The organism is Rouxiella silvae (assembly GCF_002093625.1).
GTDB classification, from domain to species: domain Bacteria; phylum Pseudomonadota; class Gammaproteobacteria; order Enterobacterales; family Enterobacteriaceae; genus Rouxiella; species Rouxiella silvae.
Genome location: NZ_MRWD01000021.1, coordinates 1 through 57,671, shown reverse-complemented (window position 1 = coordinate 57,671; position 57,671 = coordinate 1). Strand labels below are relative to the sequence as shown.

The window sequence follows — 57,671 nt, the reverse complement described above, 5'->3', positions numbered from 1 at the left end:
AATTAAGGAAAGTGATTTTCCACCGGCCAACGCCGAGATTGTTAAAGCGCTTTTAAACGACGAAATTTAAGATATCAAATAATGATATCGAGATTGAAAGGGGGAACAGTTTATGTTCCCCCTTTTTCTATTTGATGTCGTCTTCGCTCCACTCGTCGAGATCGTTTATCTCGCCTTTACTCGGAATACGTTTTTCTTCGTCGGCCCATTCCCCAAGGTCAATCAACTGGCAGCGCTTGGTGCAGAAAGGCCGGTAAGGACTGTTTTCGCCCCAAATCACTTGTTTGCCACAGGTCGGGCAATTTACCTTAATAATATCGTTGTCCATGTTTGCTCCTAGCAGCAGGCAAGTTCAAAATTCAGTCTGGCCGGAACCTGGCCCTTTTCGCTGTCCAACGGCAGGAAACGAATGGCGTAGCGCGTCTTGTGGCCTGAAACCTGCGGATAAAGTTGATATTCAAGCGAGAGTCGAAGTCGAAGCAAGTCTGCGCCTTCGGCATTGTCCTGGAAGAAACCATTTAGGCTTATCTGGTTGCGGAAAGGTCCCGACTGACGAATGAGGCCTAGAACGCTGGTCAACGACTTATGAAGCGGTTCTAACGTGTCGAGCCAGTGACGCACATCGGTGTCGCGCAGCGCCTGCGGCATATGCATCCAAATATGCAGTGTCGGTAAGTCGAAACTGCAGCAACCGCCGGGAATACTCAAGCGCTGTTTTACCAGGCTGACCATGCGATCCTCTTTAAGTGCCTGACCTATTCTTGGCGCACTCATCAGTACCGACGCCGTGTCTTTCAACTCCGCGCGCAGTTCGTGAATTCGAGACATCTCAACGCCGGGAACGTCGGACCAAAGCAGCAGTTTTTGCTGTTGGCGTTCAAGCTCTTTTAACAGGTCGGTTCGTACTTCACCGCGTTCCAGCACGTCTAAAAGATCGGACGCAGTACGGAAAAAAGTCAGGGCGGAAGCAATAGAACTGAGATGCGGATTGGCATGTAACTGTTGTAAAAGAAACTCAATGCGCAGCCAGGTACGCATCTTTTCATTTAAAGGATGTTCAAAGAGAACGGTAGTAACCACATCACTCATTCTTGTCAATATCCTGTCGGGTCGCTGAAGCCGCTAAATCCAGATAACGGCTATGTAATGAAGCAACACGCGGCTCGATCGTCTCGGGACCACCGTTGTTATCAATTATGTCATCCGCACAGGCCAACCTCTGTTGGCGTGAGGCCTGCGCGGCAATAATACTTTCGGCCTGCTGACGACTGACGCCATCACGGCTGATTGTTCTCAAAAGCTGTACTTCTTCGCTTACGTCGACCACAAGTACGCGATTTGCACGGTCTTGTAATCCATTTTCTACCAAGAGAGGCACCACCCAAAGCACATAGGGTGAACAGGCTGCCTTGATTAAACGCTGCGTTTCAGCCTGTATTATAGGATGAAGAAGTTGGTTAACCCATTGTTTATGTCCGGTATTACTAAAGATAACTTCTCGCAGTCGCGGGCGGTTAAGTGAGCCGTCATCCAGAACGATTTGTTTACCAAATCTTTCAACTAAAGCGTGTAAGGCCGGCATGCCAGGTTCAACCACCTGACGTGCAAGGATATCGGCATCCACCAGCGTAACCCCAAGTCGCCCAAACGCATTGGCGACCGTACTCTTCCCGCTGCCTATCCCGCCGGTGAGTGCAACAATATAGCTCATACTTTTGCTCGGATGCTTTTATGCGAAAAATATCGATAACCTAAATGATAAAGATATCGTCAGTAAGTGCAAGCCAGCCTTACCCTTCATACTTGAAGTTGATCCTGCAAACTGTGAAGTGAGATCCAAAACCGCCTCTTGCCGTGAGGCTATTCCTGAGTATGATAAAACCACTGGAGAAGGTGCAAACTGTTACTCGCTTGTCGGCTCGCGCTACAGGCTTCTAGCCCAACCAGGACAACTCAATGCGTATTGAAGAAGGTTTAAAGTTAGGTTTTAAAGACGTCCTCATTCGTCCAAAACGCTCTACCCTCAAGAGCCGTTCCGAAGTCGAACTCGAACGTACTTTCACATTCAAGCACTCGGGCCACAGTTGGTCGGGTACTCCCGTTATTGCCGCCAATATGGACACTGTCGGTACTTTTAGTATGGCTGAAGCACTCGCATCGTTTGGTTTACTGACCGCGGTCCACAAGCATTACAGCGTCGAACAATGGCAGGCATTTATTGCCCTGAGCAGCGAATCTGTATTGCGGCACGTCATGGTATCAACGGGCACGTCGGGCGCAGATTTCACTAAACTGCTGAATATTCTTTCCCTGTCCCCGCTGCTGAAATTTATCTGTCTTGACGTCGCCAATGGCTATTCCGAACATTTTGTCGAGTTTCTTCAACGGGTGCGGGAAGCCTGTCCGGACAAAGTTATCTGCGCCGGCAACGTGGTGACCGGTGAAATGGTTGAAGAACTCATCCTTTCCGGGGCCGACATTGTCAAAGTGGGTATCGGGCCAGGGTCAGTGTGCACCACGCGAGTCAAAACGGGCGTTGGTTATCCGCAGCTCTCGGCAGTGATTGAGTGTGCCGATGCAGCTCACGGCCTAGGCGGACAGATTGTCAGCGACGGCGGCTGTGCGGTGCCCGGTGACGTTGCCAAAGCGTTTGGCGGCGGGGCAGACTTCGTGATGCTCGGCGGTATGCTGGCAGCTCACGACGAGTGCGAAGGCACTATTGTTGAAGAAGAGGGTGAAAAGTTCATGCTTTTCTATGGCATGAGCTCGGTATCTGCCATGAAGCGTCATGTAGGTGGCGTTGCCGAATACCGCGCCGCCGAGGGCAAAACGGTTAAACTGCCGCTGCGAGGCCCGGTTGAAAATACCGTTCGCGACATCCTCGGTGGGTTGCGTTCTGCCTGTACCTACGTGGGCGCAGAGCGTTTGAAAGAGCTGACTAAACGCACGACCTTTATTCGTGTCGCCGAACAGGAAAATCGCCTGTTTGGTCAATAGACTGCATAACGGCGGTGACATACCGCCGTTTTTAATCTCCTCATTTCTTAGTTCATTGCTGCCCCCAAATTGAAGATGGGCAGATACATGGCAATAACCAGCCCGCCTACAATCACGCCCATAAACAACATCATCAACGGTTCTATTTTTTGTGCCATTCCTTCGGCAAGCTCATTGGCCTGCTCGGCGTGCCATTCGGCCAGCTTCTGAAGCAGCGTATCCAACGCGCCTGACTCCTCGCCGATGCGGACCAGCTGTCGGCACAGCGGTGGGAAGAGCGGGGAGTCCGTCAGTGCCTTATGCAGAGGCAGTCCCTGTGCTAACTGTTGGGTCAATAGCCCGACTGCTCGCTTGTAGTGCAAATTACTGATTGAAGATTCTGCCGCTGAGAGACCGGCACTAAGCGTCATTCCTGCACGTTGAGTCAGCACCAGCGTTTGAAATAGCTGACATAAACAGCCATAGCTAATCAGTTTTTTAATTATCGGCAGCTTCAATAGCCAGCGTTGTTCGTTCCATTGCCATTTTTCCTGCGGATGTAAAAAATGAGAATAACCGCCATAACTTAGGCCAATAATCGTCGCTAATACGGGGCCATAGTGAATGATCCAGTCAGATCCTGAGATGAGCATCTGCGTGAACCGAGGCAGTTCTGCGTCAAACGACAGATAGATTTTGGCAAACTCCGGTAACACCATGGTCAGCATGAGTAGGGTAATGGCTGAGGCAATAACCATCACGATGAGTGGATAGCGCAGGGCTTTCTTCACGGTTTTTTGCAAACGAATGATTTGCTCCTGCTGAATTGCCAGCTGTAAACAACAGTTGTCCAACTGGCCAGTCAATTCCCCAATGGCAATGACCTGTGGATAAATAGCAGGAAACACCAAAGGATATTGTTGCAGTACCGTCGACAACGGTTGTCCCTCATTAACCTGTTTAACGACGTCGGTCAGTATGCAGCGCCAGGCCGGCAAAGGGTGATCGTTAGCCAGCAGTTTCAGACTCATCGTCAGCGGCAGGCCGGTTTGCAGCAAGGTTGCCAACTGCCTGATAAATGCGATGCGCTCTTTATTTTTCCAAAAACGCTGACTGAGTTTCACTATCCTCTTAATTGAAAGAGGCTGAAGCCCTTGATCCATCAGGTGCTCAAGCACCTCCCGCGGCTGCGCTGAGAGATTTTCACCGTTGCGCAGTTGGCCCATGTCATCAAGAGCCTGCCACTTAAACAGATACAGATTTGCCTTGGTCACCTCGTTCTCCTTCACCCATTACGCGATAAAGTTCGCTTAAAGAAGTGGTGCCTTGTTCAACCAGAGAAATACCCGAGGCAAAAAGTGTCTGTTGGCTTTGGGCAGCAGCAATAACGCGCAGCACCTGAGAGTCAGCACCGTTGACCAGAGCCTGTTGCAGCTGTGGGCTGTTCTCTAGCATTTCGTAGACCCCTACGCGACCGTAATAACCCGAAAAGCAGTGTTTACAGCCCTGTGCCTGCCAAACTTCTATTTCCTGGGCCTCCTGCTGATGTGGGGCTTTTACCCGCGTTCGTTGTCGAGTTTTACAGTGTGGGCAAAGTTTTCTGACCAGGCGCTGGGCAATGACCAGCCGCAGACTGGCGGCAATCTGGTATCCCTCAACGCCCATTTGCGCCAATCTCACCAACGTTTCGGTCGTCGAATTGGTATGCAGCGTCGAAAGCACTAAGTGGCCGGTTTGTGAAGCCTTAACGGCAATCTCTGCCGTCTCGGCGTCGCGGATTTCACCAATCATAATGACGTCAGGGTCTTGTCTGAGCAGTGAGCGCAACACCTTGGCAAAACTCAGCGATGCTTTGCTGTTGATTTGTGTCTGATTAATGCCGCGTACTGGGATCTCCACCGGATCCTCCACGCTGCAAATATTTCGTCTTATCGTATTTAGATGGCGTAGCCCAGTATAGAGCGTGACGGTTTTACCACTTCCTGTCGGACCGGTGACCAGAATAAGCCCCTGCGGTTTATCGAGTGCGGCGAGGTATTTCTTTTGCTCGCTTGCGGAAAAACCAAGCTGTTCCAAAGACAGCTCCTGCTGCGTTCTATCAAGAATACGCAACACAATCTTTTCGCCGTACAGCACCGGTAGCGAAGAAATACGCAGCGAGTAGCGCTGTTTATCGAGCGTCACAGACATTTGCCCATCCTGCGGCAGGCGATGCTCTGCCACATTGAGCTGGCCCATAATCTTCAGGCGAGCAAGGACGCTGGGCATCAGAGAAAATTCCGGTGCAGGAAGTTCTTGCAGCACGCCGTCAATTCTCAGGCGAACGCGTAGCTGATTCTCGAAGGGTTCAAAGTGGACGTCAGACGCGCGGCGCTGAATGCAGAGTTTCAGAGTGTGATTGAGAAACTGCACCACCGGTATTTTGCTCTCTTCGTCTACGTCATGATCTTCATTGTGCTGGTTTTCATACGCAGTATCGTCACGCGTATTCTGTGGCTGGCTCAGCGCGTGCTCTAGCTGTGTTTGTGGCCAGAACTCAATGTTTACCTTTAGCGCACAGGTAAAGCGCAGGGCGGTGAGCAGCGCCGTTGAATCCGTGGTTTCCTGATGACAGGCCACGCGCAGGCTCTCATCTTCTATTGCAATCAGCACCGCGCCGTAGTGTTGACACTGTCGCCGTAGGGTATCGCGAAGCGCACTGGTTTTTTCAGTCATCAGCGCGTACTCGGGTCACTGAAGTGAAAGATTTGTTTGCAGGCATTAACCAGTCCCTCATTGCCGGCGAGGGTGCACTGGCGAGTCCAGTCAATGCTGCCGTCGAGCTTATTGACGACTGGCGTCATCACCACGGACAGGCCGTTCAGCGCTTGCTGACCGCTGAGTGTGATAATCCCTGCCTTTACCTCAATCGCGCTGACGTAACGCGAGGCTTTGGAGGCTGGAATACTTGAAACGCCGTTATTACAGGTCGCTAGCTCGCCCAAATCAATGCTGCAAAGCTCGGAGGCAGTCTTATAAGGGATCATGGTTTGCAGCATATCGGTCAGCGCGGCTTTTTGCGTATAAGACTGATAGGCCGGAATGCCAATGCCGCTAAGAATGCCAATAATGCCGATGACCACCATCAGCTCAATCAGCGAAAACCCCCGCTGTCGGCGAGACTGTGGTTGCTGTTGGGAAAAGCGCTGCGAAAACGTGGTGTGACTGAAAGTGAGTGAATGCATGAGGTGTTCCATCCTTGAAGTCAGTGATGCCGTAGTGGCAAGACGTAAACTAATCGCCATATTCGTAGCAGGCTAGCACCCGTTGTTGATGACTCAAGACGTGACGCAAAATGAAATGAAACAGGGAGGGAAATACAATAAAGCAGGAATAGAGTGCACAAATTTCCCCGCGCCGTGGCGGGGAAATGCGTAAAGAAAGAGGCTTAACGAAAACGCATCGACAGGTCCAAAGCGCGTACGTGTTTGGTCAACGCGCCAACGGAAATATAGTCAACGCCCGTTTCGGCGAACTCACGCAGCGTGATATCTGTTACATTGCCTGATACTTCAAGCTGTGCTCTTCCGGCGGTCAGGGCAACGCCTTCGCGCATCATCTCGACGGTAAAATTATCGAGCATGATGATATCGGCACCCGCTTCCAACGCCAGCTCAAGTTCGGCCAGGCTTTCAACTTCAACCTCCACCGGTACGTCGGCGTGGATCCACAGAGCGCGCTCAACGGCAGCCTTGATTGAGCCGCAGGCGATAATATGGTTTTCCTTAATCAGGAAGGCATCCGCCAATCCTAGACGATGGTTGCTACCGCCGCCGCAGAGCACTGCGTATTTCAGCGCAGTGCGCAGGCCAGGCAAGGTTTTACGTGTGTCGAGAAGGCGAGTTTGCGTGCCTTCAAGCAGTTTGACAGAGTGATTTACCGCACTCGCAACCCCGGACAGCGTTTGGACAAAGTTTAACGCCGTTCTTTCTCCAGTAAGCAGCAGTCTGGCCGGTCCGGCGATGTCGAACAGGGGTTGGTTTTCTTTGATAGGGTCACCATCTGCGACGTGCCAGATTATCTCGACCTCTTCACCACCGAGTTGGGCAAAGACTTCATCAACCCAGCCCGAGCCACAAAAAACGCCGGTTTCACGGGTAATCACGGTGGCCAGGGCCTGTTTATCCACCGGCAGTAGCTGGGCAGTTAAATCACGATTAGCATCGACTTCGCCGCCCAGGTCTTCACGCAATGCCTGAGCAACAATAAGTGGGATATCGTCGTGGATACGACTGAGCAACTCTGCGCGGCGACTTTCAATGCTGTAGCGGCGAGTGGGCATACAAAACTCCGAAAATGACGGGTAGGATAGTCAAAAAAACATGCTACCCTTTTGCTTTCACAAGCGCCATGAAGAAGTACCCTACAACCCACTGCTGGTGAGGTCATTAATGCAGTTAATACAAGGCTGGTTAACCGAAGCACGTCGCGTGATTTCTCCGCATTTCGACCTGCGTCCAGAGGATGAATCTCCCTCTCTACTGGTTATCCATAATATCAGCCTGCCGCCCGGAAAATTTGGCGGACCTTATATCGACCAGCTGTTCACCGGCAGGCTTAACCCGCAGGACGATGCTTTTTTTGAACAAATTCATCAGCTGCGTGTGGCGGCACACTGTTTGATTCGTCGAGACGGTGAAGTGGTGCAATACGTGCCTTTTGACAAGCGCGCCTGGCATGCTGGCGTATCCAGTTTTCAGGGGCGAGAGCGCTGTAATGACTTCTCTATTGGGATTGAGCTGGAAGGCACTGACTTTGAGCCGTTTACTGCTGAGCAATATGAGAGTTTACTTCGCGTTACCGATTTGATACTAAAACACTATCCTGTCGATTTGCAGCATATTACTGGTCACAGTGATATTGCTCCAGGCAGAAAGACCGATCCCGGGCCACATTTTGACTGGCGTCGCTATCTTGATGCCGTTCAACACCTCGTGTCGCATGAAACACCAAGAGAGAGTCCTCGTCCATGACGTTAATTACTTTGCTGCTGGTTTTAGCCTGGGAGCGTTTATTTAAGCTCGGTGAACACTGGCAGCTCGATCATCGCTTTGAAGTTATTTTCCGCCGCGGCCGCGCCGCTTCTATGACCAAAACGTTGGCGATTTTTGTGGTCTGGATGGCGGTGCTGTGGGGGATTTTACGTCTGGTGCACGGCACTTTCTTTGGCATCCCTTCGCTGGTGCTGTGGGTGGTGATTTGTCTGCTGTGCATTGGCGCGGGTCTTAAGCGTAAACACTATCGTGCTTATCTCAAAGCGGCGCGTCAGGGCGAAGTCAATGCCTGTTCCGAAATGGCGGAAGAGCTGGCGCTGATCCACGGACTGCCGGTGGATTGTACCGAGGGCGAACGATTAAGAGAGCTGCAGAATGCGCTGATCTGGATAAATTTCCGCTATTATTTGGCGCCGTTATTCTGGTTTGTGGTGTGTGGTCCCTATGGGCCGGTTGCTCTGGGCGGCTATGCCGTTCTGCGTGGCTATCAAACGTGGCTGGCGCGAAATACAACGCCCCTCAAGCGCAGTCAGTCCGGGGTTGATAATCTTCTGCACGTGCTTGATTGGATTCCTGTGCGTTTGGCGGGGGTGGCCTATGCGCTGATTGGTCACGGTGAAAAAGCTTTACCGGCTTGGTTTGCCTCATTGGGCGATATTCACTCTTCCCAATATCAGGTTTTGACGCGGCTGGCGCAGTTCTCTCTGGTACGCGATCCGCACCTTGATCCGGTGCAGACCCCGCGTTCAGCCGTGGCAATGGCGCGTAAGGTCACCATCATCATTCTGATTGTCGTGGCGCTGTTGACGATTTACGGCACCTTGGTTTAAGACTAAACGCTTCAATTCTACTGATTATCCGCCGGTGGTTCGCCAAACACCGGCATGCCTTCATCGTCCCAGATGATGGTTTTTAGTCGCGTATGGCGGTTCGGGTCATACAGCGGGTCGCCCTGAATCTCGGTGTAGTTCCGCGCATGATAAACCAACACGTCTTCACCTTTTTCATTCTGCGTAAAGCTGTTGTGCCCAGGGCCAAATTGTTTATTGTCCGCCTGTGTCTTGAATACCGGCGTCGGCGATTTGTGCCATTGGTTTGGATCGGTGATATCGCTTTCAATATCGGCCCACAGTAGCCCAATGCAGTAATTCTCGTCGGTGGCGCTGGCGGAATAGGTGATAAAGAGCTTGTCGTAACCTTCAATGACCGCTGGACCTTCGTTCACTTTAAAACCTACTGTTTCCCACGGCAGTTCGGGCTTGCTGAGCATCACCGGCGCCGTTTTCAACGTCCACGGATTGCTCATCTCGGCCAGATATAAATTTGAATTCCCCTCGATCTCTGGGTCTTTCTGCGCCCATAAATAGTAGCTTTTTCCTGCGTGGCTAAAATGGGTAGCATCCAGCGAGAAACTGTCCATCGGCGTTGCTACGCGGCCCTTTTCCTGCCATTTTCCACTCAGCGGATCGGCGTCTGAGCACTCAAGAACAAACATCCGGTGCTGAAACAGCCCTTTAACGATTTTTTCAGACGGCGCGGCGGCAAAATAGATGTACCAGTTGCCGTTGATATAGTGCAGTTCTGGCGCCCAAATCAGCGCGCTCATTGGGCCACCGCTGTGCTTGCGCCAGATAATGCGCGGTCTGGCTTCCGCTAAACCCTCGAGAGTGGCTGAACGGCGGATTTCAAGCCGGTCATATTCCGGGACGGAGGCAATAAAATAGTAGTGGCCGTCGGTATGGCGCCAGATGTGGGGATCGGCGCGCTGCGTAATGAAGGGATTGGCGTAAACACTGTTACTCATGCTTGGGTTCCTTGCTAGCAAAGACCGGTAAATCGACTTCACCCCGTGTAGCTTCGGAGTAGGCGTTAAGGTCGTTGTTCTTAGTAGAATCAACATAGTTACGGCGGCGGATTTCTAGGTCCGCTTGGATGGTTTTCATTAATTCGCGGTCAACTTTCAACAGCTTGACCACGCCGGCGGTGATTAAATATCCCACTCCCGGTATTACGGTGAACAGCAGCACGATACCGTTAAGTGCGTGTTCAGTCTGTGATGTGGCACCCGCCTGATAACCATAAAACGACAGCAGAAAGCCCACCATTGCCCCCGCCACCGCCAGCCCGCATTTGAGAAAGAACAAATTGCCTGAGAAACTGATGCCGGTACTGCGTTTTCCCGTCTTCCATTCACCGTAATCATCGACGTCGGCCATCAGCGACCAGTGCAAAGGTGACGGCAGTTGGTGGAGAATATTGAGCAGGAAGTAGGCTGCCAGAATCAGCGGGGTTATATGTGGGTCAAGGAAGTAGAATCCGCAGGAGAACAGGGTGAGAATAATATTGGTCCAGAAAAAGACTTTCAGTTTGCAGAATCGGTCGGTGAGCGGTTTGGCCAATGCGCTGCCGATCATCATGCCAATTACCCCGAGGCTGATAAAGAGGCTGGCGAACGAGGTCGACTTTTCCATCACCCACGTGACGTAATACATCGTCGCCGCCATACGAATAAAGCCCGGACAAACGTTGCAAAAGGTCAGCAGCAAGATGCGTACCCACTGGTCATTCTTCCACACGTCTTTCAAATCGCTCTTAAGATCGCGCTTGAGGGTGACGGCGGGCTGAATTCGTTCTTTAACAGAACTAAAGCAGAACAAAAACATTGCCAGCGCAATGAACGCCATCACGGCAATCGACATTTGGTATCCCTTTGCCTTATCCGCGCCGCCAAACCACTGTGCCATTGGCAGCAGCGAGGAGGAGAGGATTAGGGTGGCGATACCCACCATAAAGAAGCGGTAAGACTGGCAGGAGACGCGTTCTTTTGGATCAGCGGTGATCACACCGCCCAGCGAGCAGTAGGGAATATTGATGGCGGTATAGGTTAGCGACATCAGGAAATAGGTCGTAAAGGCATAAATAACTTTGTTTGAATAGCTCCAGTCGGGGGTGGAGAACATCAAAATGCTGAACAGGGCGAAAGGCACTGAAACCCACAGCAGGTAAGGACGGAAGCGGCCCCAGCGCGTCTGCGTGCGGTCGGCGATGGCACCCATAATCGGGTCGCTTACGGCATCAATAACTCGAATCGACAGCAACATGACGCCAACCAGCGCCGGTGCCAGCCCGAAAACGTCGGTATAAAAATAGCTCAGAAATAGGGTAATGGTGCCCCAAATCATATTGCAGCCCGCATCTCCCATGCCGTATGCAACTTTTTCTTTAAAAGACAGTGCGCCTTGTCTCATGGACTCTCTCCAAAACGGGGGACGGATAACTAAGTGTTTGAAGTATTGATGCGAGTTATAGGAATGAGTCAGGAGATAAGAAGCGTAGAGATGGACAAATTGGTTACGAAAAGGAAAGTGTGAGCCAGATTACATTTAACCTCGAGCACCAAACGCCATAAAAAAACCCGACCGTGTGGTCGGGTTTTGAAGAGCAAGCACAGTCGCTAAGCGCTGCGTAACGACTCTATTTGAGTGATGTATGCGTGACTGGAGTATTTTTACCTTTCAGCTTGTAGCTGACGGCAAGAACAATCAGCCAGACCGGGATTAGAATGACTGAAATCTGAATATCCGGCGTTATATACATAATCACCAGAATAGCCGCCAGGAACACCAGGCAGAGGTAGTTGCCAAAAGGGTAAAGTAGCGCTTTAAATTTCGGGGTGACGCCTTCGCGGTTTTTTGCCTGACGGAACTTCAGGTGTGCGAGGCTAATCATCGCCCAGTTGATGACCAGTGCAGAAACGACCAACGCCATCAGCAGGCCAAAGGCTTTGCCCGGCATCAGGTAGTTGATAAGTACACACAGCGCCGTTGCCAGTGCTGAAATACCGATAGCCACATAAGGCACGCCGCGACGGTCAACCTTGAGCAGCGCTTTCGGGCCATTACCCTGTTTAGCCAGGCCAAACAGCATGCGGCTGTTGCTGTATACGCAACTGTTGTAAACAGACAGGGCCGCCGTGAGCACCACGACGTTGAGTAGGGTTGCAACCAGATTGCTGTCAAGTGCGTGGAAAATCAGCACAAACGGGCTGCCGCCTTCAACGACCTTGGTCCACGGATACAGTGACAGCAGAATGGCAAGCGAGCCGATATAGAAAATTAAAATACGGTAGATGACTTGATTGGTGGCTTTTGGAATGCTCGTTTCCGGGTTAGCGGCTTCGGCAGCGGTAATGCCCACCAGTTCAAGTCCGCCAAAGGAGAACATGATAACCGCCATCGCCATCACCAGTCCGCTGATGCCGTGCGGGAAGAATCCGCCCTGCGCCCAAAGGTTGGTCACCGTAGCCTCAGGACCGCCGTGGCCGCTGGCAAGTAGCCATGCGCCAAAGACAATCATGCCAACGATCGCCACGACTTTAATGATCGAGAACCAGAATTCCATCTCGCCGTAAACTTTTACGTTGGTCAGGTTAATGGCGTTAATCAACACAAAGAATACCAGTGCGGAAACCCAGGTTGGGATCTCCGGCCACCAATACTGCACGTAAATACCCACGGCAGTAAGTTCTGCCATCGCGACCAATACGTACAATACCCAGTAGTTCCAACCGGAGGCGAAACCGGCGAAATTACCCCAATATTTGTAGGCGAAGTGGCTAAAAGAACCAGCAACGGGCTCTTCAACAACCATTTCACCCAGTTGACGCATGATCAAAAATGCAATCACGCCGCCAATGGCATAGCCAAGCAGAACGGAAGGCCCTGCCATTTTGATGGTCTGCGCTATTCCCAGAAAAAGCCCAGTACCGATTGCTCCACCTAATGCAATGAGCTGTATATGGCGGTTTTTTAGTCCGCGTTTTAGCTCCTCGCCGTGCTGCTTATCATCCATTTCCCGATCCTCTGTCGTTAGGGAAAAAAGCTACAAATCTGCTTAAAACGTTGGCTGTAAGCCGAAGAGTACACATTTTGTATCTAATTATTTACGGCTGCAATGCAACGAAAAAGCAGCATTAACTACCGTTCGGCCAAGAATAGTGTTAAGCGAAAAAGTTTGCACCTGCTTTATTGTATTAGCGCTTAAGAAATGAGCAAACCGATTGAAAAGTTGTCTGAAAGCGGTGAAATGTGATCCAGGGCACGTTATAAAAAGAAATGCTAAATATTTGTTAAATTGTGCGAGATGGGCGGTTTTAAGAGGGGCTCGATATGGACTTCGCGTGAATACTTTGTTACTTTACGGCCACGTTTTTTGAATTGGTATTACCAATTGACTCCGAGCTAGTCACGTGACCTATAAGGCAGATAAACGTTCCTATGGCCTACAGTAAAATTAGACAGCCGAAGTTATCTGACGCGATCGAGAAGCAGCTTGAGTCTCTGATCCTTGAAGGCACTCTGCGCCCTGGCGAAAAGCTTTTGCCCGAGCGCGAACTGGCAAAGCAGTTTGATGTTTCTCGGCCTTCGCTAAGAGAAGCTATTCAGCGCCTTGAAGGTAAAGGCCTGCTGTTACGTCGCCAGGGTGGTGGCACATTCGTTCAAAGCAACTTATGGCAAAGCATTAGCGACCCCCTTGCAGAATTACTTTCCGATCATCCTGAATCGCAGTTCGATCTCCTTGAAACCCGTCACGCCCTCGAAGGTATAGCCGCTTATTATGCAGCGCTTCGCGGAACGGAAGAAGACTTACAGCGTATTCGCGATTGTCATCTCGTGATTCAATCGGCGCAGGACAGTGGCGATCTCGACGCTGAAGCCGATGCAGTCATGCAGTATCAGGTAGCTGTAACAGAAGCGACGCATAATGTGGTGTTGCTGCATCTGCTCCGCTGTATGGGGCCGATGCTTGAAAAAAACGTTCGACAGAATTTTGAATTGCTTTACTCGCGCCGTGAAATGTTGGCGATGGTGAGCAACCACCGCGCCGGGATATTTGCAGCGATTGTCGCACGTGAGCCAGAAAAGGCCCGCGAAGCATCGCACCGTCACCTGGCGTTTATCGAGGAAGTTTTGCTGGATTTGAGCAGGGAGCACAGTCGTCGTGATCGTTCACTACGTCGACTCCAGCAACGTAACGAAGAAAATTAAACTCTGGGTAAATCTGGCTGTCCGCATACCTATAGCCCGTCGTTTGGGCTCTGAGAATAATTTTGGAAGCTTTTATGCTCTCCCGTGGGAGCAGAAACTACACTGACGGGCCTGTCTTCGTGCGTTTTACCTACGAAGCTGTGGTAAGAGCGCAGAAACGTTGAGAGCGCAGGAAGACAGGCTCCAGATAAACCAACGTATTAGAGACAGATAAGGAAAAGCACCATGTCAGAACGTGTAAATAATGACGTGGATCCGATCGAAACTCGCGACTGGCTACAAGCGATCGAATCGGTCATCCGTGAAGAAGGTGTTGAGCGTGCACAGTTCCTGATCGATCAGGTTCTGAGTGAAGCACGTAAAGGCGGCGTGAGCGTTGCAGCTGGTGCTGCAAGCCGTAACTATATCAATACCATCGCTGTTGAAGACGAACCTGAATATCCGGGTAACCTGGAGCTGGAACGCAATATTCGTACGGCAATCCGCTGGAACGCGATCATGACCGTTCTGCGTGCGTCCAAAAAAGACCTGGATCTCGGTGGCCACATGTCATCATTCCAGTCTTCTGCCGCTATTTATGAAGTGTGCTTCAACCACTTTTTCCGTGCACGCAACGAGCAGGACGGCGGCGATCTGGTTTACTTCCAGGGCCACATCTCTCCAGGCGTGTACGCGCGTGCTTTCCTTGAAGGCCGCTTGACCGAAGACCAGATGAACAATTTCCGTCAGGAAGTTCACGGTAAAGGTCTCTCTTCTTATCCGCACCCGAAACTGATGCCTGAATTCTGGCAGTTCCCGACCGTATCAATGGGTCTGGGTCCAATTGGGGCAATTTATCAGGCCAAATTCCTGAAATATTTGGATCACCGTGGTCTTAAAGACACCACCAGCCAGCGCGTTTATGCGTTCCTGGGCGACGGTGAGATGGATGAGCCAGAATCTAAAGGTGCGATCACCATCGCTACCCGCGAGAAGCTAGACAACCTGTGCTTCATCATCAACTGTAACCTGCAGCGCCTTGATGGCCCGGTTACCGGTAATGGTAAAATCATCAACGAACTGGAAGGCATCTTTGCAGGCGCCGGCTGGAACGTTATCAAGGTGATTTGGGGCAACCGTTGGGACGAACTGCTGCGTAAGGATACCAGCGGCAAGCTCATCCAACTGATGAACGAAACCGTTGACGGCGATTATCAGACCTTCAAGTCACGCGACGGTAAATACGTTCGCGAGCACTTCTTCGGCAGATACCCTGAAACGGCTGCGTTGGTTAAAGACATGACCGACGACCAGATCTGGGCCCTGAACCGCGGGGGTCACGATCCGAAGAAAGTCTTTGCTGCACTGAACAAAGCGCAGAACACTAAAGGCCAGCCAACAGTAATCCTTGCCCACACCATCAAAGGTTATGGCATGGGTGAAACCGCTGAAGGCAAGAACATTGCCCACCAGGTCAAGAAAATGAACATGGATGGCGTACGTTACATCCGCGATCGTTTCAGCGTACCAGTCAGCGATGAAAACATTGAAAAACTGCCTTACATCACCCTGGAAAAAGACTCCGCAGAGTACAAATACCTGCATGAACGTCGCCAGGCGCTGAAAGGTTATCTGCCAACGCGTCTGCCAAAATTCACGCAGAAGCTGGAAATGCCGAAGCTGGAAGACTTCTCTCAGCTGCTGGAAGAGCAGAAGAAAGAAATTTCTACCACTATCGCCTTCGTTCGTGCATTGAACGTGATGCTGAAAAACGATTCGATCAAAGACCGTTTAGTCCCGATCATTGCCGATGAAGCGCGTACTTTTGGTATGGAAGGTCTGTTCCGTCAGATTGGTATTTACAGCCCGAACGGCCAGCAATATACCCCGCAGGACCGTGAGCAGGTTGCTTACTATAAAGAAGACGAGAAAGGTCAGATTCTGCAGGAAGGGATTAACGAACTGGGTGCGGCCTCTTCATGGTTGGCAGCGGCAACGTCTTACAGCACCAACGACTTGCCAATGATCCCGTTCTATATCTACTACTCAATGTTCGGTTTCCAGCGTATCGGTGACCTGTGCTGGGCAGCGGGTGACCAACAGGCGCGCGGCTTCCTGGTCGGCGGCACTTCTGGTCGTACAACGCTGAACGGTGAAGGTTTGCAGCACGAAGATGGCCACAGCCATATTCAGTCGCTGACGATCCCTAACTGTATCTCTTATGATCCGGCGTATGCCTACGAAGTGGCGGTCATCATGCATGATGGTCTGGTGCGTATGTACGGCGACGCGCAGGAGAACATTTATTACTACATCACCACGCTGAACGAAAACTACCACATGCCAGCCATGCCGGAAGGTGCCGAAGAAGGCATTCGTAAAGGTATCTACAAGCTGGAAACTGTTGAAGGCAGCAAAGGCAAAGTGCAGCTGATGAGCTCGGGTTCAATTCTGCGCCACGTGCGTGATGCAGCTCAGATTCTGGCCAAAGATTACGGCGTGGGTTCTGACGTTTACAGCGTAACCTCGTTCACCGAGTTGGCGCGCGACGGTCAGGACTGCGAACGTTGGAACATGCTGCATCCGGCTGACGAACCACGCATTCCTTACGTGGCTCAGGTCATGAATGATGCGCCGGTTGTTGCATCAACTGACTACATGAAACTGTTCGCCGAGCAGATCCGTAACTTCGTTCCTGCCAGCGATTTCCGCGTTCTCGGCACTGACGGTTACGGCCGTTCTGACAGCCGCGAAAACCTGCGTCACCACTTCGAGATCGATGCATCTTACGTGGTGGTTGCTGCACTGGGCGAATTGGCCAAACGTGGCGAGATCGATGTGAAGGTTGTGGCAGAAGCCATTACCAAGTTTGGCATCGATGCTGACAAAGTTAACCCGCGTCTGGCGTAAGAGGTAAAGACAGATGGCTATTGAAATTAATGTACCGGACATTGGTGCCGATGCAGTAGAAGTCACCGAAGTGCTGGTGAAGGTTGGCGATACCGTTTCCGTCGAACAGTCTCTGATTGTTGTTGAAGGTGACAAGGCGTCGATGGAAGTCCCTTCTCCACAGGCTGGCGTAGTTAAAGAAATTAAAGTTGCTGTGGGCGATACCGTCGAAACCGGCAAACTGATTTTCGTGTTTGATTCTGCTGACGGTGCTGCTGCACCGGCTAAAGCGGAAGAAAAACCGGCGGCTAAAGAAGAAGTGAAAGCAGAAGAAAAACCTGCCGCCGCGGCTTCAAGCGAAAACAAAGACGTTAACGTACCCGACATCGGCGGTGATGAAGTTGAAGTTACCGAAATTCTGGTAAAAGTGGGCGACACGGTTTCTGCCGATCAGTCGATTATCAACGTTGAGGGTGATAAAGCCTCAATGGAAGTGCCGGCGCCGTTTGCTGGTACGGTTAAAGAGATCAAAATTGCTGCGGGCGACAAAGTCAGCACCGGTTCTCTGATTATGGTCTTTGAAGTGGCGGGCTCTGGCTCTGCGGCTCCTGCTGCCAAAGAAGAAACCAAAGCAGAAGAGAAACCTGCTGCTGCACCTGCGGCTTCTGGCAGCAAAGAAGTTAACGTACCGGACATCGGCGGTGACGAAGTTGAAGTCACCGAGATCATGGTTAAAGTGGGCGATAAAGTTGCAGAAGATCAGTCTCTGATCACCGTTGAAGGCGATAAAGCTTCAATGGAAGTGCCTGCGCCGTTTGCTGGCACCGTTAAAGAAATCAAAATTGCTGCGGGCGATAAAGTCAGCACCGGTTCTTTGATTTTCGTCTTCGAAGTAGAAGGCGCTGCACCTGCTGCGGCTCCAGCCAAGAAAGAAGAAACGGCGGCTCCTGCCAAACAGGAACAAAAAGCGGCGGCTCCGGCAGCTGTTGAAAGCAAAGGCGAATTCTCTGAGAACGATGCTTACGTTCACGCTACGCCTGTTATCCGTCGTCTCGCGCGCGAGTTTGGCGTTAACCTGTCTAAAGTGAAAGGCACCGGTCGTAAAGGCCGCATCCTGCGCGAAGACGTTCAGGCTTACGTAAAAGATGCAGTTAAACGTGCTGAAGCTGCACCTGCTGCCGCTGCGGCGGCGGGCGGTGGTTTGCCGGGTATGCTGCCTTGGCCGAAAGTTGACTTCAGCAAGTTTGGTGAAATCGAAGAAGTTGAACTGGGCCGTATCCAGAAAATTTCTGGTGCCAACCTGAGCCGTAACTGGGTGATGATCCCGCACGTTACGCAGTTCGACGAAGCCGATATCACTGAAGTTGAAGAGTTCCGTAAGCAGCAGAACGTTGAAGCCGAGAAGAAGAAACTCGACGTGAAAATCACGCCGCTGGTCTTCATCATGAAAGCCGTTGCCAAGGCGCTGGAAGAGTTCCCACGCTTTAACAGCTCTCTTTCTGCCGATGCGCAGACGCTGACGCTGAAAAAATATATTAACATCGGTGTGGCGGTTGATACGCCAAACGGCCTGGTGGTTCCGGTATTCCGTGACGTCAACAAGAAAGGTATTGTTGAATTGTCGCGTGAACTGACCGTTATCTCCAAGAAGGCACGTGATGGCAAACTGACTGCTTCCGATATGCAGGGCGGCTGTTTCACTATCTCTAGCCTGGGCGGCATCGGCGGTACGGCATTTACGCCTATCGTGAATGCGCCGGATGTGGCGATTCTGGGCGTGTCAAAATCGTCTATGAAGCCGGTCTGGAATGGCAAAGAGTTTGAACCGCGTTTGATGTTGCCGCTGTCTCTGTCCTTCGACCACCGGGTTATTGACGGTGCAGCTGGAGCACGTTTCGCTGCATACATCGGTACCGTAATGTCAGATATTCGTCGTCTGGTGATGTAATTGTTATAAGGCCGGCAAGTTGCCGGCCTTGTTTTTGACACGGGTCTTATTGCCTTTAGTTGGCGGGTAATAAGATTGTTGAGACTCAGGTCACCCGAACTTTGTTTGCAGAATTTTAACAATTCTGTAAACTTCTCGCGGTGTATGCGTCCCGGTGGATGAAGGGCGTTGCGTACTGCATTCATTCTTAATGAGTGCGTTTCAAAGAACGTCTGACCCGCCGGACAAACAATTAAGAGGTCATGATGAGTACAGAAATTAAAACTCAGGTCGTGGTACTTGGGGCTGGTCCTGCAGGCTATTCTGCCGCTTTCCGTTGCGCTGATTTAGGTCTTGAAACTATTCTGGTTGAGCGTTACGCCACTCTCGGTGGTGTTTGTCTTAACGTAGGTTGTATCCCTTCCAAAGCACTGCTGCACGTGGCGAAAGTGATTTCTGAAGCTAAAGCTTTGGAAGCACACGGCATTGTTTTCGGTGAGCCAAAAACCGACATCGACAAAGTTCGCGTTTGGAAAGAAAAAGTGATTAACCAGCTGACCGGCGGTCTAGCTGGCATGGCTAAAGGCCGTAAGGTCAAAGTTGTTAACGGCCTGGGCAAATTCACCGGGGCTAATACTTTGGTTGTTGAAGGCGAGAATGGTCCAACGACCATCACTTTCGATAACGCCATTATCGCTGCGGGCTCTCGTCCAATTAAACTGCCATTCATTCCTCATGATGACCCACGCGTTTGGGACTCAACGGATGCGCTGGAGCTGAAAACTGTTCCTGAGCGTCTGCTGGTGATGGGCGGCGGTATTATCGGTCTGGAAATGGGCACCGTGTATCACGCACTGGGTTCAAAAATCGACGTAGTCGAGATGTTTGACCAAGTGATCCCGGCGGCTGACAAAGACGTTGTTAAAGTCTTTACCAAGAAAATCAGCAAGCAGTTCAACCTGATGCTGGAAACCAAAGTGACTGCCGTTGAAGCAAAAGAAGACGGTATCTATGTCACGATGGAAGGCAAAAAAGCACCCGCTGAACCACAGCGTTATGACGCCGTGCTGGTGGCTATCGGCCGCGTACCTAACGGTAAGCTGCTGGAAGCCGGTGCTGCAGGTATTGACGTTGACGAGCGCGGATTTATCCACGTTGATAAGCAAATGCGTACCAACATTCCACACATCTTCGCTATCGGCGATATCGTGGGTCAGCCAATGCTGGCACACAAAGGTGTGCATGAAGGCCACGTCGCTGCTGAAGTTATCTCCGGCAAAAAACACTACTTTGATCCGAAGGTTATTCCTTCGATTGCCTACACTGAGCCAGAAGTTGCCTGGGTGGGTCTGACCGAGAAAGAAGCGAAAGAGAAAGGCATAAGCTACGAAACGGCGACCTTCCCTTGGGCTGCTTCCGGTCGCGCCATCGCTTCCGACTGTGCTGACGGTATGACCAAGCTTATCTTCGATAAAGAAACTCACCGCGTTATTGGTGGTGCTATCGTGGGTACCAACGGCGGCGAGCTGCTGGGTGAAATCGGTCTGGCTATCGAAATGGGTTGCGACGCTGAAGATATCGCGCTGACTATCCACGCTCACCCAACTCTGCATGAGTCTGTGGGTCTGGCAGCCGAAATCTACGAAGGCAGCATCACTGACTTGCCAAACCCTAAAGCCAAGAAAAAGTAATTTCTGGTTCTTAGGTTATAAAACGGCCCCTAAACAGGGGCCGTTTTTATTTGTGCTATGACAACAATTAAAAGGCCGCTCCGAGAAGCGGCCAGTAGCTTACCTGTTCTGGTTAATGACGTTAACGTTTAGATAAATATTGGAAATTGACCATCCGCCATTCAGTAAACTCAGCGCACTTCCCAGTAGAATGATAAGGAAAAAAATAGAAATCCTTTTCATTGCGCAATCCTTTTACCGGACCACAACCACCTCAACCTCATCGGGAAAATAGGGGTGAAACAAGTGCTCTGTGGCACCTGCATCGCAGCGTTGATGAGCTGCCTCCAGGCCCGATGACCGGTCGCTAAACCGGCGAAGCAGTCCAGACTAAAGAGTACGCTGCTACTGTTTTTTTATACAGCCATTTGTGGTTGTTTTTTTGAGCAGTGTGAGGCATAATTTATTTGCTCTGTGGCACTTGTATCGTATTTTATCGATATCAGTAATTCCAATCAGCTGCGCTAACAGTGGGCTGGAAGCAAAAAAACCGTCTTCGAGACGGTTTTTTTGTATCTGAATTTTAGGTTATTAAATCAAAGAACTTAAAGTGCCTTGTTATCTGGATGCGCAAACAGATTCTTCATATCATCTGACATCGCAAAATCCATATTCAGGTTTTAGGCGGAACCGGCTGCATGAACCAACGGCGGCGAGCTGCTGGGTGAAATCGGTCTGGCTATCGAAATGGGTTGCGACGCTGAAGATATCGCGCTGACTATCCACGCTCACCCAACTCTGCATGAGTCTGTGGGTCTGGCAGCCGAAATCTACGAAGGCAGCATCACTGACTTGCCAAACCCTAAAGCCAAGAAAAAGTAATTTCTGGTTCTTAGGTTATAAAACGGCTCCTAAACAGGGGCCGTTTTTATTTGTGCTATGACAACAATTAAAAGGCCGCTCGAGAAGCGGCCAGTAGCTTACCTGTTCTGGTTAATGACGTTAACGTTCAGATAAATATTGGAAATTGACCATCCGCCATTCAGTAAACTCAGCGCACTTCCCAGTACAATGATAAGGAAAAAAATAGAAATCCTTTTCATTGCGCAATCCTTTTACCGGACCAAAACCACCTCAACCTCATCGGGAAAATAGGGGTGAAACAAGTGCGTTGTAGCACCTGAATCGCAGCGTTAATGAGCTGCCTCCAGGCCCGATGACCGGTCGCTAAACCGGCGAAGCAGTCCAGACTAAAGAGTACGCTGCTACTGTTTTTTTATACAGCCATTTTTAGTTGTTTTTTTGTACACTTTGACGCATACTTTATTTGCTCTGTGGCACTTGTATCGTATTTTATCGATATCAGTAATTCCAATCAGCTGCGCTAACAGTGGGCTGGAAGCAAAAAAACCGTCTTCGAGACGGTTTTTTTGTATCTGAATTTTAGGTTATTAAATCAAAGAACTTAAAGTGCCTTGTTATCTGGATGCGCAAACAGATTCTTCATATCATCTGACATCGCAAAATCCATATTCAGGTTTTTAGGCGGAACCGGCTGCATGAACCAACGGGTAAACCACTTGGCCGCTTCACCTGACGTCTGTGCGCTGGCAATGGTGTCATCGACCAATTTCTCAAACTGCGGGTCGTCTTTACGCAGCATACAACCGTACGCTTCTCTGGACTGAGGTGTGCCCACAATTTCCCAATCTGACGGTTTGCGTGCCTTGGCACGATCGCCGGCCAACAGGGCATCATCCATCATAAATGCAGAAGCACGGCCTGTTTCCAGCGTGTGAAATGCGGATGCTCCTCCTTCCTGCGCACTGATAATGCGCATCTGCATCTTTTTATCGCTGTTCATTTTATTGAGCAGAATTTCTGATGTGGTACCGCCGGTGGTTGAAACTGTTTTGCCATTTAAATCTGAGAAATCATGGATCCCCGAACCCTTCTTTACCAGCAGCTTGGTGCCCACGATGAAAATAGTATTGGAGAAGGTGACCTGTTTTTGACGCTCAGGGTTATTTGTCGTTGAGCCACACTCAAAATCGTAAACATTGTTTTGCAGCAGCGGGATACGGTTCGGTGAAGTGATAGAGATAAATTTCACCGCAATATTCTGTTTATTCAATCGTTTTTTAATGGCATCGACGATTTTATTGGAATATTCCTGAGAATAGCCGAGCACTTTGTCACCGTCATCCTTATAGGAAAACGGAACGTTGGATTCGCGATAACCGACGGTAACCAGATTTTGATCGTCGATCTTTTTCAGCGTTCCGGTAAGCGTTTCTGCCTGTGCATAGCCGCAAAGGAGCGCCGAGCAGAGAAGGACTTTTTGTATGTTCTTGCGTGACATTTTCTTTCCTTGATTATCAAAAGGTAAAAATTGCATAGATATCATGTAAAAGCTATGCAAGTCACAGGCCAAATTGTTGGTTTTATGATCCAGTCGACATAGATACTCCCTTCACTTTTTCAAGAAAAACGGCGACAAAAACAGTGTCGGAAAAGCCATTATTAATTTATGGTTAATGCGGCATAGCGAAGGGGCATAGAAAGGCAGACGATCGCACTGTGCTCAACGATTCAGCAAATATTTTATGTTGCTTTTTTGTGAACGAATTAACAAGAGCGTTAAACCCTGCTATGCTGCGACAGCGCAACCGGGGACTGTCGTCGCTAAGCGTTCAGGATGTTTCGCTTCGCCTCATAAAAGACAACCCCGCCGTGATCCGGCTATCGACCACATTCAAACCCATTTTCAGGGCGCTGTAACCCTATAGGGTTTATGGCTGATTGATGTCGGAAACCAGGTTCAGCCTGGATATAATAAATGACAATGAGAGCGAGGAGAGAGTCGTGCTAGAAGAATACCGTAAGCACGTAGCCGAGCGTGCCGCAGAGGGAATTGTCCCTAAGCCACTCGATGCTTCACAAATGGCCGCACTGGTTGAATCCCTGAAGAACCCGTCTGAAGGTGAAGAAGAAACCCTGCTGGACCTGCTGATTAACCGTGTACCACCGGGCGTTGACGAAGCCGCTTATGTTAAAGCTGGCTTCCTGGCAGCCGTTGCTAAAGGCGAAACTACATCTCCGCTGGTCACTCCTGAGAAAGCCGTTGAACTGTTGGGCACCATGCAAGGTGGCTACAATATTCATCCGCTGATTGAAGCGTTAGACGTTGAAAAGCTGGCGCCGATTGCCGCTAAAGCACTGTCTCATACCCTGCTGATGTTCGATAACTTCTACGATGTAGAAGAAAAAGCGAAGGCCGGAAACAACTACGCTAAACAAATTCTTCAGTCATGGGCCGATGCCGAATGGTATCTTGCACGTCCTAAGCTGGCTGAAAAAATCACTGTTACTGTGTTCAAAGTGACAGGTGAAACCAACACTGACGATTTATCACCGGCTCCTGATGCCTGGTCGCGTCCTGATATCCCACTGCACGCATTGGCGATGCTGAAAATTGAACGTGAAGGTATCGTTCCCGATCAGCCTGGTTCTATCGGTCCAATCAAACAAATCGAAGAGCTGAACAAGAAAGGCTTCCCTTTGGCCTACGTCGGTGACGTGGTAGGTACCGGTTCTTCACGTAAGTCTGCCACCAACTCCGTGCTTTGGTACATGGGCGACGACATCCCATACGTGCCAAACAAGCGCGGTGGCGGTGTGGTTTTAGGCAGTAAAATTGCGCCAATCTTCTTTAACACAATGGAAGATGCCGGTGCTTTACCGATTGAAGTGGACGTTTCTGATCTAAATATGGGCGATGTTATCGACATTTACCCGTATAAAGGTGAAGTACGTAACCATGAAACCGACGCCGTTATTGCGACCTTTGCTCTCAAAACCGACGTTCTGCTCGACGAAGTGCGCGCCGGTGGCCGTATTCCATTGATCATCGGCCGTGGTTTAACCACCAAGGCGCGTGAATCACTGAAGCTACCCACCAGCGAAGTATTCCGTATCGCCAAGCCTGTTGCCAAAAGCACCAAAGGTTACTCTCTGGCACAGAAAATGGTCGGTCGCGCCTGTGGCGTTGAGGGTATTCGTCCTGACGAATACTGTGAACCAAAAATGACCTCTGTCGGTTCCCAGGACACCACCGGTCCAATGACCCGTGATGAACTGAAAGACCTGGCGTGTCTGGGCTTCTCAGCAGATCTCGTGATGCAGTCATTCTGTCATACCGCCGCTTATCCTAAGCCAGTTGACGTGACCACGCACCATACGCTGCCTGACTTCATCATGAACCGCGGCGGCGTTTCTCTGCGTCCGGGCGACGGCATCATTCACTCGTGGTTGAACCGTATGCTGCTGCCAGACACCGTAGGCACCGGCGGCGACTCCCACACCCGTTTCCCGATCGGTATTTCGTTCCCGGCAGGTTCTGGTCTGGTCGCTTTTGCTGCGGCGACCGGCGTTATGCCGTTGGATATGCCTGAATCAGTGCTGGTGCGCTTTAAAGGTAAAATGCAGCCGGGCATCACGCTGCGTGACTTGGTTCATGCCATTCCTTACTACGCGATTAAAGAAGGTCATCTGACCGTTGAGAAAAAGGGTAAGAAAAACCTGTTCTCCGGTCGTATTCTTGAAATCGAAGGTTTGCCAGAGCTGAAAGTTGAGCAGGCGTTTGAACTCGCGGATGCGTCTGCTGAGCGTTCTGCCGCAGGTTGTACTATTAAGCTGGATCAGGCGCCAATCAAAGAGTATCTGAGCTCTAACATCGTGCTGTTGAAGTGGATGATCTCCGAAGGTTACGGCGATCGTCGCACTATCGAGCGTCGTATTACCGGTATGGAAGAGTGGTTGGCTAACCCAACGCTGCTCGAAGCCGATGCGGATGCCGAATACGCTGCGATTATCGAAATCGACCTGAACGAAATCAAAGAGCCTATTCTGTGTGCCCCGAATGACCCAGACGACGCACGTCTGCTGTCGAGCGTTGCCAACAGCAAGATTGACGAAGTGTTTATCGGTTCTTGCATGACCAACATCGGTCACTTCCGCGCTGCCGGTAAGTTGCTCGACAGCCACAAAGGCGCGTTGCCAACTCGTCTGTGGGTTGCACCACCGACCAAAATGGATGCTGCACAGTTAACCGAAGAGGGCTATTACAGCGTCTTTGGTAAAAGCGGTGCGCGCGTCGAGATCCCTGGATGTTCACTGTGCATGGGTAACCAGGCGCGTGTGGCAGACGGGGCAACCGTGGTGTCAACATCAACCCGTAACTTCCCGAACCGTCTCGGTAATGGCGCCAACGTTTACTTGGCATCGGCTGAGCTGGCGGCTATCGCTTCCCTGCTGGGACGCTTGCCAACGCCGGAAGAGTATTTGGGTTACATGGCTGAAGTTGATAAGACCGCGGTTGATACCTACCGTTATCTGAACTTCGACAAGCTGTCGGAATATACCGATAAAGCTGACGGTGTGATCTTCCAAACCGCGCTTTAAATCGCTATATTGCGGCACAGAACAGTAAGGAGGCTTCGGCCTCCTTTTTCTTTTGTATTTTAGGCACCGTTTTCCGTGCCTGTTTATACTTCACGTCGTTAACGCCAATCGGGAGATAAGACGATGGACTATGATTTCATGCGTGATATCACCGGACAAGTAAAGGCCCGTTTCTCAATGGGGCATGAAGTGATCGGCCACTGGCTGAACGAAGAGATTAAAGGTGATTTAAGCCTGCTCGACAAAATTGAGGCCGCCGCCGCCGGGCTAAAGGGCAGCGAACGCACCTGGCAACTTGAGGGCCATGAATATACGCTGTGGTTCGATGGTGAAGAAGTGATGGTAAGAGCCAATCAGCTGGATCTGGAAAGTGACGGCATGGAAGACGGCATGAACTACTACGATGAAGAGAGCCTGTCGTTTTGCGGGGTTGAAGACTTCCTGTTGGTATTGGAAAAGTACCGCGCTTTTATCATTACCTATCGCTAGTTCTCCCTCGCGTTATTTCCCGAAAAAAATAAAAAATGGCCTAAACATCAATAAGATGGTCGGCCATTCAATTCTAAAGGTGCGGGATATTTCTTCCGTAATAAATTTCCTGCATCTCTTTATACAACAGACTGGTAATTTCTTTATGGTCTGCTGCGCTCAGTTCGTCAGGTTTGGCATTAAACAGGTAATGTTTAAGATCGAAGTCTTTAAGCATCATTTTGGTATGGAAAATATTCTCCTGATAAACATTCACGTCCAGCATGTGATACAGCGATTTTATATTTTCAGACATGAAATTTTGAATCGAATTGATTGAGTGATCGATGTAATGCTTAACGCCATTCACGTCACGAGTAAAACCGCGCACGCGATAATCAATGGTAACGATGTCAGATTCCAACTGATGAATAAGATAGTTCAACGCCTTCAGTGGCGAAATTACCCCGCAGGTTGACACTTCTATGTCGGCACGGAAGGTGCAAAGCCCGCCCTCGGGATGGCTTTCTGGATAGGTATGAACGCAGATGTGGCTCTTGTCGAGGTGTGCCACCACCGACTTGGGTAACGGACCAGGGTGCTCTGACGTGTCAACATCCTTGGGGTCAACCGGTTCTTCACTGACCAGAATCGTGACGCTGGCACCCTGAGGTTCATAATCCTGTCGTGCCACGTTGAGGATATTCGCACCGATAATCGAACAGGCCTCGGTGAGAATTTCCGTCAGGCGGTTGGCGCTATACTCTTTGTCAATGTAGGCGATATAGCCGTCGCGGTCGTCTGCGGTCTTGGCATAACAAATATCGTAGATACAAAAACTCAGGCTTTTAGTCAGGTTATTGAAACCATGCAGTTTCAGCTTTTGCAATTTAGTTCACCCCTTTACGGATGCAGGTTCAGCGAGCGGCTGACAGGGCATTCAGTAAATATTGCGGCAGGGCAAAGCTGCCATGATGGACTGCCGGATTGTAATAACGACTGGTTATACCCGAGGCAACAAAGCGTGCCTGTAGCGTCGCGTTATCAATGTGGCGATAGTCCAGATTGTTAGTGGCCCAGGCAAAGGTCATGATGCCGCCATAGTAGGTCGGCACGGCAGCCTGATAGAAGCTGACGTCTTTAAAATAGTGGCGCAGTTTATGATGGCTGTTGACCGCTTCGTCCTGCTGCAGGAAACAGACGCCGTTCTGAGCAACGAAAATACCGCCGGGATTTAGGCAGCGCGCGCATCCCTCATAAAAGGCCGAGGTAAACAGGCTTTCGCCGGGTCCAATGGGGTCAGTGCAGTCGGAGATGATGACGTCGTAGGTTTCAGTGGTCTGATTGACGAAATTTACACCGTCATCAATCACTAGATTAAAACGGGCATCCTCGTAGGAACCGGCACTGTGGTTAGGCAGATACTGACGGCAGAATTCAACCACGCCTGCATCAATCTCAACCATAGTGATGTGCTCAACCTGGGTGTGACGGCAAACTTCACGCAGCATACCGCCATCACCACCGCCGATAATCAGCACTTTTTTTGCGTTGCCGTGCGCCAGAAGCGGCACGTGCGTCATCATTTCGTGATAGATAAACTCGTCACGTTCGGTAGTTTGTACCACGCCGTCGAGCGCCATTACCCGGCCCAGCGCGGCATTTTCGAAAATCACCAAATCCTGATGCTCGGTTTTGTCGCGATACAGCTCTTTTTCAACAGTGAAATACTGGCCGAAACTGTCGTGCAGCGTTTCATGCCAAATTTCTTTCTGGGTGACTTTCTGAGACATAATCTCGCACTTCTCCTGAGTGATCACAGCCATGAAAAATGGGCGCGCTATGATAGCGAACTCGAGCGAGGCTTGCACCGCCGAATTTCTGCCATTAAAAGTGTTGTTAGCCGGATTTTTATTTCAATTGGACAGTACGGCAATGAGATTTTAGCTCACCCCGGGGAATTTGGGGTGAGGAGGGGATATTTAGTTACTGTAGGCTAAAAGACCGAGCGAATCGCGCGCCAATGACTTGCATTTGACGGCTTTCGCCACGTCTATTCCACTGAGATCGCGGTAGCTGTCTTCGCCCATTGACTGCATGTTATAGGCCGCGTAATTGCTTAGATCCCAATGATTTTGCTGAGCGAAATAGATAATAGCGCGTTTAATTTGCGTGTTCGGTAACTGCTCATAGCCACAATTATTTTTCAAATAAACAAAGACGGCGGTTAAATCCGCTAAATCTTCCGCTTCGGGTTCGCTCAATGCCTGGCTGGCAGAGGAGAATCCAAGTAAGGTCAGCAATAGCAGACTCAGGGTGGTTTTTTTCATGCTCTGCCTTGTTTTTGCGGGTAAATTTATTTTTGCCTGAAAGCGGAGTTTGGCGAGTAAACGTGTCATAGCCACAATATAAGTATTCGTCATAGTAATGATTAAGCCCGTAATTTATCAAAATGACGTTACCATATTTGCCACACCGCACATAAATTTCTTTTACATCAGTTTTTTTCATATCTTATATCGGCTTGACCTTAACCTTGGGTTAAGGTTTAGGCTAAGCAATATCTCTCTTCTCTGACTAAGCATAAGGACCGACTATGTATCGTCGCGATTTCATCAAACTGGCTGCCATGTACGGCGCAATGACGGCCCTTCCGACCTGGAGCCGGCAAGCCTTTGCGGCGAGTCGTCCTGCGCTGCCGGTGCCTGAAATTCTTCAGCCAGATGTCAGAGGAACCTATCGCCTGAATTTGCAGCAGGGAAAAAGTGCATTCTTACCGGGGGTAACGACGACTACCTGGGGAGTGAACGGCAATGTACTGGGGCCCGTGCTGCGCCTGCGTCGTGGAAAGCCTGTCGGGGTTATCGTTAAGAATAATTTGCCTGAAGCTAGCACCGTTCACTGGCACGGGCTTGAGATACCGGGCGAAGCCGACGGTGGTCCGCAGGCAATGATTGCTCCGGGAGCAAGCCGCGAGGTGCACTTCACGATTGATCAGCGTGCAGCAACCTGCTGGTTTCACCCGCATCCCCATCAGACCAGCGGTTATCAAGTGGCTATGGGGCTGGCAGGAATGGTGCTGATAGAAGATGAAGAGGGCGATAAACTGCAAATACCTTCGCGCTGGGGCGTGGACGATATCCCGATTATTCTGCAGGACAAGCGCCTTAACGATGCGGGTCAGATTGACTACCAGCTCGACGTGATGACCGCTGCGGTTGGCTGGTTTGGCCAGCATATGTTAACCAACGGCGTGATTTATCCGCAGCACGGTGTTTCTCGCGGCTGGTTGCGGCTGCGCTTGCTCAACGGCTGCAATGCTCGCTCGCTTCGTTTGGCCACCAGCGATCGGCGTCCACTGTATGTGATCGCCAGCGATGGGGGTTTTCTGCCCGAGCCGGTTAAACTCAGTGAGCTGCCTATGCTGATGGGTGAACGCTTTGAAGTGATGGTCGACTGCTCCGACGGCAAAGCGTTTGACTTGGTGACATTGCCGGTACAGCAAATGGGCATGACACTTGCGCCTTTCGACCAGCCGGTACAAGTGTTAAAAATTCAGCCTACCTCTACGCAGTCCGGCGGCGTGCTGCCTGACGCTCTGATTGCGCTCCCTGCGCTCCCTTCACTTGAAGGACTGCCAACCCGTTGGCTCCAATTGATGATGGACCCGCAGCTCGACCAGCTGGGTATGCAGGCGCTGATGAACCGCTACGGTCACGGCGCGATGGCAGGCATGAGCATGGGTAACGGCAGTAAAGAGACGATGGCGTCAATGCCCAGCATGTCAGACAGTCACGGTGATATGTCTTCGATGGACCACGGCAGCATGAAGGCCATGCCCGGTATGTCGATGCCGCAGGGCGCAGCGCATTTTGACTTTATGAACGGTAATAAAATCAACGGCAAAGCCTATGACATGAACAATCCGGCGTTTGATGTCAAACGCGGGCAGTACGAGCGTTGGACTATTTCGGGAGAGGGCGACATGATGCTGCACCCTTTCCATATCCACGGTACCCAGTTCCGCATCCTTACCGAAAACGGCCAGCCGGTCGCTAAACATCGTCAGGGCTGGAAAGACACCGTGCGGGTTGAAGGCGGACGCAGCGAAGTGTTGGTACGCTTTGACCATCTCGCCGACAAGCAGCATGCCTACATGGCGCACTGCCATCTTTTAGAGCATGAGGACACGGGCATGATGCTTTCCTTCACCGTCGCCTAGGTTCTACCTGTTGCGCAACGTTCTTTGATATACTCCCTGCGCGATAAAGACTGCCATCAATCCTCAAGGTGGCAGTACTCATTTCTTTTTTTAGGTGGTCAGGTTTTATATGAAACACACTGTAGACGTAATGATTTCCGAGCAGGAAGTAAAAACCCGTATTGCCGAGTTGGGCCGCGAAATCACTGAGCACTATCGCGACAGCGGCAGTGAGATGGTTTTGGTGGGGCTGTTGCGCGGATCCTTTATGTTTATGGCCGACCTTTGCCGCGCCATTGACGTTCCGCATGAGGTTGATTTCATGACCGCTTCAAGCTACGGCAACGGCATGTCCACGACGCGTGATGTGAAGATTCTCAAAGATCTCGATGAAGACATTCGCGGTAAAGACGTGCTGATCGTCGAAGATATTATCGACTCAGGCAATACGCTGAGCAAAGTTCGCGAGATTTTCCAGCTGCGTGGGCCAAAGTCACTGGCTATCTGTACGCTGCTCGATAAACCGCAGCGCCGTGAGGTTGATGTTACCGTTGAGTACGTTGGCTTCACCATTCCTGACGAGTTTGTGGTGGGTTACGGTATCGACTATGCGCAGCGCTATCGCCATCTGCCGTATGTCGGCAAAGTCACACTGCTGGAATAATAATCTGCCTGCCTGTGTTTTGAGTTAGGCAAGGCACATAGTGGAACGTTTTAACGCCTTAGACGTTGTAAAATCTGAGGCGTTATTGTTATGCGGTGAAAGCCGAGGGTTGCTGCTTATTTCGGTTGTTCAATCAGCGTAGCGACGCCACGGTGATAGCGCTGCTCGAGCACCTCACGACTGGTCGAGGTCACGTCGAGGTCACGTAAACGTCCGTCCTGAAGCCCGTAAACCCAGCCGTGCAGAGTGATGTTTTGCCCGCGTTTCCACGCGCTGCGCATCACAGTTGAGTGACCCAGGTTGTACACCTGTTCCATCACGTTGAGTTCACAAAGCTTATTCAAACGGTCGTCTGGCTCAAGTTCGCTTAGCGCGTTGCCGTGTTTAAAATAGATATCACGGATGTGCAGCAGCCAGTTGTCGATTAATCCCAATTCAGGGTTTTCAATCGCCGCCTTCACGCCGCCGCAGCCGTGGTGGCCACAGATAATGACGTGTTCGACTTCAAGCACGTCAATAGCGTATTGCACGACGGACAGGCAGTTGAGGTCGGTATGAATCACCAGGTTAGCCACGTTGCGGTGAACGAACAGTTCGCCAGGCTCTAATCCGGTCAGACGTTCTGCGGGAACGCGACTGTCGGAACAGCCAATCCAAAGGAAGCGTGGTTTTTGAGCAAGAGAGAGGCGTTCGAAGAAGCCAGGATCTTCCTCTTCCATAATTTTTGACCAAGCGGCGTTGTTGCTGATCAGTGTTTCGATATCATTCATGAAAGTTATTAGCCTGTAAGAAAGCGTCTACGTTGGGGTAATATAGGTCAACTCTAATGAATTTCACAAGAGTTCTACTCAGCCTATACCATTCTTGAAAAAACAATACATTGAAAAACAAGGTAAGACTTCACTTATGACATACGCTTTAGAACTGGAGAAGTTAACCAAAACCTACGCAGGCGGTGTACAGGCTTTACGCGGAATTGATTTGCGTGTTGAAGCCGGCGATTTCTATGCCTTGCTGGGTCCTAACGGAGCCGGAAAATCCACCACGATAGGCATTATCAGTTCGCTGGTGAACAAGTCAGCCGGTAAGGTTCGGGTATTTGGTTACGACATTGACAAGGATATTGTTAACGCCAAGCGGCAGTTAGGATTGGTTCCTCAGGAATTCAACTTTAACCCGTTTGAAACCGTAATGCAGGTGGTGGTGAATCAGGCGGGTTACTACGGCGTGAAGCGTTCAGATGCCATCTCGCGCGCTGAAAAGTATCTGACACAGCTTGACCTGTGGGGCAAGCGCAACGAGCGTTCCCGTATGCTTTCGGGCGGCATGAAGCGCCGTTTGATGATTGCCCGTGCATTGATGCATGAGCCAAAATTGTTGATTCTAGATGAGCCAACTGCGGGCGTAGACATCGAACTGCGTCGCTCGATGTGGGGCTTTTTGAAAGAGCTCAACGTGCAGGGCACCACGATTATTTTGACCACTCACTATCTGGAAGAAGCAGAAATGCTGTGCCGCAATATCGGCATTATTCAGGACGGTCAGTTGGTGGAAAACACCTCGATGAAGTCGCTGCTCTCCAAGCTGAAATCAGAAACCTTTGTGCTGGACTTGGCGCCAAAGAGTGCTATTCCGCAGCTTGAAGGCTACCATAGCAGCCTGCTCGACACCTCAACCCTTGAAGTGGAAGTCATGCGCGAGCAGGGTCTTAATTCTCTGTTCAGCCAATTGAGCAAGCAGGGCGTACAAGTGCTGAGTATGCGTAACAAAGCCAACCGTTTAGAAGAGCTGTTTGTCACCCTGGTAAATGGCAGTGAGGGTAAAAAATAATGTCGCAACTCTATTGGGTGGCACTTAAAAGTATTTGGATGAAAGAGATTAACCGGTTTGGACGCATCTGGGTGCAAACCCTGGTCCCACCGGTTATCACCATGTCTCTTTATTTCGTCATTTTCGGCAATTTGATTGGTTCACGCATCGGCGACATGCACGGCTTCAGCTATATGCAGTTCATCGTGCCGGGCCTTATCATGATGTCGGTTATTACTAACTCATACGCCAACGTTGCCTCTTCGTTTTTCAGCGCCAAGTTCCAGCGTAACATTGAAGAGCTGCTGGTCGCGCCGGTTCCAACCCACGTGGTGATCGCCGGTTACGTTGGCGGCGGCGTGGCGCGCGGTATTTGCGTCGGTATTTTGGTGACCGTTATCTCGATGTTTTTTGTCCACCTAACCATTCACTCGTGGTGGGTCATTGCGCTGACACTGTTGCTGACGGCAATTCTATTCTCGCTGGGCGGACTGCTTAACGCTGTATTTGCCACCACCTTTGATGATATCAGCCTGATCCCGACCTTCGTGCTCACGCCGCTGACTTATCTGGGCGGGGTATTTTACTCGCTGACTTTGCTGCCGCCGTTCTGGCAGGCGGTGTCGAAGCTGAATCCTATCGTTTATATGATAAGCGGCTTCCGCTACGGTTTTCTGGGTATTTCAGACGTACCGTTGGTGTTTACCCTGGGTGTACTGGTCGCATTTATCGTGGCCTTCTATCTGCTGGCGTGGTATCTCATCGAACGCGGGCGCGGACTGAGAACCTAAGCATCATTATTGCCAATAAAAACGGGAGCCATCAGGCTCCCGTTTTTTATGACGCTTTGACACTTTTTCAGTGCAGGTCAGGCGACCTGAACCGGCACCGCTTTTGCCGTGCGCTTCAACTGATTTTTGCCTTCAAAATAGGCTACGTTAGGCTTGTGTTGACGCGCTTGTGCATCGGACATTTGCACGTATGAGCAAATGATCAGTAAATCGTCGACGCTGGCGCAGTGCGCCGCCGCACCGTTTACCGAGATAATGCGTGAGCCACGTTCTGCGGCAATCGCGTAGGTTGAAAAACGCTTGCCGTTGGTCACGTTGTAAATATCGATAGCTTCATATTCCAGGATCCCGGAGGCATCAAGAAAATCCTGATCGATGGCGCAAGAACCTTCGTAATGTAAATCAGCATGGGTCACATGGACACGATGAAGTTTACCTTGCAGCATTGTGCGTACCATAACTTACCTCTCCCCTCAGGGAAATATTGAATAAATTAAACCGTTAAATCCACTTCCTGATTATCGATCAACCGCGCTTTACCTAACCATGCAGCCATCAAAATCACTGCCGAGGTGCTGTCGACGGATAAATCATGCAGGTTTTTCGCATCACGGATGAAAAGCTCATCAGGCTGGAAACCGGCTTCGTGCAACTGCTGCGCACAGCCGGCCAGCAGCTCTTCAACGTGCCGCTCACCCTGCGTCAGACGGATGGCAAGCTGATTCATAATTTTCGCCAGCTGTGGCGCTATTTTTCGCTCGTCGTTAGTTAAATAACCGTTGCGAGAGCTCAGAGCCAGACCGTCTTTTGCACGCACGGTAGGTACGCCGACTATTTCTAGGTCGTATCCCATATCTTCTACCATTGCGCGAATTAGCGCCAACTGTTGATAGTCTTTCTGACCAAAACAGGCGACGTCAGGCTGCACTAGGTTGAACAGCTTACTTACAATCGTGGATACGCCGCGAAAATGCCCCGGACGACTCGCCCCTTCGAGGATAGTCGACAGATCAGGAACGTCGACCTGCGTCTGCGCCGCCAGCCCTTTAGGGTAAATCTCGGCAGGAGTGGGGGCAAACACCAGATCCACGCCGCGCTTGTTCAGCTTTTCACAGTCTTCCTGCAACGTACGGGGATATCGTTCTAAATCGTCCGCGCGTTCAAACTGCATTGGGTTGACGAAGATGCTGACGACCACAATATCTGCTCGCGCTTTCGCTTCGTCAACCAGCGTCATGTGTCCCTGATGTAAATTTCCCATCGTCGGCACCAGCGCAATGCGTTTGTTATTCTGCTTAAAAAAACGAATTTCCCGGCGCAGCAGGGGGATAGTTTCAATGATTAACACAATTATGCCTCTCGCTAGACTGCAAGGTGTTTACTGAAAGCTGTGTTCAATGCCGGGATAAATACCCTGCGCCACTTCTTCAACGTATAAGCGCACAGCATCACGAATATCCCCGGCTTCAGCCAGGAAGTCTTTGGCAAACTTGGGAATATGCCCACCAGTAATGCCGAAGGCATCATGCATCACCAGAATTTGGCCGTCGGTTGCGCTACCGGCGCCAATGCCGATCACCGGGATCGTCAGTGCTTCGGTTACGCGACGCGCCAATGCAACCGGCACGCACTCGAGCACCAGAAGCTGCATGCCGGCTTTTTCCAGCGCCAGTGCATCTTCCAGTAGCTTATTTGCGGCGACTTCACCGCGACCCTGAACTTTATAGCCGCCGAAGATATTAACCGACTGAGGCGTTAAGCCCAAATGACCGCATACCGGCACGGCGCGCTCGGTCAGCATGGCGACCGTTTCGCACAGCCAACTGCCGCCTTCGAGCTTGACCATATTGGCCCCGGCGCGCATCAGTTGGGCAGCGCTGTCGAAAGTTTGCTCTGGCGTGGAGTAGCTCATAAACGGCAGATCAGACAGCAGGAGGGCTTTAGGCGCACCACGGCGAACGCAGCGAGTGTGGTAAACAATGTCCTCAAGGGTGACCGGCAGCGTCGAGTCCTGTCCTTGAACGACCATGCCCAGCGAATCGCCGATAAGCATTACGGGAATACCCTGCTCCGCAAAGAGTTGGGCAAAGCTGGCGTCATAGGCAGTTATGGTCGCAAATTTATGCTTTTCCTGCTTCCACTGGCGCAATTGGCTCATGGTTGTTGCTTTCATCGTAATTTCTCAGCCTTATAAACTGTCGAATAATCTGACGGCTATTCTACTGGAAGGAGTCTCAATCAAATAGCCCGTTTAAGGAAGATGCGAGTTATCGCACATCTTAAGAACTGCTTAAGCAGGCTTGGGTATACTGATTAAAGGATGCCTCTGCAAGCCTTAAAAAGGAGAATGAGCGAAAGATGCGGATTCTATTGATCGAAGACGACAAAATGATTGGCGACGGGATCAAAGTCGGCCTTACACGACTGGGATTCACTCTAGACTGGTTTACCGACGGCGTTATCGGTAAGAATGCGCTCGACAGTGCGCCTTACGATGCGGTGGTGCTAGACCTCAGCCTGCCTGGCCTCGACGGCATGTTACTGCTGCGCCAGTGGCGTCTGGAAGGGCGTGATACTCCGGTGCTCATCCTAACCGCCAGAGATGCGCTGGAAGAAAGAGTGGGGGGATTGCAGGCCGGTGCCGATGATTATCTGTGCAAACCTTTCGCACTGGCCGAGGTTGCGGCCAGATTAGAGGCGCTGATTCGCCGTCGTCACGGACAGGTCACGCCTAAAATTCAGCACGGTGGCATTGAGTTTTGCCCAGCAGGCCGCAGCGTCAGTCTTCATGGCGAAACGATAGTGCTGACCCCGCGTGAAGTGGCGGTAATGGAGTTGTTTCTGCGCAATAAAAACCGCGTGTTACCGCGTCAATTGATTCAGGAAAAGCTCTACAGTTGGGATGAGGAGGTCAGTAGCAATGCGGTAGAGGTGCATATCCACCATCTTCGCCGCAAGCTGGGCAACGGATGTATCCGCACCGTTCACGGCGTTGGCTACGTGCTTGGTGATGAGAAATGATGTTTTTAAGCAGGCTGCGCCAGCGTTTTAAGAACAAAAGCCTGCGTTTGCGGTTGATTTTACTTTTTTCTGCGCTGGCGATTATCACCTGGACCGTGGCCAGCAGCATTGCCTGGCAGCAGACCCGCCACAAGATTAATGAAGTTTTTGATACTCAGCAGATGCTGTTTGCCAAACGGCTCGCTACGGCGGGTCTTGGCGATATGCTGCTGGATACGAAGACGCAGAATATGCCCGAGACCAAGGCCATGGTCGATAAGCATCATCGCGGTCATACCGACGATGACGCGCTGACTTTTGCCATTTTTGACCGTCAGGGGCACATGCTGCTGAACGACGGCGAGCACGGTAAAGCCGTTCGTTTTAATCCGGATGCGCACGGTTTTATCGATACTGAACTTAAGGATGATGACAACAGTTGGCGCATGCTGTGGCTGACTTCGACCGATGGTCATTACCGCATTGCTGTTGGGCAGGAATACGATTACCGCAGTGATATGGCGTGGGACATGGTCAGCGGTCAGCTGGTTCCGTGGCTGGCGTCGCTGCCGCTGCTGATGCTGGCGATGATAGTCATGCTTAGCCTGGAACTGCGTCCTCTGCGGCGCGTGGCCAAAGAGCTGCAGAACCGCGCGGCAGATGATGCACAGCCCCTGTCTACCGAGCGAGTGCCGGGTGAAATCATGCCACTTGTGCAGTCACTTAATGCACTGTTTGCCCGTACTCAGGACATGCTGGTGCGCGAGCGCCGTTTTACCTCTGATGCGGCACATGAGTTACGTAGCCCTTTGGCGGCCCTGCGGGTGCAGACGGAAGTGGTGCAGCTGGCCGGCGATGACGCACAGGTAAGAGACAACGCCGTGCAGAATCTGACGACCAGCATTGACCGAGCAACGCGCTTGGTCGATCAGTTGCTTACCCTTTCACGCCTTGAGTCCTTCACTACGCTTGACGCCTCGCACGACGAGACGGGGCCGGTTGACTGGCTCGCGCTGGTTACGCAAACGCTCATAGAGCTTGACACCGCCGCTCATCGTAAACGTATTGAGTTGATATTGGAAAATAACGGCACGCCGCCGCCTATACGGGGGCAGGCGCTGTTGTTGTCACTCATGCTGCGCAATCTGCTTGATAACGCCATTCGCTATTCGCCCAGCGACAGTGAAATTCGCGTAACGATAAGCCGCTCGGGGCTGACGTTCGTAGACAGTGGGCCAGGCATGAATGCTGAACAATTAGAGAGGCTTGGCGAGCGATTCTACCGCTTGCCAGGTCAGGAGCAGAGTGGCAGTGGATTGGGTATTTCAATTATATTGCGCATCGCGCAACTGCACGGCATAAGCGTAAGCTACACCAATAATCTGCATGCTGGGTTAAGGGTTTTCCTGAATGTTTGCTAAGATAGACAGCATGTATTATCAAATAAATTTAATTTAACCTACTGGTTTAAAAGAGTTTATTTTCAATCATGGATTGGTGCTGCTTATGGTTACACGACGTGACTTGCTTACTTATACCTCATTCTCAATGGCGCTGGCTGCCTTAGGTTTTACCCCAGAAGTGTTTGCCGCTCAGCGATTAAAACTCGGGTCTGAAAGCCCTTTTTCTTATGATGCGTTGGTGCAACGGGCAAAAGAAAGTGCCGCAAAACCCTATCACGCGCCCGCTCAGGTTGCTGAAAGCGCACTCGCCAATATAAATTACGACGTATACCGAAAAATCATCTACAACCCTGATTATGCACTCTTTAATACGGGAGTGAGCCGTTTCCCCGTCACCTTTTTTAGCGTGAATAGCTTGCATCGTACGCCGGTGAAAATGTCAGTCGTTGAAAATAATCACACCCGCGAGATTATTCAAAGTATCGATTATTTTACGTTCCCCGATAATGCCCACGGCGTTTCCCCAGATTTGAAAGGTAATGTTTTTAGCGGTTTTCGTATTTTAGAAAATCAGCAGCTACTCAAAAAACACTCTGAGAAAGACTGGGTATCATTCATCGGCGCCTCTTATTTTCGTGCCGTAGGTGAGCAGGGACAGTTTGGACTGTCGGCGCGCGGTATTGCGATTAACACCGTGCTGGGCGACACCCAAGAAGAGTTCCCCGAATTCACGCACTTCTGGTTCGAGACACCGCAAGAGGATAGCAATCAACTGGTGGTCTACGCGCTACTCGACGGCCCAAGTATTTGCGGCGCCTATCGATTTGTATTGCAACGCACCAAAGGTGTGGTGATGGACGTTGATTGTTCGCTGTTTTTACGCCAAGACGTTGGCCGGTTGGGTATTGCCCCGCAGACTTCGATGTTCTGGTTTTCGAAAATGGCGAAAGGATCGGCTTCCGACTGGCGGCCAGAAGTGCATGACTCCGACGGTTTGGCAATGTGGACCGGCAAGGGAGAGCATATTTGGCGGCCGCTGAACAATCCGCTTCAGGTGAGAGTCTCGGCTTTTAACGACAACAACCCACGCGGTTTTGGTCTGCTGCAAAAAGATCGCGACTTCAAGAGTTATCTAGGGTCCGTCGGCTATGAGCGACGTCCAGACTTATGGATAGAACCGAAAGGTGAGTGGGGCGAAGGCGCTGTGCAGCTGGTTGAAATCCCGACCGATGACGAAATTTACGACAACATTGTCGCGATGTGGGTACCAAAGCAGGAGGCGAAAGCCGGAAGCGAACATCAATTTAGCTATCGGCTGCACTGGTTGGCCGATGAGCCTTACCCGTCAACGTTGGCCCGGTGTGGGTCAACGCGGCTGGGTCGAGGCGGTAACCCTGGGGCTTATCCTGATCCCGACGCGCGTAAATTTATCGTCGAATACCGAGGTGAGGTTTTAGATGTACTGCCTGCCGACGCTAAGCCCGAGGCCGTTATCTGGGCATCACGCGGCACGATTGAAGGTGTTAAGGTCGAAAAGGCACCGGGTGGTCAAGGCAACTGGCGCGCCGTATTTGACCTACACGTTGAGGGCAAAGAGCCGGTAGAGCTTAGGCTCTTTCTTAAAGAGGGCGATAAAACGCTGTCAGAGACTTGGATGTACCAATATCTGCCCTTCCGTTCTTCACCGAGGCCGTTGCAGGGGATTTAGCACTCGATTACCAGCGCGTAAGCCCGTTTAGCGGCACGCGCTTTAGCAGCTCCAGCAGCGTCTCGCCGTCGGGGAAGACGATATCAGGGGCGATTTCAGCCAGCGGATAAAGCATGAACTCGCGGTTCTTGATGTCGTAATGCGGCACCGTGAGGCGCTCGCTGGCAATAATTTCATCGCCATAAAGCAGCATGTCGAGGTCCAGCGTGCGTGGTCCCCAACGTTCTGCTTTGCGCACCCGACCCTGATTCTGTTCGATAGACTGCGTTCCGTCGAGCAGCTCGTGTGCTGGCAGGTGCGTATCAAGTGCGACTACGGCATTGAGGAAGTCTGGCTGGTTCTGTGGACCAAGGGGTTTACTGCGATAGAACGAAGAGGTTTGCACCAAACGGGTACGGGGTAAATGCGCCAGAGCCTCCAGCGCACAGTTTACCTGGTCCACCGGCTTGGCAAGATTACTGCCAAGCGCAATGTAAACCCGAATCATTGACTATTGCCCGCACGCGGAGCGCGCTTGCGAGGACGACGCGTGCGGTTACGACGCGGGGCTGCATCATCCCCCAGCGTGCCAAGCATGTTTTTTTGCGAAGCGGGGGTTGCTTCCTGGAACTCGCTCCACCACTGCGTCAGGCTTTGCAGCTCACGATGTTGCTCAACCTCGGCGCGCAGCGCCAGCAGGTCAAAGGCGGCGCGGAATTTCGGATGTTCCATCAGCTTGTGCGCACGTTTACCCTGACGACGGGAGAGGCGCAACTGTAGCGCCCAGATATCACGCACCAGCGTAGTAATACGTTTCGGGATGGCCAGCGAACGGCACTGTTCGTCCAGCACGTCGTTCATCGCCAGCGAGAATGCGTCGTAATAGGTCAAGCCGCCTTCTTGCGCCAGCTTCTGAGCATGCTCAATGACCGGATACCACAGCATAGCGGCGAACAGAAACGCCGGATTAACCCGCATGTCATTGTGCAATCGATGGTCGGTGTTTTTCAGCACCTGATCCAGTATGCGCTCCATCGGACTGTCGCCACGCTCGGTAAACTGACGAGCGATCAGTGGGAACAGCGGTTGGAACAGCTGATATTCACGCAACAGCTGGGCGGTTCTAAAACCATAGCCGGCCTGCAGCAGTTTAAGCGACTCTTCAAACAGACGCGCCGGGGGAATTTCATGCAGCAGAGCCGCCAGGCGTGGAATAGGCTCGGCGGTTTCTGGACTGATGGTCATCTCCAGCTTAGCGGCAAAACGCACGGCGCGCAGCATGCGAACGGGGTCTTCGCGATAACGTGTCTCAGGATCGCCAATCAGGCGGATAACGCCGTCCTGCAAGTCCTTAAGGCCGCCGGTGTAGTCACGCAGCGTGAAATCTGAAATTCCGTAGTACATGCTGTTGATGGTGAAATCACGACGTTGAGCATCTTCTTCAATCGAACCAAAGATGTTGTCGCGCAGCAGCATGCCATTTTGCGCCTGCTGAGAGAGATTTTTGTCCTCTGTTTCCTCAAGCTGCTCGTGGTGTCCACGGAAGGTGGCGACCTCAATGATTTCCGGTCCAAACATGACGTGGGCCAGGCGAAAACGACGTCCCACTAAACGACAGTTTCGAAACAGTTTACGCACCTGTTCCGGCGTAGCGTTGGTCGTAATATCAAAGTCTTTCGGCTTTTTGTCTAGCAGCAGGTCACGGACACCGCCGCCAACCAGGTAAGCTTCATAGCCGGATTTATTCAAGCGATAGAGCACCTTCAGCGCATTGTCACTGATGTCTCTGCGCGAAATATTGTGACGCTCACGCGGGATAATCGTCATGGTATCGGACGACGCGTCGCTGTGTTTGCTCACAGATTTTTGCTGTGCTGGTTGAGTGCGCGGCGACTGGCGAGGTGCGCTGCGTCTTTCACGTGGCTCAGGCGCACGCGCCTTCACGTGTTCAACTTCAGAAGAAGTGACGGGATCGCGGTGGCCTTTATCCTCGTGAACAGGTGTCTCCTCACGAATGATTTTATCTTCACGAACTAGCACCTTACGGCAAAAATTGGCTACTCGGGTAAAAATGGTACACCTCGATAGTGACGGATAAAAATGGCGCAACTTAAAAACAGCGGCTAATCATAGCTCACACTGGCTTTGCGTGGAACTTTTTCCAACGACCAATGCGTTACGGCCCAGCGTAATAATAAAGGCAAAGTTAAATCCTGCCAGCTTTCTGGTAAAGATTGTCCCAAAAAAATCAGGGTTTGCACAATTATTGGTCGCGGATCGCCGGTGGGCAACGCAGGAGCATGGTTTTGCTTCGATAATTTGTCGCCGTTGGCGTTGCAGGCCAAAGGTAAGTGAACGTAACTGGGCGGCGGTAATCCTAAATGCTGATACAGCGACAGTTGACGAACCGTTGGGGCAATCAGGTCAGCGCCGCGCACGATGTGGTTCACCCCCTGAAAATGGTCGTCGATGACCACCGCCAGGTTATAGGCAAACAGTCCGTCGCGACGACGAACAATAAAATCTTCTTCGGCAAGGCCAATATCAGCGATAAATTCGCCTTGCAGCTCATCGTGAAAACGCGCCACAGGCAACGTTTGGTGCAAACGTATGGCCGCATTCTCTGGCCCGTGCCCAGCACAGCGACAGTGCCCGTCGTACGTGCCGCCCAGCAGTGAAATGCGCTGACGCGTGCAGGTGCAGTAATAACTTTTACCCTGCCGATGCAGCCAGTCCAACGTTTCGCGATAGGCCTCATGACGTCGAGACTGCCACACCACCTCGCCGTCCCACTCCAGTCCGTATTGCTCGAGCGAAGCCAATATTCGGTCTGCGCTGCCTGCCACTTCTCGTGGAGGGTCGAGGTCATCAATGCGCACGAGCCATTTCCCGCCGAGTGAATGGGCGTGCAAATAGCTACCGAGTGCGGCAATCAGAGAACCAAAGTGGAGATCACCCGAGGGTGAAGGAGCAAAACGACCAATATAGGGAGAGGTAGACATAGCGGGGACTTCTTTTTCAGGAGAGCGCGGTGGGCATCATAATCGTAATGCCGCACCGCGTGAGATCCCGTAACTTAGCCAGCCATCTGCTTTTCGCGGATTTCTGCCAGAGTTTTACAGTCGATGCAAAGATCGGCGGTAGGACGAGCTTCAAGACGGCGGATACCAATCTCTACGCCACAGGATTCACAGTAACCGAAATCCTCGTCTTCCACTTTTTTCAACGTTTTCTCAATTTTTTTAATCAGCTTACGTTCGCGATCGCGGTTACGCAGTTCAAGGCTGAACTCTTCTTCCTGAGTGGCACGGTCTGCCGGATCAGGGAAGTTGGCTGCTTCTTCCTGCATGTGCGTAACGGTACGGTCAACTTCATCCCTAAGCTGATTGCGCCAGGCTTCAAGAATTTTTTTGAAGTGGTCCAGCTGGGCGCCGTTCATGTACTCTTCGCCTGGCTTCTCTTGATACGGCTCCACCCCAGCGATGGCGAGAATGCTCAGGGACGAGGTTTTACGGGTTTTCCCTTCTTGCATGATGCTTCTCCTACATAACGCACTATCGATCCCCAACGTGGGGAAAAAATCAGGCCGCTATAAATACCAGAAGGCGGGGAGGTTGGCAATTATTCCTCACAGCCACTTGACAAGCATGTGATGGAAAGCGTATCCGCACCCGACGGTTTTAGCTGCTGACGACTTCAATTCAGTAAATCTACAATCATTGTTTAGAGACGAGGTGCAGCGGTTTAGCGAGGTGAATTCCCTCTGCCGAAAGAGCGGCACCATAACAGATTACTTCAACTCCATTTTGCTGCACCTGCGCCAATAATTCTGCGTAGCGGGGATCAATATGGTGTGCCGGAGCCACAGTTTCAATGCCTGAATGCAATACAGCGAAAAATAATACCGTTCGCTGACCCTGTTCTGCCATCGCCTGCAACTCACGTAAATGCTTTTGGCCGCGCAGCGTCACCGCATCTGGAAAGTATCCACAGCCGTGTTGCAACAAGGTGACAGATTTCACTTCAATATAGCAGTTAGGTCGGTTATCCGCCTGTAATAGCAGGTCTATCCGGCTATTTTCAGCACCGTATCGCACTTCTGCCGTCAGTTTACTGTAACCGGATAATTCGGGAATACGATCGTTTTCAATCGCCTCTCGTACCACCTGATTGGCGCGCAACGTGTTCACGCAGATCCAGTGTCCGCTCTGCGTTTCAGATAATTCCCAACTGTTGGCATACTTCCTTTTCAGATTGTCCGAGGTCGAATACCACACAGTATCGCCCGGCGTTGCGCAGCCGGTCATGGCACCGGTATTGGCGCAGTGCAGGGTTAATTCACGGCCATCGGCCGTTATCACGTCGGCGAGAAAACGTTTGTAACGTTTGATAAGCGTTGCCGGTTGAAGTGGGGGGAAGAATTGCATCAAATCGACTCTCTGATTAACCAGGTAATGGCGGCGCGGCGAGTAATGGCCAGCTTTGCAGGCATTGATAGCGCGTGCGTCCCTGATGAAAGCGGGACTCGTAAAGCGAAAAATCGGTCGCATCGAGCTGCCACTGCGGCGTTGCCGCCGGTAAGGCTACGGGACGCGTTGCGCCGCGCAGCAAGGACACGTGCGGATGAAACGGCAAGGTCGACTGATGGCAGCCGTTGCGCGCCGCGTGTGAGCGCAGCAGTGAGGCTAGCTGCAGCAGTGCGAGCGGTGCGCGGCGGGTTCCTAGCCAAACAACGCCGGGCCTCGGCCAATGACCCAGGTCGTCGAGCCGCAGGCTGAAGGCGGGGGACTGAATTCGCGTGGCAATTTCGCGCAGTACGCCCGCCTTTTGGTCACTGACATCGCCCAGAAACGCCAGCGTTAGGTGCAGGTTTGCGGCGGCAACTGGACGTCCGTCTTCCGGTTCAAAATTGTCCGCGCGCCACCGTATGACCTGCTTTTGCAGCGCCGTTGGCAGAGAAAGGGCAAAGAACAGGCGGCGTGATTCAGGCATTAAATTTCCTTTGAGGTAACAACGCTGGACGCGGCCACATACCGCCAGCGAGCCTGAATGCTACAATTCATCCCGCCCGGCGACAATTTTTTCTATTACAATGCCGAGCCTTAATCTTGAATTTATCATGGAGAGTCCGTGTCCTTACTGCCCGTGGGTGCCGTACTGAACCAAATTATTGCAGCGCTGCAACAGGCGCCGCAGGTGTTGTTGCATGCACCCACCGGCGCGGGGAAATCCACCTGGTTACCGTTGCAAATCCTCAAGTCGGGCATTTTCCCCGGCAAAATTTTGCTGCTTGAACCGCGCAGGCTGGCGGCCAAAAGTGTGGCTCACCGGTTGGCTCAGCAGTTGGGCGAACAGCCAGGTCATACTGTTGGCTATCGCATGCGGGCTGAGTCCAAAATCAGCGCCGAGACGCGTCTTGAGGTGGTGACCGAAGGTATTTTGACCCGTATGGTGCAGCAAGACCCGGAGCTGGCCGATTATTCGCTGGTGATCCTCGACGAGTTTCACGAACGCAGTTTACAGGCCGACCTGGCGCTTGCGCTGCTGCTCGACGTACAGCAGGGGCTGCGGGAAGATTTGCGTCTGCTTATTATGTCGGCCACGCTTGATAACGCTAGACTTTCACCCTTATTGCCCGATGCGCCGGTGATTATTTCGCAGGGACGCAGTTTTCCGGTCGAGCGTGATTATCTGCCGCTGGCCAGCCACGAACGCCTTGATGAAGGCGTTGCGCGCATCGTAAGCCGATTGATGGCAGAAAACAGCGGCTCGATGCTGCTGTTTTTACCCGGCGTAGCGGAGATAACGCGTACGCAAAATCTGCTTACCGGCAGGTTGGGCAACGAGGTTGATCTCTGTCCGCTGTATGGCGCGCTTTCGCTCGAACAGCAGCAAAAAGCCATTCAGCCTTCGCCCGCTGGCCGCCGTAAAGTGGTGCTGGCGACTAACATTGCCGAAACCAGTCTTACGATTGAGGGCATTCGACTGGTCGTCGACAGCGGGCTGGAGCGCAGCGCGCAGTTTGATTTGCGCACCGGATTGACGCGACTGATTACGCAGCGCATCAGTCAGGCGGCGATGACCCAGCGTGCAGGGCGTGCAGGACGACTTGAAGAAGGTCAGTGCTGGCATTTGTTCAGTAAAGAACAGGCCGAGCGCGCGACACTGCAAAGCGAAGCCGAAATCTTACATAGCGATTTGAGCGGTTTATGGCTAGAGCTTTTGCAGTGGGGATGCTTTGATGCTTCGCAACTGATCTGGCTGGACGCGCCGCCCGCAGTGGCGCTTGACGCTGCCCGGCGACTGCTTGCGTCACTTGGCGCCGTCGATGCTCAGGGCAAACTGACCGCGCTGGGACGCAGTATGTCGCAGTTGGGCTGTGAACCCCGTCTGGCGGCGATGCTGGTGCAGGCCGAACGCCAGAGCAGTGACGCGCTGGCCACCGCGGCCCTGCTGGTGGCAATAATAGAAGAACCCCCGCGCGGCGGACAGCCGGATATCGATTATTGGCTGAGTCGCCCACAGCCTCACTGGCAGCGTCGTGCGCGCCAACTGTTTCAACGTCTGTCACGCAGCAGCGGTCAGGTTGACGTTTCGCTGGCACCTTGGCTACTGGCAGAGGCGTTTAGCGACAGAATTGCCGAGCGCCGCGGCCTTGATGGCCGGTATTTGCTGGCTAACGGACTCGGCGCTTCGCTGTCACAGGATGACGCGCTGAGCCGCGCGGCCTGGCTGGTTGCGCCACAGTTGCTACAGGGCAATAACAGCCCTGACGCCCGTATCCTGCTGGCGATCACTTTGGATGCTACCCAGCTTGCGACGCGCCTGCCCCACGCCGTAAAAGAGCAAACAGCCGTGGAGTGGGATGAAGAAAAAGGCACGCTCCGCGCCTGGCGTCGCTGGCAGGTGGGGCGGCTGGTGCTAAAAGCGCAGCCGTTATCCAAGCCCGCCGATGAAGATTTGCAGCAGGCGTTACTTGAGTGGGTCCGCGCTCAGGGACTGCAGGCTCTCAGCTGGTCGCCGCAGGCCGAACAGCTACGAGTGCGTTTAGGCTGTGCTGAAAAATGGCTCCCTGAACGGGAATGGCCAGCCGTGGATGAGCAGAGCCTGCTTGATTCGCTTGAACAATGGTTGTTGCCGTCATTAAACGGCGTGCGTAGCCTGCGGGCGTTGCAGCAGATTGATCTGAACGACGCGCTGCTGCGCCTGATGAATTGGAGCCAGCGCCAGAGTCTTGACGCGAATTTACCTACTCATTATACCGTTCCGACTGGCAGCCGGCTGGCAATCCGCTATCATAGCGACCAACCCCCGGCGCTCTCGGTGCGTTTACAGGAGATGTTTGGCGAGCAGCGCAGTCCGATGCTTGCCGAGGGGCGCGTGGCGGTGGTGCTGGAGTTGCTGTCACCGGCGCATCGTCCATTGCAGATAACCAGCGATTTGGCCGCCTTCTGGCAGGGCTCCTATCGCGAGGTTCAAAAAGAGATGAAAGGCCGCTACCCTAAGCATCCGTGGCCTGATAATCCCGCCGAGGCCGTGCCGACGCGCAGGACTAAAAAATATTCGTAGTTCGCGTATGCAGCAAATTTTCAGACCTTTCTTCTATACGAGGAGAAAGGCGGAGCACAGAGTAAGCGCCAGTTTGACACAGCCCTTATTTTAAAGCGTTTATTTCAAATAACTGCCGTTTTTTATGATTGTAAAAGATAGCATCCGGCATTTTTTTATAAGCCGGGTCTGATGGAGATTAAGTATGTCTGGCGATGATCGCGAGCCGATTGGCCGAAAAGGCAAACCGTCACCCCCCAAGCCGAAACGTGGGCGTCCAGATCGTCGCAGTCGCGACGACGATGAAGACTCGCGCTATGTCTATCAGGGCAATGATGAGCAGGAAGATGATGACGATAGTCGCAAAGCAGCACCTCAGGAGTCGCGCATGACCCGTAAGACCGCCAAGTCGGGCAAGGGAGCCACCAGCAAAAAACCGCGTAAAAAACGCCGCTGGCTTGGGCTATTAATTAAGCTGTTTATCATTTTTGTCGTGCTGATGGCAGCCTACGGCGTCTATCTCGACTCCGAGATCCGCGGACGTATCGACGGTAAAGTCTGGCAGTTGCCGGCCGCCGTGTATGGCCGCATGGTCACGCTGGAGCCGGGTTCGCCGTATACCCAAAAAGAGATGATCAATCTGCTTGAAGGCACGCAGTATCGTCAGGTAACGCGCATTACGCGCCCGGGCGAATTCAGCGTGAAAGCCGGCAATATCGACCTGCTGCGTCGTCCTTTCGACTTCCCTGACGGCAAAGAGGGGCAGATCAACGCCCGCCTAATTTTCAAAGGCAATGAGCTTTCAGAAATCAAAAACATGGATAACAATCGCGATTTCGGGATTTTCCGCCTCGATCCGCGTTTGATAACCATGTTGCAGTCGCCCAACGGCGAACAGCGCCTGTTTGTGCCGCGCGCCGGCTTCCCGGACCTGCTGGTGCAGACGCTGATTGCTACCGAAGACCGTCATTTCTATGAGCACGACGGCATCAGTCCTTATTCAATTGGCCGTGCTTTCCTTGCCAACGTTACCGCCGGACACGCGGTGCAGGGCGGCAGTACGCTGACTCAGCAACTGGTTAAAAACCTGTTCCTGACCAATCAGCGCACCCTGTGGCGTAAAGCGCGTGAAGCGTACATGGCAATTCTGATGGATGGCCGTTACAGCAAAGACCGCATCCTTGAGCTTTACCTGAACGAAGTGTATTTGGGACAGAGTGGTTCGGATCAGATACGCGGCTTCCCGCTGGCCAGCCTTTACTACTTCGGCCGTCCGGTTGACGAGCTGAGTCTTGACCAGCAGGCGCTGTTGGTCGGCATGGTTAAAGGTGCGTCGCTGTACAACCCGTGGCGTAACCCGAAGCTGGCGCTCGAACGTCGTAACCTCGTACTGCGCCTCTTGCAGCAGCAGGGCATTATCGACCAGGAGCTGTATGACATGCTCAGTGCGCGTCCTCTGGGTGTGCAGCCTAAAGGTGGGGTAATTTCTCCGCAGCCTGCCTTTATGCAGATGGTTCGTCAGGAGCTGCAGCAAAAACTGGGTGATAAAATCACCTCGATGTCTGGCGTGAAAATCTTCACCACCTTGGACCCTATCGCTCAGGACGGTGCAGAAAAAGCAGTGGAAGAGGGTATTCCTCTCTTGCGTAAGAAAAGCGGCTTCAACGATATTGAAACGGCGATGGTGATTGTTGACCGTTACACCGGTGAAGTGCGTGCGATGGTGGGCGGGGCAGAAACGCAGTTTGCCGGCTTTAACCGCGCAATGCAGGCTCGTCGTCAGGTGGGTTCACTGGCTAAGCCAGCGACTTACATGACCGCGCTGAGTGACCCGAATAAATATCGTTTGAACACTGTACTGGCCGACCAGCCGTTGTCGATCAAGCTGTCAAACGGACAAACCTGGTCACCGCATAACGATGATAATCAGTTCCGCGGTCAGGTCCTGCTGGTTGATGCGTTGGCTCGCTCGATGAACGTACCAACGGTTAATCTCGGTATGGCCGTCGGCCTTGATAACATTACCAAAACGCTGATTAATCTGGGCATTCCTAAAGAGTCATTAAATCAGACGCCATCTATGCTGCTGGGGGCTATTGCCCTCACGCCGATGGAAGTGGCGCAGGAGTACCAGACTATCGCCAGTGGCGGTAACAAAGCGCCGCTGTCGGCAGTGCGCTCGGTGATTGGTGAAGACGGCACGGTGCTTTATCAGAGCTATCCGCAGGCAGAACGCGTTGTTCCGTCAGAAGCCGCCTATCTGACGCTCTACGCGATGCAGCAGGTTGTTTCTGAAGGCACCTCACGCGCCCTGGCAGTGAAGTACCCTAAACTGCATCTGGCAGCGAAAACCGGAACTTCCAACGAACTGCGCGACAGCTGGTTTGCGGGCATCGACGGTAACCAGGTGGCGATCACTTGGGTGGGGCGTGATAACAATGCGCCTTCTAAACTGTGGGGCTCAACCGGTGCGCTGGCGCTTTATAGCCGCTATCTGAGCAACATTACCCCAATGCCGCTTGATCTGCAGGTGCCCGACGACGTTAGCATGATGAATATCGACGACAGCGGTAACTTCATCTGCAACAACGGAGGAGGATTACTGACCGGCGGTGGCCTGCGCACTATTCCTGTGTGGACCGACGATGCGCAGAAGCTGTGCCAAGCTGCACAGGCGGCTGCCTATCAACAGCAGCAACAGCAGCAGCAACTTTTCCAACAGCAGCATCCTCAGCAGCAGCAGCCGCAACAACAGGGCCAGCCGCAGCAACAGCAGCCTCAGGATGAGAAAAAAGACAGTAATGGTGTAGCAGGATGGATAAAAGACATGTTCGGCTCAAAATAGACCTGACACGGCTATTTTAGGCTTTTTCCACTCTGGCAAATGCCCAATAAACAAAGCGCGATTGATATCGCGCTTTTTTTTTATTTTTTTCCTTCTCCGCACAGCCCTTTATTCATCAGCTTTCTACCGGTTAATTGACCATAAACAATGCAAGGTTACCTAGATGGCGCTCAGTTAGCGTAAAAGGTAAATGCTCTTGCAGTTTCCTGACACTTACGCATATTATGCGATCGTTATAATAATAATTATCGTTTTCATTCCTATTTCAATGTCTCCCGGGATTAACCAATGGCCGATATGCGCACTCCGTCTGTGAATAACTGCTCAGCACCTTTCATCCGTAACAAGATTGCATTAACCGTTGCCGCCGCGCTAACCGGCTTTGTTTTTCAAGCCGTTGCGGCTGAAACGACAGCGAGTGCGCCAAAAAACGATACCATCACCGTCATCGGCGACAGCGCATCCAACGTTGCGCCTGAATCTGCCTGGGGTCCGGCGCCGACGATAGTTGCTAAACACAGCGCCACCGGCACAAAAACCGACACGCCGATTGTGAAAACGCCGCAGTCAATTTCTGTTGTCACGCGTGAAGAGATGGATACGCGCCAACCCACCACGGTAAAAGAGGCGTTGAACTATGCGCCGGGCGTGTTCGCCAGCAGAGGCAGCTCCAGTACTTATGATGCCGTGGCAATTCGTGGATTTACCTCGGTAAACACCAATCAGTATCTCGACGGCATCAAATTGCAGGGCGACAACTACTCTGAAGTGTCGATGGACCCGTATTTCCTGGAACGCGTTGAGCTGCTGCGCGGCCCATCTTCCGTTTTATACGGCAAAAGCAATCCGGGTGGCGTGATTACTATGGTCAGCAAGCGTCCGACCATTGAGCCATTACGTGAAATACAGTTCAAAATGGGGTCAGACAGCCTCTATCAAACCGGTTTCGACTTTAGCGATGCCATTGACGATGATGGCGTGTATTCCTATCGCTTAACCGGCGTAGCCCACAGCCAAAACACTCAGCAGGTGATGGCGAAAGAGAAACGTTACGCGATTGCCCCGTCTTTCAGCTGGCGTCCTGATGATAAAACCAACTTCACTTTCCTGAGTAATTTCCAGGATGACCCTGACTCTGGCTTCTACGGCTGGTTGCCGCGTCAGGGAACGGTAGTGCCTTTCTACGATGCCAATGGAAAACCGCACAAACTTTCGACCGATTTCAACGATGGAGACGGCAACAGTCGACTGTCGCGGGATCAGAAAATGGTGGGCTACAGCTTCGATCACCAGTTCAACGATACTTGGACCGTACGCCAAAACCTGCGTTATACCAAAATTGACAGCAAATATACCGGCATCTATGACACCGGATACGTGGCACCGGCGCAAATTAGCCGGGGTTATGTGGTCTCTTCCGAGAAGCTGAACAACTTCGATGTTGATACGCAGGCGCAGGCCAAATTCTCGACCGCCGCGGTCGATCACACCCTGTTGATGGGTGTCGATTATATGCGAATGAGTAACAGTATTGATGCCGATTATGGTTCTGCCAACAACCTCAGCCTGACCAATCCTGACTACAACAATTCAGATGCGAAGGGCGGCTTCCTGTACAACGTGTTAAATCGTCAGGAGCAGACGGGCCTATACGTGCAGGATCAGGCCGAGTGGAATCATTGGATCCTGACCACCGGTGCGCGATATGACATTGCAAAAACCTCAACGCTGACCCGCAGCAGCAATACGACGGCAGCCATTAAAGATCACCATATTACCTGGCGCGGCGGTCTCAACTACCTGTTTGATAATGGTATTTCACCGTACTTTAGCTACAGCGAGTCGTTTGAGCCCACGCCTGGCGCATCGGCAACCTTTCAGCCGTTTAAGCCGTCGATTGGCAAGCAGTATGAAGCCGGTCTGAAATATATTCCTGATGATCGCCCCATTAGCCTGACGGCGGCGGTGTATCAGCTCACCAAAGACAACAATCTGACGGTTGACCCGGCTAACATCAATTTCAGCGTTCAGTCTGGCGTCATCCGCTCGCGCGGCGTGGAGTTGGAGGCAAAAGCCGCCGTTAATGCCAATATTAACGTCATCGCTTCCTATACTTTTACCGATGCGAAATATACGCACGACACCAACTATCAGGGGCAGCGCCCAGTGGAAGTGCCGCGCAACATGGCCTCACTGTGGGCCGATTATACCTTCCACGAGTCGGCGCTTAGCGGCCTGACAGTAGGCTCCGGCGTGCGCTACGTAGGGGCGACGTCCAGCTTCTACACCACCGGTGAAGACAATAACAAGCCGTTCAACGTGGCGAGCTATGCCCTTGTTGATGCGTTGGTTAAATACGATCTGGCACGTGTTGGACTGCCGGGCTCTTCCGTCGGCGTCAATATTAACAACCTGTTTAACCGCGAGTACGTTGCCAGCTGCTATCGCGATTATGCCTGCTACTGGGGCACCGATCGTCAGATAGTTGCGACGGCCACCTTCCGCTTCTAATCGGTTATTCCTTGCTAAAATAGCCGGTCACAGTGCCACACTGAAACCGGCTAACTTAACGATAGGCCATTATGAAAACTGCCCATGTAGCACAGCAGCAGATGCTTGAAGACAGCATTTATCGTTTGGATCAGGTGAGTTTTACCGTGCCCGGGCGCACGCTATTAGCCCCTCTTTCGCTCACCTTCCCACAGGGAAAAGTGTGTGGATTGATTGGCCATAACGGATCGGGTAAATCCACGCTGCTTAAAATGCTCGGCCGCCATCAGCCAGCCTCGTCGGGTAAAGTGCTGCTTAACGAAAAACCGGTCGAACAGTGGGAAAGCAAAGCTTTTGCGCGTCAGGTTGCTTATCTCCCCCAGCAGTTGCCAGCGGCAGAAGGCATGACGGTTCACGAACTGGTGGCGATTGGTCGTTATCCTTGGCACGGCGCGCTGGGGCGTTTTCGACTGCATGATCGTGAAAAAGTAGAAGAAGCCATTGAGTTGGTGGGCCTTCAGCCCTTTGCCCAACGTCTGGTCGATAGCCTTTCCGGCGGCGAGCGTCAGCGCGCGTGGCTGGCGATGATGGTGGCACAAGACAGTCGCTGTCTTTTGCTAGACGAACCGACTTCCGCACTGGATATTGCCCATCAGGTTGACGTGCTGGCGCTTATCCAGCGGTTGAGTCATCACAAAGGGTTGACGGTTATTGCCGTGCTGCATGACATCAATATGGCCGCCCGCTACTGCGACCGTCTGGTGGCGTTACGCGCGGGAGAAATGATTGCCGAGGGCAATCCTGAGCAGATGATGCAGGGTGATGTTCTCGAGAAAGTCTACGGCATTCCAATGGGCATTTTGCCTCACCCAGCGGGTGGGGCACCGGTAAGCTTTGTATACTAATGCGTAATTTTCCCGATTTTACCCGCCGTCGCCTGCTGCAGGCGATGGCGATGGTGCCGCTGTTTTCAGCTTTCCCCGTATTGAGTTCTCAGCTTGCGGCCAAAAATGCGGCTATTGACCTGACTCGCATTATTGCCTTGGAATGGTTGCCTGCCGAGTTGCTTATCGCACTGGGCGTCATGCCTATGGGCGTTGCGGATATTCGCAATTATAATTTGTGGGTTGAAGAGCCCAGGCTGGCTCCTTCGGTGATTGAAGTCGGCCAGCGCACTGCGCCGAATCTTGAATTGATGCAGCAGATGAACCCGTCACTTATTCTTATCTCTCAAGGCTATGGCCCGAAAGCCAGCCAGCTTGAGTCCATTAGCCCGGTGCTGTCCGTAACTGCCAACGACGGCAGTGGTCAACCGTTGCAGCAGGCGATTCGATCGCTTCACAAGCTGGCAGAATATCTTGGCCTACAAACACGAGCCGCTCAACATTTACAACAATATCAGCAAGTTTTGGCGCAAACGCGCGATAGCGTTAAGTCCGTCGCGGACCAGCCGGTGTTGTTGTTTTCTTTCCTCGATAAGCGACACGTGCTGGTATTTGGTGAAGGCAGCCTGTTGCAGGAAGTGCTGACCGACGTCGGACTCACCAACGCCTGGAACGGCGAGAAAAACTTTTGGGGAAGTGCAACGGTAGGCATTGAACGGCTGGCGTCCATCAAACACGCCCGTGCACTCTGTTTCAATCACGGCAGTGAAGCACTGATGGCCGAAGTTTCCAAAACACCGCTGTGGCAGTCGCTGCCGTTTGTGCGTGAGGATCAGCTCAGTGTGGTGCCTGCCGTCTGGTTTTATGGCGCGACGTTTTGCGCCATGCGTTTTTGTCATATTTTATCGACCACGCTTGGGAAGCCTGTATGAATCGCCGTTCAGTCAGCCAGACGCTGGCCCTGCTTATTTCTCTTGCGGTTATCTGTATTCTGCTCAATCTGTATAACCTGCAACATCAACTTCCCCTGGCTCTGTGGCGTGAAGCGCTTTGGCAGCCCAATATCGACGACGTGCGCCAGATGCTGTTTCACTACAGCCTGTTGCCACGTTCGGCCGTGGCGCTGCTGGCCGGTGCGGGTCTTGGGCTAGTCGGGCTACTGTTTCAGCAGGTTTTACGCAATCCTCTCGCCGAACCTTCTACGCTCGGCGTCTCCGCTGGCGCGCAACTCGGCTTGACGGTCGCGACGCTGTGGAGCCTACCGGGCGGACAGATTACCCAGCAGTTTGCGGCCATGATTGGCGCGGTGGTGGTCGGGCTGGTGGTATTTGGGGTTGCCTGGGGCAAGAGAATGTCACCGGTCACGCTGATCCTCGCCGGTTTAGTGTTGGGGCTTTATTGCGGTGCTGTGAGCAGTTTGCTTGGACTGTTTAACTATCAGCAATTGCAAAGCCTGTATATTTGGAGTACCGGCTCTTTAAATCAGCAGGACTGGCACACCGCCCGTTTTCTGTTGCCGAGAGTGGGGGTTGTCTGGCTGTTAGCGTTTATGCTGCAGCGCCCGATGACGCTGCTCGGGCTGGACGACGGCGTTGCCAAGAATCTTGGCCTGGGGCTTTCGGTCGCACGCTTTGCCGTGTTGGCGCTGGCGATAGTGATGAGTGCACAGTTGGTGAATGCAGTGGGAATAATCGGCTTTATCGGGCTGTTTGCGCCGCTACTGGCCAAAATCCTCGGCGCACGGCGATTGAAATCACGGCTGATCTTGGCCCCCATTATCGGCGCACTGCTGCTGTGGTTCACCGATCAAATTGTTCTGTGGCTAGCACAAGTCTGGTTGGAGGTCTCTACGGGGGCGGCCACCGCGCTGGTGGGGGCACCGATTTTACTGTGGTTGCTGCCGCGTCTGCGAAATAGCGCGGTGCCGCCACCGATGAATATTGGCGACCACGTGCCTAATGAGCGCCATCATCTGCTGCATTGGATGAGTTTAGCGGGCGTGCTGCTGCTGGCGGGAATGGCGCTCGCGCTGTGTTTTGGCCGCGACGCGCACGGCTGGCAGTGGTCGCTGGGGCATCAGCTTGATTCACTGTTGCCGTGGCGCACGCCGAGAGTTTTTGCCGCACTGGCAGCGGGCGTGATGCTGGCCTCTGCGGGGGTGATTATTCAAAAGCTTACCGGTAACCCGATGGCGAGTCCCGAAGTCTTGGGCATCAGCTCCGGTGCCGCTTTTGGCGTGGTCATTATGCTGTTTCTGGTGCCTGGCGATGCCTTTGCCTGGCTGTTACCGGCGGGGAGCCTAGGCGCAGCAATCACGTTGGTGGTGATTATGCTGGTGTCCGGCGTCCGTCGTTTTTCCCCGGAGCGCATGCTGCTGGCCGGAATAGCGCTGAGTACTGCCTTTAATACGATATTGACACTGCTGCTAGCCAGTGGTGATCCGCGCATGGGTGGTTTGCTGACCTGGATATCTGGCTCGACCTATTCAGTGACGGCGGAGCAGGCATGGCGCACCGGCATTATTACCTTGGTACTGCTGGCGTTGGTGCCTTTCTGCCGCCGCTGGGTAAATATTTTACCGCTGGGCAGTGTTACCGGGCGTTCAGTTGGGCTGGCGCTGGCCCCCAGTCGTTTGACTCTGCTGGCCTTAGCGGCAATCATGACGGCTCTGGCCACGCTAACCGTGGGGCCGCTAAGTTTTATTGGACTGATGGCGCCGCACATGGCGCGGATGCTGGGTTTCCGTCGGGCAATTGCGCAGTGGATGATTGCCAGTCTGTTGGGCGGTCTGTTGATGGTGCTGGCCGACTGGCTGGGGCGAATGATTATCTTTCCGAATCAAATTCCGGCGGGGCTGTTGGCGACCTTTATCGGCGCACCTTACTTTATCTATCTGCTACGTAAACAGGCGTCGTAAATCAGTAATTACTCAGCGCGTAATCAGGAAATTATCAGGATTACGCGCTGTTAGGCCGCCTGATTATTGATAAAGCCGCGGTGATGAAACGGTCAACATTACTTAAATATCCACTGCTGGTTTGGCGCACCGCGGGCGGTCATTACCGCGACTGCCTCATCGCTTCCGGCTTTATAGGCGAGGGTAAGGACTTGATCCCAGTTGCCATGAACATAAATAAAACCGTCCTCTTCCTGCCATCTGTTGACCCCGTCACGTCCGGCACCAAACATTCTTACTCCTACGGCAGGCTCAGTAATGCCCTCGAGGCTGTATCTTTGCCCCTCGTCAACCTGCAGTACCCAACGGGTTCTAATGTCTTCAATGATATTGAAAAGCCTCTTTTTCGGCTTGCCCCACGGGTCATTGGAACCATCGGAATACCAGAGTTCGATATCCTCATTTTGAGGTTCAGACCGCAGACCAAAAACTCTGTCGTTAGTGTGTGAGTAGGTGATAGCGCCTTTTTCACCCGTCAATCGGTCATAGGCATCCTGACTGCCATAAGATTGGCCGCCGTAAAAACTTGCCAGGCAGTGACCGGTATCTCTATTGATAATGCGGAACTTACCTTCTGGAAATCCATTCGGCATAATATTCTCCTTGCCCTTATTGATAAGAAAATTTTAAGTATCTAGTTAAGGTTAGCTATTTTTCAAAAGAGGAAAGGGTGATCTCATAAAAAAATCAGGTTATTTAGATCTGAAATCATAGGGTTATTTGTAAAAACTCAGATTTAGCATGGTCTGTTGATACGGTTTATCCTAAAAATTAAAACGTGAATTTAATTTAATATTTTTAATGATCCGGCGTCAAAGGCCCTCACCAGCAAGTATCTCGTTTTAGCCAATTGATCCATATCAAGCAAAGTGTCACTTAACTGTGAGCAAAGACTCTGTTTTCGATATAGCTTGTCGACTTTATTTCTTAAGGACTTAGTA

At 52.0% G+C, this 57,671-nt stretch carries 48 protein-coding genes and 2 pseudogenes (1 of these 50 running past the window's edge); 24 read left to right on the top strand and 26 right to left on the bottom strand.

Annotation, left to right across the window (positions count from 1 at the left end; genetic code table 11):
* Positions 1-70, top strand: the 3' portion of a protein-coding gene (mutT, locus tag BS639_RS10490) for an 8-oxo-dGTP diphosphatase MutT (protein ID WP_055775286.1). 326 nt of this gene lie to the left of the window's left edge; the window shows 70 of its 396 coding nt (coding positions 327-396); the start codon falls outside the window, past its left edge; the stop codon is at positions 68-70.
* Between the two features lie 57 nt (positions 71-127).
* Here mutT and yacG read toward each other — a convergent pair whose 3' ends face one another.
* From yacG to coaE, 3 genes are read right to left on the bottom strand one after another with little or no spacing between them, the layout of a single operon-like run.
* The gene (gene yacG / locus BS639_RS10485; RefSeq protein ID WP_055774909.1) at positions 128-328 is read right to left on the bottom strand and encodes a DNA gyrase inhibitor YacG; all 201 of its coding nucleotides are present in this window, start codon (positions 326-328) and stop codon (positions 128-130) included.
* Between the two features lie 8 nt (positions 329-336).
* Positions 337-1,089 carry a cell division protein ZapD gene (gene zapD, locus BS639_RS10480; RefSeq protein WP_084983061.1) on the bottom strand — a complete coding sequence of 251 codons (753 nt, stop codon included), beginning with the start codon at positions 1,087-1,089 and terminating at the stop codon, positions 337-339.
* Positions 1,082-1,711: a dephospho-CoA kinase gene (coaE, locus tag BS639_RS10475; RefSeq protein WP_084983060.1), complete on the bottom strand. Its 630-nt coding sequence runs from the start codon at positions 1,709-1,711 to the stop codon at positions 1,082-1,084. The genes zapD and coaE overlap by 8 nt, the downstream gene beginning before the upstream one ends.
* A 245-nt stretch (positions 1,712-1,956) precedes the next feature.
* Between coaE and BS639_RS10470 the strand changes: the two genes are divergently transcribed.
* Positions 1,957-2,997 (top strand): GMP reductase, encoded by a 1,041-nt coding sequence (locus tag BS639_RS10470; protein WP_055774920.1) that lies wholly within the window; start codon positions 1,957-1,959, stop codon positions 2,995-2,997.
* Between the two features lie 47 nt (positions 2,998-3,044).
* On the opposite strand, the gene hofC is transcribed toward BS639_RS10470, so the two are convergent.
* From hofC to nadC, 4 genes are all read right to left on the bottom strand, one after another.
* On the bottom strand, positions 3,045-4,202 hold the full coding sequence (gene hofC, locus BS639_RS10465) for a protein transport protein HofC (RefSeq protein ID WP_233427657.1): 1,158 nt from the start codon (positions 4,200-4,202) through the stop codon (positions 3,045-3,047).
* Positions 4,203-4,221: 19 nt separating this feature from the next.
* Positions 4,222-5,691 (bottom strand): type II secretion system protein GspE, encoded by a 1,470-nt coding sequence (gene gspE / locus BS639_RS10460; RefSeq protein WP_055774923.1) that lies wholly within the window; start codon positions 5,689-5,691, stop codon positions 4,222-4,224.
* Positions 5,691-6,200, bottom strand: a complete 510-nt coding sequence (gene ppdD, locus BS639_RS10455) for a prepilin peptidase-dependent pilin (RefSeq protein WP_084983058.1) — start codon at positions 6,198-6,200, stop codon at positions 5,691-5,693. Before ppdD ends, gspE begins: the two co-directional genes overlap by 1 nt.
* A gap of 203 nt (positions 6,201-6,403) precedes the next feature.
* Positions 6,404-7,297 (bottom strand): carboxylating nicotinate-nucleotide diphosphorylase, encoded by an 894-nt coding sequence (nadC, locus tag BS639_RS10450; RefSeq protein WP_055774926.1) that lies wholly within the window; start codon positions 7,295-7,297, stop codon positions 6,404-6,406.
* Between the two features lie 109 nt (positions 7,298-7,406).
* Here nadC and ampD point away from each other — a divergent pair, with 109 nt between their 5' ends.
* Together ampD and ampE are read left to right on the top strand one after the other, a co-directional pair.
* Positions 7,407-7,988, top strand: coding sequence for a 1,6-anhydro-N-acetylmuramyl-L-alanine amidase AmpD (gene ampD, locus BS639_RS10445; protein ID WP_055774929.1), 582 nt, complete (start codon positions 7,407-7,409; stop codon positions 7,986-7,988).
* Complete coding sequence (gene ampE / locus BS639_RS10440; RefSeq protein WP_084983057.1) at positions 7,985-8,839, top strand: beta-lactamase regulator AmpE; 855 nt, start codon at positions 7,985-7,987, stop codon at positions 8,837-8,839. The genes ampD and ampE overlap by 4 nt, the downstream gene beginning before the upstream one ends.
* 17 nt (positions 8,840-8,856) lie before the next feature.
* On the opposite strand, the gene BS639_RS10435 is transcribed toward ampE, so the two are convergent.
* From BS639_RS10435 to BS639_RS10425, 3 genes are all read right to left on the bottom strand, one after another.
* Entirely contained in the window at positions 8,857-9,813 is a 957-nt protein-coding gene (locus tag BS639_RS10435; protein ID WP_055774935.1) for a glycoside hydrolase family 43 protein, read from the bottom strand.
* A complete protein-coding gene (locus BS639_RS10430) occupies positions 9,806-11,257 on the bottom strand; it encodes an MFS transporter (protein WP_055774938.1) in 1,452 nt (483 codons plus the stop codon). Before BS639_RS10430 ends, BS639_RS10435 begins: the two co-directional genes overlap by 8 nt.
* Positions 11,258-11,483: 226 nt before the next feature.
* The gene (locus BS639_RS10425; protein WP_055774941.1) at positions 11,484-12,860 is read right to left on the bottom strand and encodes an amino acid permease; all 1,377 of its coding nucleotides are present in this window, start codon (positions 12,858-12,860) and stop codon (positions 11,484-11,486) included.
* Between the two features lie 425 nt (positions 12,861-13,285).
* Between BS639_RS10425 and pdhR the strand changes: the two genes are divergently transcribed.
* The 4 genes from pdhR (at position 13,286) to lpdA (ending at position 20,542) form a co-directional block, all read left to right on the top strand.
* Entirely contained in the window at positions 13,286-14,056 is a 771-nt protein-coding gene (gene pdhR, locus BS639_RS10420; RefSeq protein WP_055774944.1) for a pyruvate dehydrogenase complex transcriptional repressor PdhR, read from the top strand.
* A gap of 225 nt (positions 14,057-14,281) precedes the next feature.
* On the top strand, positions 14,282-16,945 hold the full coding sequence (gene aceE / locus BS639_RS10415) for a pyruvate dehydrogenase (acetyl-transferring), homodimeric type (protein WP_055774947.1): 2,664 nt from the start codon (positions 14,282-14,284) through the stop codon (positions 16,943-16,945).
* Between the two features lie 13 nt (positions 16,946-16,958).
* Positions 16,959-18,872 (top strand): pyruvate dehydrogenase complex dihydrolipoyllysine-residue acetyltransferase, encoded by a 1,914-nt coding sequence (gene aceF, locus BS639_RS10410; protein ID WP_084983056.1) that lies wholly within the window; start codon positions 16,959-16,961, stop codon positions 18,870-18,872.
* 245 nt (positions 18,873-19,117) lie between these two features.
* Positions 19,118-20,542, top strand: coding sequence for a dihydrolipoyl dehydrogenase (gene lpdA / locus BS639_RS10405; protein ID WP_055774954.1), 1,425 nt, complete (start codon positions 19,118-19,120; stop codon positions 20,540-20,542).
* Positions 20,543-21,126: 584 nt separating this feature from the next.
* Here the strand turns inward: lpdA and BS639_RS25230 are convergent.
* A pseudogene (locus BS639_RS25230) lies at positions 21,127-21,230 on the bottom strand (glutamate/aspartate ABC transporter substrate-binding protein); the annotation flags it as partial.
* On the opposite strand from BS639_RS25230, the pseudogene BS639_RS10400 reads away from it, so the two are divergent.
* A pseudogene (locus BS639_RS10400) lies at positions 21,224-21,403 on the top strand (dihydrolipoyl dehydrogenase); the annotation flags it as partial. The pseudogenes BS639_RS25230 and BS639_RS10400 sit on opposite strands and share 7 nt — an antisense overlap.
* Before the next feature lie 583 nt (positions 21,404-21,986).
* Here the strand turns inward: BS639_RS10400 and BS639_RS10395 are convergent.
* Positions 21,987-22,883 carry a glutamate/aspartate ABC transporter substrate-binding protein gene (locus tag BS639_RS10395; protein WP_084983054.1) on the bottom strand — a complete coding sequence of 299 codons (897 nt, stop codon included), beginning with the start codon at positions 22,881-22,883 and terminating at the stop codon, positions 21,987-21,989.
* 503 nt (positions 22,884-23,386) lie between these two features.
* Here BS639_RS10395 and acnB point away from each other — a divergent pair.
* On the top strand, positions 23,387-25,984 hold the full coding sequence (acnB, locus tag BS639_RS10390; protein ID WP_055774960.1) for a bifunctional aconitate hydratase 2/2-methylisocitrate dehydratase: 2,598 nt from the start codon (positions 23,387-23,389) through the stop codon (positions 25,982-25,984).
* A 123-nt stretch (positions 25,985-26,107) separates the two neighbouring features.
* Positions 26,108-26,473 (top strand): protein YacL, encoded by a 366-nt coding sequence (gene yacL / locus BS639_RS10385; RefSeq protein ID WP_055774963.1) that lies wholly within the window; start codon positions 26,108-26,110, stop codon positions 26,471-26,473.
* 73 nt (positions 26,474-26,546) lie between these two features.
* On the opposite strand, the gene speD is transcribed toward yacL, so the two are convergent.
* From speD to BS639_RS10370, 3 genes are all read right to left on the bottom strand, one after another.
* A complete protein-coding gene (gene speD, locus BS639_RS10380) occupies positions 26,547-27,341 on the bottom strand; it encodes an adenosylmethionine decarboxylase (protein WP_055774967.1) in 795 nt (264 codons plus the stop codon).
* A 28-nt stretch (positions 27,342-27,369) separates the two neighbouring features.
* Positions 27,370-28,245: a polyamine aminopropyltransferase gene (gene speE, locus BS639_RS10375; protein WP_084983053.1), complete on the bottom strand. Its 876-nt coding sequence runs from the start codon at positions 28,243-28,245 to the stop codon at positions 27,370-27,372.
* A gap of 189 nt (positions 28,246-28,434) precedes the next feature.
* Positions 28,435-28,782: a YacC family pilotin-like protein gene (locus tag BS639_RS10370; RefSeq protein ID WP_084983052.1), complete on the bottom strand. Its 348-nt coding sequence runs from the start codon at positions 28,780-28,782 to the stop codon at positions 28,435-28,437.
* A gap of 266 nt (positions 28,783-29,048) precedes the next feature.
* Here BS639_RS10370 and cueO point away from each other — a divergent pair, with 266 nt between their 5' ends.
* Both cueO and hpt read left to right on the top strand, forming a co-directional pair.
* The gene (cueO, locus tag BS639_RS10365; RefSeq protein ID WP_084983051.1) at positions 29,049-30,674 is read left to right on the top strand and encodes a multicopper oxidase CueO; all 1,626 of its coding nucleotides are present in this window, start codon (positions 29,049-29,051) and stop codon (positions 30,672-30,674) included.
* 109 nt (positions 30,675-30,783) lie between these two features.
* Entirely contained in the window at positions 30,784-31,317 is a 534-nt protein-coding gene (gene hpt / locus BS639_RS10360; RefSeq protein WP_084983050.1) for a hypoxanthine phosphoribosyltransferase, read from the top strand.
* A 116-nt stretch (positions 31,318-31,433) separates the two neighbouring features.
* On the opposite strand, the gene can is transcribed toward hpt, so the two are convergent.
* Positions 31,434-32,087 carry a carbonate dehydratase gene (can, locus tag BS639_RS10355; RefSeq protein ID WP_055774982.1) on the bottom strand — a complete coding sequence of 218 codons (654 nt, stop codon included), beginning with the start codon at positions 32,085-32,087 and terminating at the stop codon, positions 31,434-31,436.
* Positions 32,088-32,223: 136 nt separating this feature from the next.
* On the opposite strand from can, the gene BS639_RS10350 reads away from it, so the two are divergent.
* Positions 32,224-33,147 (top strand): ABC transporter ATP-binding protein, encoded by a 924-nt coding sequence (locus BS639_RS10350; RefSeq protein WP_084983049.1) that lies wholly within the window; start codon positions 32,224-32,226, stop codon positions 33,145-33,147.
* Positions 33,147-33,917, top strand: a complete 771-nt coding sequence (locus tag BS639_RS10345) for an ABC transporter permease (protein WP_055774987.1) — start codon at positions 33,147-33,149, stop codon at positions 33,915-33,917. Before BS639_RS10350 ends, BS639_RS10345 begins: the two co-directional genes overlap by 1 nt.
* Before the next feature lie 77 nt (positions 33,918-33,994).
* Here BS639_RS10345 and panD read toward each other — a convergent pair whose 3' ends face one another.
* From panD to panB, 3 genes are read right to left on the bottom strand one after another with little or no spacing between them, the layout of a single operon-like run.
* Positions 33,995-34,375 carry an aspartate 1-decarboxylase gene (panD, locus tag BS639_RS10340; RefSeq protein WP_055774990.1) on the bottom strand — a complete coding sequence of 127 codons (381 nt, stop codon included), beginning with the start codon at positions 34,373-34,375 and terminating at the stop codon, positions 33,995-33,997.
* A gap of 35 nt (positions 34,376-34,410) precedes the next feature.
* On the bottom strand, positions 34,411-35,265 hold the full coding sequence (gene panC, locus BS639_RS10335) for a pantoate--beta-alanine ligase (protein WP_084983048.1): 855 nt from the start codon (positions 35,263-35,265) through the stop codon (positions 34,411-34,413).
* Between the two features lie 30 nt (positions 35,266-35,295).
* A complete protein-coding gene (gene panB, locus BS639_RS10330) occupies positions 35,296-36,090 on the bottom strand; it encodes a 3-methyl-2-oxobutanoate hydroxymethyltransferase (protein WP_055774996.1) in 795 nt (264 codons plus the stop codon).
* A gap of 185 nt (positions 36,091-36,275) precedes the next feature.
* Between panB and qseB the strand changes: the two genes are divergently transcribed.
* From qseB to BS639_RS10315, 3 genes are all read left to right on the top strand, one after another.
* Complete coding sequence (gene qseB / locus BS639_RS10325; protein WP_055774998.1) at positions 36,276-36,938, top strand: quorum sensing response regulator transcription factor QseB; 663 nt, start codon at positions 36,276-36,278, stop codon at positions 36,936-36,938.
* Positions 36,938-38,338, top strand: a complete 1,401-nt coding sequence (qseC, locus tag BS639_RS10320) for a quorum sensing histidine kinase QseC (protein ID WP_084983047.1) — start codon at positions 36,938-36,940, stop codon at positions 38,336-38,338. Before qseB ends, qseC begins: the two co-directional genes overlap by 1 nt.
* An 85-nt stretch (positions 38,339-38,423) precedes the next feature.
* Complete coding sequence (locus BS639_RS10315) at positions 38,424-40,028, top strand: glucan biosynthesis protein (RefSeq protein WP_084983046.1); 1,605 nt, start codon at positions 38,424-38,426, stop codon at positions 40,026-40,028.
* A gap of 7 nt (positions 40,029-40,035) precedes the next feature.
* Here the strand turns inward: BS639_RS10315 and folK are convergent, their stop codons facing one another.
* The 6 genes from folK to thpR all read right to left on the bottom strand — a co-directional run bounded on the left by folK (position 40,036) and on the right by thpR (position 44,999).
* Positions 40,036-40,515 carry a 2-amino-4-hydroxy-6-hydroxymethyldihydropteridine diphosphokinase gene (gene folK / locus BS639_RS10310; RefSeq protein WP_055775006.1) on the bottom strand — a complete coding sequence of 160 codons (480 nt, stop codon included), beginning with the start codon at positions 40,513-40,515 and terminating at the stop codon, positions 40,036-40,038.
* On the bottom strand, positions 40,512-41,834 hold the full coding sequence (pcnB, locus tag BS639_RS10305; protein WP_228779738.1) for a polynucleotide adenylyltransferase PcnB: 1,323 nt from the start codon (positions 41,832-41,834) through the stop codon (positions 40,512-40,514). Before pcnB ends, folK begins: the two co-directional genes overlap by 4 nt.
* A 296-nt stretch (positions 41,835-42,130) precedes the next feature.
* Positions 42,131-43,009 carry a tRNA glutamyl-Q(34) synthetase GluQRS gene (gene gluQRS / locus BS639_RS10300; RefSeq protein ID WP_055775011.1) on the bottom strand — a complete coding sequence of 293 codons (879 nt, stop codon included), beginning with the start codon at positions 43,007-43,009 and terminating at the stop codon, positions 42,131-42,133.
* A 74-nt stretch (positions 43,010-43,083) separates the two neighbouring features.
* Positions 43,084-43,539, bottom strand: coding sequence for an RNA polymerase-binding protein DksA (gene dksA / locus BS639_RS10295; protein ID WP_055775014.1), 456 nt, complete (start codon positions 43,537-43,539; stop codon positions 43,084-43,086).
* A gap of 184 nt (positions 43,540-43,723) precedes the next feature.
* Positions 43,724-44,434 carry a DNA/RNA nuclease SfsA gene (gene sfsA / locus BS639_RS10285; RefSeq protein ID WP_084983045.1) on the bottom strand — a complete coding sequence of 237 codons (711 nt, stop codon included), beginning with the start codon at positions 44,432-44,434 and terminating at the stop codon, positions 43,724-43,726.
* A gap of 16 nt (positions 44,435-44,450) precedes the next feature.
* Positions 44,451-44,999 carry an RNA 2',3'-cyclic phosphodiesterase gene (thpR, locus tag BS639_RS10280; protein ID WP_084983044.1) on the bottom strand — a complete coding sequence of 183 codons (549 nt, stop codon included), beginning with the start codon at positions 44,997-44,999 and terminating at the stop codon, positions 44,451-44,453.
* Positions 45,000-45,137: 138 nt separating this feature from the next.
* On the opposite strand from thpR, the gene hrpB reads away from it, so the two are divergent.
* The 6 genes from hrpB to fhuB all read left to right on the top strand — a co-directional run bounded on the left by hrpB (position 45,138) and on the right by fhuB (position 56,691).
* Positions 45,138-47,576, top strand: coding sequence for an ATP-dependent helicase HrpB (gene hrpB, locus BS639_RS10275; protein WP_084983043.1), 2,439 nt, complete (start codon positions 45,138-45,140; stop codon positions 47,574-47,576).
* A 184-nt stretch (positions 47,577-47,760) separates the two neighbouring features.
* Positions 47,761-50,400 carry a bifunctional glycosyl transferase/transpeptidase gene (gene mrcB / locus BS639_RS10270; protein ID WP_055775026.1) on the top strand — a complete coding sequence of 880 codons (2,640 nt, stop codon included), beginning with the start codon at positions 47,761-47,763 and terminating at the stop codon, positions 50,398-50,400.
* Positions 50,401-50,688: 288 nt separating this feature from the next.
* Positions 50,689-52,911, top strand: coding sequence for a ferrichrome porin FhuA (gene fhuA, locus BS639_RS10265; protein WP_084983042.1), 2,223 nt, complete (start codon positions 50,689-50,691; stop codon positions 52,909-52,911).
* A 101-nt stretch (positions 52,912-53,012) separates the two neighbouring features.
* Positions 53,013-53,795: a Fe3+-hydroxamate ABC transporter ATP-binding protein FhuC gene (gene fhuC / locus BS639_RS10260; protein WP_139804085.1), complete on the top strand. Its 783-nt coding sequence runs from the start codon at positions 53,013-53,015 to the stop codon at positions 53,793-53,795.
* Complete coding sequence (fhuD, locus tag BS639_RS10255) at positions 53,795-54,706, top strand: Fe(3+)-hydroxamate ABC transporter substrate-binding protein FhuD (protein WP_084983041.1); 912 nt, start codon at positions 53,795-53,797, stop codon at positions 54,704-54,706. Before fhuC ends, fhuD begins: the two co-directional genes overlap by 1 nt.
* Entirely contained in the window at positions 54,703-56,691 is a 1,989-nt protein-coding gene (fhuB, locus tag BS639_RS10250) for a Fe(3+)-hydroxamate ABC transporter permease FhuB (protein WP_084983040.1), read from the top strand. The genes fhuD and fhuB overlap by 4 nt, the downstream gene beginning before the upstream one ends.
* A gap of 98 nt (positions 56,692-56,789) precedes the next feature.
* On the opposite strand, the gene BS639_RS10245 is transcribed toward fhuB, so the two are convergent.
* Positions 56,790-57,323 (bottom strand): RICIN domain-containing protein, encoded by a 534-nt coding sequence (locus tag BS639_RS10245; RefSeq protein ID WP_084983039.1) that lies wholly within the window; start codon positions 57,321-57,323, stop codon positions 56,790-56,792.
* Positions 57,324-57,671: the final 348 nt, after the last annotated feature.

Bases quoted from the DNA above. Each gene is read 5' to 3' on its own strand.
- yacG (WP_055774909.1), bottom strand. From the start codon at position 328: ATGGACAACGATATTATTAAGGTAAATTGCCCGACCTGTGGCAAACAA.
- zapD (WP_084983061.1), bottom strand. From the start codon at position 1,089: ATGAGTGATGTGGTTACTACCGTTCTCTTTGAACATCCTTTAAATGAA.
- coaE (WP_084983060.1), bottom strand. From the start codon at position 1,711: ATGAGCTATATTGTTGCACTCACCGGCGGGATAGGCAGCGGGAAGAGT.
- BS639_RS10470 (WP_055774920.1), top strand. From the start codon at position 1,957: ATGCGTATTGAAGAAGGTTTAAAGTTAGGTTTTAAAGACGTCCTCATT.
- hofC (WP_233427657.1), bottom strand. From the start codon at position 4,202: ATGGGCCAACTGCGCAACGGTGAAAATCTCTCAGCGCAGCCGCGGGAG.
- gspE (WP_055774923.1), bottom strand. From the start codon at position 5,691: ATGACTGAAAAAACCAGTGCGCTTCGCGATACCCTACGGCGACAGTGT.
- ppdD (WP_084983058.1), bottom strand. From the start codon at position 6,200: ATGCATTCACTCACTTTCAGTCACACCACGTTTTCGCAGCGCTTTTCC.
- nadC (WP_055774926.1), bottom strand. From the start codon at position 7,297: ATGCCCACTCGCCGCTACAGCATTGAAAGTCGCCGCGCAGAGTTGCTC.
- ampD (WP_055774929.1), top strand. From the start codon at position 7,407: ATGCAGTTAATACAAGGCTGGTTAACCGAAGCACGTCGCGTGATTTCT.
- ampE (WP_084983057.1), top strand. From the start codon at position 7,985: ATGACGTTAATTACTTTGCTGCTGGTTTTAGCCTGGGAGCGTTTATTT.
- BS639_RS10435 (WP_055774935.1), bottom strand. From the start codon at position 9,813: ATGAGTAACAGTGTTTACGCCAATCCCTTCATTACGCAGCGCGCCGAT.
- BS639_RS10430 (WP_055774938.1), bottom strand. From the start codon at position 11,257: ATGAGACAAGGCGCACTGTCTTTTAAAGAAAAAGTTGCATACGGCATG.
- BS639_RS10425 (WP_055774941.1), bottom strand. From the start codon at position 12,860: ATGGATGATAAGCAGCACGGCGAGGAGCTAAAACGCGGACTAAAAAAC.
- pdhR (WP_055774944.1), top strand. From the start codon at position 13,286: ATGGCCTACAGTAAAATTAGACAGCCGAAGTTATCTGACGCGATCGAG.
- aceE (WP_055774947.1), top strand. From the start codon at position 14,282: ATGTCAGAACGTGTAAATAATGACGTGGATCCGATCGAAACTCGCGAC.
- aceF (WP_084983056.1), top strand. From the start codon at position 16,959: ATGGCTATTGAAATTAATGTACCGGACATTGGTGCCGATGCAGTAGAA.
- lpdA (WP_055774954.1), top strand. From the start codon at position 19,118: ATGAGTACAGAAATTAAAACTCAGGTCGTGGTACTTGGGGCTGGTCCT.
- BS639_RS10395 (WP_084983054.1), bottom strand. From the start codon at position 22,883: ATGTCACGCAAGAACATACAAAAAGTCCTTCTCTGCTCGGCGCTCCTT.
- yacL (WP_055774963.1), top strand. From the start codon at position 26,108: ATGGACTATGATTTCATGCGTGATATCACCGGACAAGTAAAGGCCCGT.
- speE (WP_084983053.1), bottom strand. From the start codon at position 28,245: ATGTCTCAGAAAGTCACCCAGAAAGAAATTTGGCATGAAACGCTGCAC.
- BS639_RS10370 (WP_084983052.1), bottom strand. From the start codon at position 28,782: ATGAAAAAAACCACCCTGAGTCTGCTATTGCTGACCTTACTTGGATTC.
- cueO (WP_084983051.1), top strand. From the start codon at position 29,049: ATGTATCGTCGCGATTTCATCAAACTGGCTGCCATGTACGGCGCAATG.
- hpt (WP_084983050.1), top strand. From the start codon at position 30,784: ATGAAACACACTGTAGACGTAATGATTTCCGAGCAGGAAGTAAAAACC.
- can (WP_055774982.1), bottom strand. From the start codon at position 32,087: ATGAATGATATCGAAACACTGATCAGCAACAACGCCGCTTGGTCAAAA.
- BS639_RS10350 (WP_084983049.1), top strand. From the start codon at position 32,224: ATGACATACGCTTTAGAACTGGAGAAGTTAACCAAAACCTACGCAGGC.
- BS639_RS10345 (WP_055774987.1), top strand. From the start codon at position 33,147: ATGTCGCAACTCTATTGGGTGGCACTTAAAAGTATTTGGATGAAAGAG.
- panD (WP_055774990.1), bottom strand. From the start codon at position 34,375: ATGGTACGCACAATGCTGCAAGGTAAACTTCATCGTGTCCATGTGACC.
- panB (WP_055774996.1), bottom strand. From the start codon at position 36,090: ATGAAAGCAACAACCATGAGCCAATTGCGCCAGTGGAAGCAGGAAAAG.
- qseB (WP_055774998.1), top strand. From the start codon at position 36,276: ATGCGGATTCTATTGATCGAAGACGACAAAATGATTGGCGACGGGATC.
- qseC (WP_084983047.1), top strand. From the start codon at position 36,938: ATGTTTTTAAGCAGGCTGCGCCAGCGTTTTAAGAACAAAAGCCTGCGT.
- BS639_RS10315 (WP_084983046.1), top strand. From the start codon at position 38,424: ATGGTTACACGACGTGACTTGCTTACTTATACCTCATTCTCAATGGCG.
- folK (WP_055775006.1), bottom strand. From the start codon at position 40,515: ATGATTCGGGTTTACATTGCGCTTGGCAGTAATCTTGCCAAGCCGGTG.
- pcnB (WP_228779738.1), bottom strand. From the start codon at position 41,834: ATGACGATTATCCCGCGTGAGCGTCACAATATTTCGCGCAGAGACATC.
- gluQRS (WP_055775011.1), bottom strand. From the start codon at position 43,009: ATGTCTACCTCTCCCTATATTGGTCGTTTTGCTCCTTCACCCTCGGGT.
- dksA (WP_055775014.1), bottom strand. From the start codon at position 43,539: ATGCAAGAAGGGAAAACCCGTAAAACCTCGTCCCTGAGCATTCTCGCC.
- sfsA (WP_084983045.1), bottom strand. From the start codon at position 44,434: ATGCAATTCTTCCCCCCACTTCAACCGGCAACGCTTATCAAACGTTAC.
- thpR (WP_084983044.1), bottom strand. From the start codon at position 44,999: ATGCCTGAATCACGCCGCCTGTTCTTTGCCCTTTCTCTGCCAACGGCG.
- mrcB (WP_055775026.1), top strand. From the start codon at position 47,761: ATGTCTGGCGATGATCGCGAGCCGATTGGCCGAAAAGGCAAACCGTCA.
- fhuA (WP_084983042.1), top strand. From the start codon at position 50,689: ATGGCCGATATGCGCACTCCGTCTGTGAATAACTGCTCAGCACCTTTC.
- fhuC (WP_139804085.1), top strand. From the start codon at position 53,013: ATGCTTGAAGACAGCATTTATCGTTTGGATCAGGTGAGTTTTACCGTG.
- fhuD (WP_084983041.1), top strand. From the start codon at position 53,795: ATGCGTAATTTTCCCGATTTTACCCGCCGTCGCCTGCTGCAGGCGATG.
- fhuB (WP_084983040.1), top strand. From the start codon at position 54,703: ATGAATCGCCGTTCAGTCAGCCAGACGCTGGCCCTGCTTATTTCTCTT.
- BS639_RS10245 (WP_084983039.1), bottom strand. From the start codon at position 57,323: ATGCCGAATGGATTTCCAGAAGGTAAGTTCCGCATTATCAATAGAGAT.